The sequence below is a fragment of the Novosphingobium sp. genome, assembly GCF_036820275.1.
In the GTDB taxonomy this organism is placed as follows: Bacteria; Pseudomonadota; Alphaproteobacteria; order Sphingomonadales; family Sphingomonadaceae; genus Novosphingobium.
This window is the reverse complement of sequence record NZ_DAISLT010000007.1, coordinates 57,672-114,444: the sequence shown is the minus strand read 5'-3', so window position 1 is coordinate 114,444 and position 56,773 is coordinate 57,672. Positions and strand designations below refer to the sequence as shown.

Sequence of the window (56,773 nt, the reverse complement as noted above, 5' to 3'; positions counted from 1 at the left end):
AGGCCTTCGATCGAACCGTCGAGGGCGGCCTCGCGCATGGCTTCCTCGCCGATCGGCGCGTCGAAGCCGATGCCGAGCGTGGCGCCGGGTTCCGCCGCCACGATCAGCCAGCACTCTTCCTTGCCCTGCTTGCCCAGCCCCTTGGCGAGCGTCTGGGCGTCGCTGGGGTGCACCTGAACCGAGAGCTTCTCGCTGGTGAAGATGTACTTCACCAGCAGGTCTGGCAGGGCGACGGGCGGCTCGAACCAGATCTCGCCAATGCGTTCCCCGTCCGGAGCCTTGAACGGCGCGGGCAGCACATCCTTGCCCCAGGGCTTCTCGACCTGGCGGATCGGCAGTGCAGCAGTCATCGATATATCCTTACTGATTAACGGCTCCGGAGAGCTTTCCGACCTTTTGCACACCGTCAACGGTCGTGACCAGCACATCGTTTCCGTCGATCACGACAATCACGTTTTCCAGCCCGATCACCGAGACGCGCGGCCCGTCGCTGTCGACCAGGACATTGCGGCAATCGACCATCTCGACTTCGCCCGAGCCGCGCACGGCGTTGCCTTGCGCGTCCTGCGGGAGCGCCTCGTGCAGCGCCTGCCAGTTGCCGATGTCCGACCATTCCATGTCGGCGGGCACGAGTGCGGCGCGGCGGGTGTTCTCCATGACCGCATAGTCCACCGAATCGCTTTCGACTTCGGCGAAGGTCGCGGCATCGGGATGGAAACGGTGGCCGTCCTCGGCGCCCTTCTCCACCGCCTCGCGCACTTTGGCGGCGATCTGCGGGCGATGAGCGGCGAGTTCGGCCATGAAGTCGCCCACGCGGAAAGCGAAGATGCCTCCGTTCCAGGCATAATTGCCGTCGGCCAGGAACGACTTGGCGCGTTCGAGATCGGGCTTCTCGACGAACTGGGCGGTGCGGAAGGCTTTTTCATGCCCTTCGATGGCCTCGCCGCGCTTCAGGTAGCCGAAGCCGGTTTCCGGCGCGGTGGCCTCGATACCGAAGGAGACCAGCCAGCCGTCCTTGGCGAGTTCGGCGGCGGCGCAGGCAGCCTCGGCAAAGACTTCCGGACGGCCGATGTGGTGATCGCTGGGGCAGACCAGCATGATCGCGTCTTCCGGCAGGCGGCAGGCCGCGAGCGCGATCGCGGCCGCCGTGTTGCGCGCGGCAGGTTCGACGATGACCGATGCGCCTTCGACGCCGCGAAGCTGCGCCTCGACATGTTCGAGGTGCTTGGTCCCCGTGACCACCACCGGCGCCGCAAAGCCTCCGTCCGCCGGACAGCGCGCCACGGTCGCCTCGAACAGGGTCGAGTCGCCGACGAGCGGCAGGAACGGCTTGGGCATGGCGACGCGGCTACGCGGCCAGAGCCGGGTGCCGCTGCCGCCGCAGAGAATGACGGGTACGATTTCGGGCATGTTCAGCAGGGGAGCGCTCGCAGCATGAAGGGAGAGGGAATTTTCCGGCGCGCTATTAGACGCACCTTCGACCAATGCAACAGGATCGATCCAGTCAGACTTCATCATTCACTCCTGCGCGGCGGCTTTCGGGGCATGATCGGACAACGCGAATGCACCGGGAAAAGCGCCCGGAACCGGAAACTTCGTTTCGTCCCGCAAAGCTAGCGCGAACCGCGCCGTCCGTCTTGGCTGAACGAGACCAACCGAACCGGAGCCGCGCCATATGGAAAATGCCCCTTTTGGAGCATGTTGCCGCATATGGCTTACCCCTCCCCCTTGAGGAACCATCGCTGCCGCCAGCCGAATTCCGTCTCGACCGGATTTCCGGTCGCATCCCGGCCCGGCCTGAAGCGGAAGCGCTCGGTGGCGAGTCGGCAGGTGATCCGGTCCGCCTCAGGATCCGGGCTGGCGCGAACGACCCGGCAGGCCTTGACCCGCCCGTCCGTTCCGACTCTCAAGGCGATGACCACTTGCGAACCCAGCCGCAGATCGCGGCTCTCGCGGGGGTAGTCGCGCGCGGAGTTGATGTCTCCGGCGATCTTCACCGGTTTGGCGGCAATTCCGCCGCCGCCACCCTGCCCGGAGCCGCCCGCCCCCGCTCCTGTTCCGCTGCCAAGTCCTGCAGCGCCGGTTCCCTCGCCTTCATCCCGTGCTCCGGAGGCATTTTCCGTGCCCTTGCTTGCGACGGGCGGCGCCTCGCTCGGCTTGATTGCGATCGGCGCTTTCGGAACGGCGGTTTCGCGGGGCTTGGCCTGCTTACCGGGCGTCCCCGCCGCGCCTTCGTCCTGCGCGGGCGAAGGGCGGGGCTGCGGTGCTGGCGCTGGCGGCGGTGACGGAGTTTCGAGCGGCACATCGAACGTCTGCGTGAGCGAGCCAACGATGGACGCTGCGAATTCCGGTGTGAAAGCGCGGATCAGCGCGGCGAGCGCCACGAAATGAAGCAGCGCGACCAGCGCGATCGCGCCCAGACGCGTCTTTCGCGCCGGTTTAAGGTCGGCTTTCACCATGGGGCGGAAATGCCATGAGGTTCATCGGCTTGGCAAGGTATCGGGGCGGATCAGGTTTCGGCGAAAGTATAGGGCTGCGCGGCGCGGCGATAGTCGTCGGCCAGCACGTCACGCCCGATCGGCGGCACCGAGCGCGCGGCGCAGTCGGCGCGCTGGCACAGGCGGCAGGTGACGCCGATGGGGGTAACTCTCGCTTCGTCCCCAGCCGCATAGACCAGCTTGCCCGCCTCTTCCGCCGCGCAGGCGAGCGCGACGGCGCGGGTGACTTTCATCCGCCCGTACCTTCCCTCGCCCGAAGTGACGGTGCGCGCGATCGAAAAGAACCGCTGCCCGTCCGGCAATTCCAGCCACTGCGTACGGACCTCGCCCGGCCAACGGAACACCTGATGCACCGACCACAAGGGGCAGCCGCCGCCATGCGCCGCGAAGGGGAAGCCCGCGCCGTCCAGCCGCTTGGAGACGTTGCCCGCCTCGTCCACGCGCAGGAAGAAGAACGGCACCCGCTCCTCGCCCGGACGGTGCAGCGTGGTGAGGCGATGGGCGACTTGCTCGAAACTGGTGGCGAACAGCCCGCAAAGCGCCTCGATATCGTAGCGCCGCGCCTCGGCCGCGCGGGCAAACCTGGCATAAGGCATCAGGATCGCCGCCGCCGCATAACCGGCCAGCGCCCGACGCACCAAAGTTGCCGTGGTCGTTTGAGCAAAGGCAGCGGCGCGAACGACCGCGACGATATCACTGCGCATCGCCGTATGCGCGATGTGGGTGGCGATCTGGAATGCCCGGCTTGAGGCGCCCAGCGTATCGTCGATCAGCAGTTGCTGGTTGTGCCGGTCGAACCGTCGCAGCGAATCGACCATGACGTCCGGCGGCAGGAAACGCACGCGCACGCCCTTGGCGCCAAGCCAGGCGGTGGCCCCGCCCGCCTGCTCGATTTCCGCCGCCAGTTCCTCGGCGCGCAGGTCGAGGGTGTGGAAGTAGTTGCGCGATTGGCCGAGGAAGCGCTGCGCCTCGCGCACCGGCTCGTTCTCTTCCGCCGCCGGGCCGGAGGCGCGTTGCTCGGCCAGAGCCTGACTCTCTCGGGTATAGGCCCCGTGGAGCCGCAGCAGCGCCTCCGAAATGCCCGGAAAGCTCATCGCGAGGTCGGCCACTTCCAGCGACGGCAGGTCGATATCGGCGAACAGCGGGTCACGCAGCACCTCGCCCACACGGCGGGCATAGTCTTCGCCATCGTCCCCGGCGATATCGGCCATGTCCAGCCGATAGGTCCGCGCCAGACGGAGCAACATGTCCGCCGTCACCGGCCGCTGGTTGCGTTCCAGCAGCGCGACATAGCTGGGCGAAATCTCCAGATCGTCCGCCATGGCCTGCTGGGTCAGCCCCAGTTCGCGGCGCATTCGGCGCAGCCGGGGGCCAAGATAGAGAGGTCGCGATTCCGCCATAGGTCAGCAGCTTGTCACACCTGCACATCTTTACAAGGAATATCTGTAAAGTTTGACAACCGGACCTCGCAGCCCGTTCCGCGCCGCACAAATGAGGATTAGCTCAAGGTCATCGCCCAATCACATTTTCGACGGGGACTTTTGGCAGTGACTTACCAGAGCAAGATCACCGAAGCCGGCCAGACCATCGGCACCGAAACCAACTGGAACGGCATCGAAGCGGAATCGGTCGCACGCATGCGCCTGCAGAACCGCTTCCGCACCGGCCTCGACATCGCCCGCCATACCGCGCGCATCATGCGTGAGGACATGGCCGCCTATGACCGTGACCCCGCCAACTACACCCAGTCGCTGGGCTGCTGGCACGGGTTCATCGGCCAGCAGAAGATGATCTCCATCAAGAAGCACTTCGGCACGACCAAGGGCCGCTACCTCTACCTCTCGGGCTGGATGGTCGCGGCGCTGCGCAGCGAGTTCGGGCCGCTGCCCGACCAGTCGATGCACGAGAAGACGTCGGTTCCGGCACTGGTCGAGGAACTCTACACGTTCCTGCGTCAGGCAGACGCCCGCGAACTCGGCATGCTTTTCCGCGATCTGGACAAGGCGCGCGAAGCCGGTGACGAGGTCGAGGCCAAGCGCCTTGAGCACGCCATCGACAATCACGAAACGCATGTCGTGCCGATCGTCGCCGATATCGACGCGGGCTTCGGCAATGCCGAGGCGACCTACCTGCTCGCCAGGAAGTTCATCGAGGCCGGCGCCTGCTGCATCCAGATCGAGAACCAGGTCTCGGACGAGAAGCAGTGCGGCCATCAGGACGGCAAAGTCACCGTCCCGCATGAGGACTTCATCGCGAAGATCCGCGCCGTCCGCTACGCCTTCATGGAACTGGGCGTCGACGAGGGCCTGATCGTGGCGCGCACCGACTCGCTGGGCGCGGGGCTGACCAAGCAGATCGCCTTCACCCGTGAGCCGGGCGACATCGGCGACCGCTACAACAGCTTCCTCGACTGCGAGGAGATCGCGGCGGGCGAGGTTGGCCACGGCGAAGTGCTGATCACCCGCGACGGTAAGCTGATGCGTCCGAAGCGGCTGCCTTCGAACCTCTACCAGTTCCGCAGCGGAACCGGCGAGGATCGCTGCGTGCTCGATTGCATCCATGCTCTGGAGAACGGCGCGGACCTGCTGTGGATCGAAACCGAAAAGCCGCACATCGGCCAGATCGGCGGAATGGTCAGCCGCATCCGCGAGGTGATCCCGAATGCCAAGCTGGTCTACAACAACTCGCCCAGCTTCAACTGGACGCTGAACTTCCGCCAGCAGGTCTACGACGCCTGGACCGCGGAAGGCCGAGACACCGGCGCCTATGACCGGGCGAAGCTGATGAGCGTGGACTACGACGGCACGGAGCTGGGCAATGAGGCCGACGAGCGCATCCGCACCTTCCAGAGGGATGCAGCGCGCGAGGCGGGGATCTTCCACCACCTCATCACCCTGCCGACCTACCACACGGCCGCCTTGTCGACCGACAATCTGGCCAGGGAGTACTTCGGCGAGGCGGGCATGCTCGGCTACGTCAAGGGCGTGCAGCGTCAGGAAATCCGCCAGGGGATCGCCTGCGTGAAGCACCAGAACATGGCCGGGTCCGACATCGGCGACGACCACAAGGAATACTTCGCCGGCGAAGCCGCCCTCAAGGCAGGCGGTACGCACAATACGATGAACCAGTTCGCTGCCTGAGGCAGCTGGGGAAGTTCCCCCGCCAAGCAAGGAAAGGAAGGTACTATGACGACCATGACCACCGAACCGGCCCGCGCCCGCGCGGTGCTTTCGAACCAGGACTTCAAGCTGCTTCAGGAAGCCGTCCTCTTCTACATGCGCGCGCATGAGGACGATCCGATCAGCTCGACCTATTCGAACCTGTACCACAGGCTCGGCAGCGCCACCCGGCGCTGACCTGAAACACCGGAACGCAGGCATCCATAACGCCTGCGACCGGAACCTCCGGCTCCCCGGAGCCGGATAACCTCTCAAGCGTTTTCCTGGGGAGGAAAACCCGGCCCGTCGCACACCCCTGCGGCGGGCCTCTTGCTATTGGTTAACTTGCCTTCAAAATTACCGGCCGGCATTGCAACGCATAGCCCAGCAGCGCGTTGTCTGAAAAATTAACACCTTGTGATATAACTGTTTCCGACACGGGGACGCAAAGTTGGTTCTGGTAACTTCGGAAGAGTACGAGGCGTTGGAAGGCCAAAGGCCACCTGAATCGCTCCACGCTGCCCTTGCGGCGGCCTCCCGCGCGGAACGCCGTCTGCGCGAGGCTATCGACGTGCTGCCGCAGGGCGTCGTCTTCCTCGACGAAGAAGGCCGCTACATCCTCTGGAACCGCAAGTACGAGGAAATCTACTGCCGCTCCGCCGACCTTCTGGAACCCGGTGCCAGGCTGGCTGACACGCTGCGGGTCGGCGTCGAGCGCGGCGACTATCCCGAAGCGAGCGGCCGCGAGGAAGAATGGCTCGCAGATCGCCTGTCGCTGATGCAGCAGCCCGCCGCCCGGCACGAGCAGCGCCTGTCGGGCGGTCGCTACGTGCTAATCGAAGAACGCCGAACCGAGGATGGCGGCTCGATCGGCCTGCGCGTGGATATCACCGACCTCAAGCAGAAGGAGGAAAGTTTCCGTCTTCTGTTCGAACAGAACCCGCTGGCCATGCTCGTCCACGATCCCGAAACCGGCCGGATCCGCAACGCCAATGCCTCGGCCAGCCGCCTGTTCGGCTATGGTCCGGAGGAGATGGAAGGTCTCGATGCCCGCCGCCTGTTCGGCGGCGAGGCCTGGCCCGAAGCTTCGCGCATGCTCAAAGCCGATACGCCGACCTGCAACGCGGACTGGACGATGTTCCGGCGCGACGGCGACGTGGTGGAAGCTCATGTCTCCACCCATGCCTCTGTCATCGAAGGACGACCGGTGACAATCGCCTCCGTCTTCGACGTCACCGAGCGCCGCCGCATCGAACGGCGCATGGAATACATGGCGCGCCATGACGAGTTGACCGGACTTGCGAACCGCTCGCATTGCCGCGAAACGCTGCGCGACCTGCTGCCGAAAGCCTCACTCGGCGAGCCAGTCACGCTGGCGCTCATCGATCTCGACAACTTCAAGACGGTCAACGACACTTACGGCCACCACTTCGGCGATGCCCTGCTGACCGACGCCGCGCGGCGCATGCGCGAACTCCTGCCGCCCGGCGCCTTGCTCTTCCGGATCGGCGGCGACGAATTCGCGATCATCTTCCGGGGAGCCGGCCTTGCCCAGGCCGAACCCATCTGCCGGGCGATCATCGCCGCGCTCAGCGAGCCCTTTCGCGTCCACGGCAACACGCTGCACATCGGCGCGACCGTGGGCATGGCCGCCGCCCCCTTCGACAGCGACGATTCCCCGACGCTGATGCGCTATGCGGACCTCGCGCTCTATGCCGCGAAGGCCGACCGGCGGGGCACCTGCCGCCGCTTCGAAGTAGCCCTCGACGAAGCGGCGCAGGCCAAGGTCCGGCTGGAGACGGACTTGCGCCAGGCCGTTCAGGAGGGGGAGCTTGACGTTCACTACCAGCCCCTGCTCAACCTCGAAACCGGCGCGATCGAGTGCTGCGAGGCGCTGCTGCGCTGGAATCATGCGGAGCGCGGCCCGGTCTCGCCCGAAGTCTTCGTGCCGCTGGCGGAAGAACTCGGGCTGATCGACAAGCTCGGCAGCTTCGTCCTGCAAAGGGCCTGCCGCGAGGCGACCCGCTGGCCCGAACATGTGCGCCTCTCGGTCAATGTCTCGCCCGTCCAGTTCCGCAACGGCAACCTGCTGAATACCGTCATCAACGCCCTTGCCGCCTCCGGCCTGAGCGCCGAGCGGCTCGAACTGGAAATCACCGAGGCGGTGTTGATGGAGCGAGGCCCCCGCCCCGCCGCGATTATCCGCAACTTGCGCAGCTTCGGCATCGGCATCTCGCTCGACGACTTCGGCACCGGCTATTCCTCGCTGAGCTACCTGCTCAATTACCCCTTCACCAAGATCAAGATCGACAAGTCGTTCATTCTCAACCTCCACGAGGAAGCCAGCTCCCGCGCCGTGATCCGCGCCGTGATCGGCCTCGGACGCAGCCTCGGGCTGACCGTGGCGGCGGAAGGTATCGAAAGCGATGTCGAACGCGAATACTTGCGCTCCGAGGGCTGCACCCAGGGCCAGGGCTTCCTGTTCGGCAGGCCGCAGCCGGGCGCGATGCTGGAATTTCCCGAAGGACCACCGCCGGACAGGCGCGACGCGGCCTGACCCCGCCGTCCGCCGGGTAATCGCCAAACGAGGAGCCGCCCCGATGAAAAGCATCGCCACGCTGACGATGAACCCGACCATCGACGTATCCTACGACGTCGGCAAAGTCCGCCACACGCACAAAATGCGTACCGACAACGAGCATTATGCGCCGGGCGGCGGCGGCATCAACGTGGCGCGCGTCTTCGTCCGGCTCGGTGGCCATGCACGGTGCTTCTATCTCTCGGGCGGCGCCACCGGCCCGGCGCTGGACGGGTTGATCGACCTGCACCAGCTCGTGCGCACACGCATTCCCATCATCGGACCGACGCGCATCGCCGCCGATGTTCTCGAACACGATACAGGCAAGGAGTACCGCTTCACGCCCGCCGGTCCGCATGTCAGCGAGGCTGAATGGCAGGAATGCCTCGACCGCCTCGCTGAAGCGGACTGCGACATGCTGGTCATGAGCGGATCGCTGCCCCCCGGCGTGCCCGACGATTACTACGCCCGCGTCGCGCGCCTGATGCGGGAACGGGATGGGCGCCGCTGCGAAGTCGTGCTGGACAGTTCGGGCAAGGCGCTGGCAGCGGGGATCGCGGAAGGCGGTCTCCTGCTGGTCAAGCCGAGCCAGGGCGAATTGCAGCAATATGCCGGTCGCAAGCTCGAGGATGTCGAGGCCATCGGCAAGGCCGCGATGGAGATCGTCGAGAGCGGCAAGGCCCGGCTCGTCGCCGTGACGATGGGCCACGAAGGCGCCGTGCTCGCCCGCACCGAAGGCCCGGTGTTCCTGCCCGCCCTACGGATCGACGCCGCAAGCGCAGTCGGTGCCGGGGACAGCTTCGTCGCCGCAATGGTCCACGCGCTGTGCCGGGGCGACAGCGAACTCGAAGCATTCCGCAGGGGCATGGCTGCCGGCTCCGCCGCCGTCCTGCGCGCGGGAACCGACCTCGCGCGCCCGGCGGATATCGAACGGATGCTGGAGCGGATCGAACCGCTCTGACCGTTCAGACGACGATCGCCCGCCTGCAGAAATCCCAGATCGCCACGGCCAGGGTCTCACGCTCGGCCAGATCGGGTGCACCGCCCTCTTCCTGGAGCAGGACGGTGTGCACGGTGGTGGAGACGAGGTTGTAGATCAGCCTCGCCTGCAAGTGCGGCTCGGCGGCGCGGAACTCGCCTTTCTCGATCCCCGCCGCAACCTGCCCGGCCATGAGGTCTAGCAGAGGCTGGAGCGCCGCCTGAAGCTCCGCGGGGCGGGACTGGGCGAGCCGCAAGTGCTCGCGGCTGAGCGCGGCGCTGCGCAGATGGGCGCCGCCTTTCATCCGACCGTTTTCGCCATGGCCGAGTTGGCCGACGACGATGCTGGAGACGATGAGCCGCAAGGCCTCGGTCGGACTCGGCACTTGCCGCGTCATCTCGCCGAACTGAAGTGCGGCCGAACGCAGCGAGGAATCGAAGACCGCCAGCACGAGATCGTCCTTGCCCTGGAACCGCTCGTAGAAAGCCCGGCGCGCCAGCCCTGTGCGCGACAGGACGGCTCGGATCGTCAGTCCCTCCAACCCGGCTTCGTCGAGCAGATCGTAGGCGGCATCGATCAGCAATCGCGTGCGGTCGTTCTCGCCATCGTCGAGCACGGCGGGTTGGGATTCGGACGAGACATGGGTCGGACGCAGGCTGGCCATCCCCGAGGGATTAGGCGCTCCTTCCGCTTCGGTCCAGCCCGGCGCCTCCCATTGACTCTCTGCCGGACCGCGCGCTAACAGTGTTGAGAACAGCGTTCTCAGAAACGCGACAACAGCTGAAGGACAGGAGAGTTCGATGCCCAAGGTCACTTACGTCGATCACGAAGGGCGCGCGTCCGACGTCGAGGTCGAACTAGGCGACAACGTCATGCACGGCGCGGTCTACAACGGGATCGAAGGTATCACCGGCGAATGCGGCGGCGGCCTCTCCTGCGCCACTTGCCATTGCTACGTGGACGAGGACTGGGTGGAGACCGTCGGCGGCCCCTCCTCTCAAGCGGAAGAGGAACTGCTGGAAGCCGTCGCAGCGGAACTGCGGCCGGGCAGCCGCCTCTGCTGCCAGATCGAGATGACCCCGGCGCTCGACGGCCTTGTCGTCCACATGCCCGAACATCAGTTCTGAGCGCGGAAAAAGGAGAGACCGATGCCTATCGACGCCGCCAATCCGGTTCCGCCGAACCTCCCGCGCCATGTCGGCATGGACCAGATCCCCGACCATGTCCCGAGCGACCTTGTCCGCCAGTCCGGCCTGACCGTCGGACCGGAATTCCTTGCGGGTCCACATGACTTCATGGCCGCGCTACACCATAAGCAGCCGCCGATCTATTATGACGTGAGCCCGATGGGGAACATGTGGCACCTCACCAAGCACGAGGATGCCCTGTTCGGCCTGCGCCATCCGGACATCTTCTCGAACGAGGGCGCCACCCCCTTCCCCCGCGATCCGAATGACTATTTCTATTTCATCCCGATCGAGATCGACCCGCCACACCACCGCAAGTACCGCAATATCGTCGACCCGGTATTCAGCCCCAAGGGCGTGCTCAAGCTGGAAGAGCTGATCCGCAAGCGCTCCAACGACCTGATCGACGCGATCGAGGCCAAAGTCGCTGCGGGCGGCACTTGCGAGTTCACCGAGGACTTCGGCCGCCCGCTGCCGGTCTCGGTCTTCCTCGACATCATGGGCCTGCCCCAGGCCATGCGCGACACGTTCGTGGAATGGGCGATGGAACTGCTCCATTCCAACGACCGCGCGATCATGGGCCAGGCCATGGCCAAGATCACCGCCTACCTCAAGGAAGCCATCGCCGAGAAGAAGGCGCAGCCGGACGACGGCGTCGTCAGCCTGATCGCCCATGCAGAGCCCGACGGCGCGCCGCTCTCCGACAAGGAGATCTTCGGCTTCGTCTGCTTCCTGTTCATCGGCGGGCTCGACACCGTCTTTGCCACGCTCAACAATATCTGGCTCTGGCTGGCGCAGAACCCGGAGAAGCGGCAGGAGATCATCGACCGCCCCGAGGACATCGACCGGATCGTCGAGGAACTGCTGCGTCGCTGGTCGGTGACGTTCTCCGGCCGGGTGCTCGACCGGGACCACGAGATGCGCGGGGTACAGATGAAGAAGGGCGACCGCGTCACCTTCATTCTGCCCGCCTGCAACTTCGACCCCGAAGTCTTCCCCGATCCGATGACGGTGGACTTCGACCGGCCGCGCAAGACGATCCTCGCGTTCACCGTGGGCGTGCACAGCTGCATGGGCGGGCACCTTGCCCGGCTCGAAGTGAAGATCGCGCTGCAGGAATGGCTGAAGCGGGTGCCGAACTTCGACCTCCAGCCCGGCACCCGCATCGAGTACCGCCCCGGCGGCGTGATCGGTCCGGAAGCGGTGCCGCTGGTCTGGTAGTTTCCACGCAACACCGAACAGGACATTCGACTGCCGCTCGTACAATTCCGCTTTGCGATCCCGCGAAATTGTTGCAGAGTAGTCAGCGAAAGGTCGCTTGCGGCTTTACCGGCGTTGGGAGAGAGCGCGCCGGGAAGGAAGTTAATTTCTTTCCGGCGCGCCGAATCTTCGCAGGTGCAACATCTTCTACAAACTAGATTTTAGAACCCCGGCCCGCGTAAAGCGGGTCGGGGTTCTCTCGTTATGTTGCACGCCCGCCGACGCTGTTCGCAGTTGCAGCAATGGCCTGGAAGCGTCCTTGAGGCGGCGAATCGGTGTAAATCGAATCACTTTGGCGCGCGTGGTTCGCCGAGTCGATTGGACGATTCGCCCCATGCCCGCCCCATGCCCGCCCCTCGATTGCCCCGTCCGAGTGCCTGCGCTAATCGCGAACGACCTTGACCCAGCGCCTCATCCAGCCCGCCCGAAGCCAGACGCACCTGCTCTGGTCGATCGCCCTTCCCGCGATGCTGACCAATGTCGCCACCGCATTGTTCGGACTGGCCGACATGTGGGCGATCGGGCGCCTCGGCGACGCCCCGGCGCAAGGCGCGGTCGAACTGGGCGCGAAGTACATGATGGGCCTGCTCAACGTGTTCAACTTCCTGCGCACCAGCACCGTCGCGCTGACCGCCCAGAGTGCCGGACGCGGCGACCGGAGCGCACAAGGCGAAACCCTGGCGCGGGCCATGGCGGTGGCGCTGGGCATCGGCGCGGTGCTGCTCTGCCTGATGCCGCTGGCGATCCCCTACGGGCTGGACCTGCTGGACGCGAAAGGCGCGGTCCGCGAGAGCGCCCGGCACTATATCGCCATCCGTTACTGGGCCGGGCCGCTCTGGCTGGGCAACTGCGTGCTGGTGGGCTGGTTGATCGGCCAGCGCCTCGTCCGCCAGGTCCTCGTGGTCGAGATCGCCGCCAATGTCGTGCACATCGCGCTCGACCTGTTCCTCGTGCTCGTGGTGCAATGGGGCGTGACCGGCGTGGCGACCGCGACCCTCTCCTCCGAGCTGTTCAAGTTCCTGCTGCTTGCCGCCCTGGTGCTGCGCCGCCCCGAAGCGCGCACCGCCTTCGCCTCGGTCCGGCATCGCGCAACCTGGCGGCGCAATGAACTCGCCCGTCTCTTTGCGCTCAACCGCGACCTGTTCCTGCGCACCCTGCTGCTGACCGCCGCCCTGCTCGCCTTCGCCCGCACCGGCGCGCAGGCCGGGCCGGTCATGCTGGCCGCGAACGGCATTCTGTTCCAGCTCTTCATGCTGGCGACACTCCTGCTCGACGGTTTCGAAAGCGCCGCGCAAGTGCTCTGCGGCGAGGCCCTCGGCGCCCGCGACCGCAACCGCTTCATGGCGACGGTCCGCTCGGCGCTGCTCTGGGGCGCGGTCATGGGGCTGGTCCTGACGCTCGGCTATGCGGCGGGCGGGCGGACGCTGGCGGCGGCCTTCACCACTGCGCCGGAGGTCATCGCCGCCACCGCCACCTATGCCCCCTGGCTGGCACTGCTACCGCTGCTGGGCGTCTCCGCCTATGTGCTCGACGGCGTGTTCGTGGGTGCGGGATGGACGCGAGCGATGATGGGGACGATGCTGGCGGCGATGGCGGTCTACGCCGTGCTGCTCTGGGGCCTGCATCCCTGGGGCAACCATGGCCTCTGGGCGGCCTTCACCCTGTTCTTCGTGATGCGTGCCTGCGCCCAGGCCGCCGTGCTGCCGCACCTCGTCCAGCGCAGCTTCGGGACACCTCCTCCAGAATAGCAAAAGCCGCCGACGCCGGAGGAGGGGATGGCATCGGCGGCTCGCTTGGCCTCAGGCGGGACGTTCAGGAACCTTGGGCAGGCTCCCGGGGATCAGTGCCCGCCTGATGCCGGCTTCGCACCGCGCGGGGGACGCGGGGCAATCCAGATAGTGCACGCGGCAATGAACAGCAGGATCGCGCAGAGCGCGAAGACATGCACGGTACCCAGCACCGTGCCTTGCGCGTTGACGAGATTGGCCAGCGTCTGGCGTGCCTGCTCCATCGAGAAGCCGGCATTCTGGAGCTGGTCCATCGTCTGCTGCGAATTGTTCATCGTCGCCGCCATGTCCGCCCCGTTGGCGCGGCTCATGTCTTCCCAGGTCGTCGTCACCAGGGCGGTGGCGATGGCGCTGGCCAGGGTGCGGCCGAAGTTGGCGATGCCCGCTGCGCCCGCCGTCTCGTCAGGCCGTACCGAGGCGAGGCTGATCGTCGTGAGCGGCACCATGAACAGCGAGACCCCCACGCCCTGCACCAGCTGCGGCCAGGCGATCGTCCAGAACGGCACGTCGGTGGACCAGCTCGTGCGGAAGATCGCGACCACGCCGATCCAGGCAATGCCGATGAACACCAGCATGCGCGGATCGAAGCGCTGCATCAGCTTGGGCACGAAGGGTGAAGCAAAGACCGCCAGCACGCCGGAGAAGGCCATGGCCTCGCCCGCCTGCGTTGCGGTGTAGCCCATCGAGGTCTGCAACCACTGCGGGATCACCACCACCGAGGCGAAGTATGTGCCGAAGGCGATGGTCAGCGAGAATGTCGCCGCCGAGAAGCCTCGGTGCCGGAAGACCTTGAGGTCCACCACCGGGTGCTCTTCGGTCAGCTCCCAGATGATGAAAGCGATGAAGAAGACCACCGCGATCACCGCCAGCCCGACGATGAAGGGCGAACCGAACCAGTCATGCTCGCGCCCGAGGTCCAGCATCATCTGGAACGCGGCGACCCAGGCGATCAGCAGGCCGAGACCCACGACGTCGATCGGCAGCTTGCGCGTCGGCGTCTCAACCCCGCGCAGGATCGTGAAGAGGCCGAAGAAGACCAGGATCACGATCGGCACGTTGATGAAGAAGATCCACTCCCACGACCAGTTGTCGGAAATGTAGCCGCCGACGATCGGACCCGCGATCGGCGCAGTAACGACGGTCATCGCCCACATGGCCATGGCGCGCGGGTGCATGTGCTTCGGGAAGATGCGCAGCAGCAGCGTCTGCGTCAGCGGCATCAGCGGACCGCCGCAGAAGCCCTGCCCCAGACGGAACAGCACCAGCAGGCCGAAGCTATGGGCGATGCCGCAGAGCGCGGAGAACACCCCGAAGCCGATCAGCGAGAGCAGGAACACCCGCAGGCTGCCGAAGCGCCCCGCGAGCCAGCCGGTCAGCGGCACACAGATCGCCTCGGCCACCGCATAGGAGGTAATCGCCCAGGTGCCGTTCGACACCGAAACGCCCAGCCCGCCCGAGATGTGCGGGATCGAGACGTTGGCGATCGTCATGTCGAGCACGACGACGAAGTTGGCCATCGCCAGCAGGAAGCCAGCGATGAGCAGCTTCACCCCCGTGAAGGTGGTGTCGCCTGCGCCAGCACCTCCGGCTGCTGGCGCAGCGGGTGCGCCGGCCATCAGTCGGCGTCCGTCAGTTCGATCTCGGCATCCATCGAGAGACCGATGCGCAGCGGATGCTCCTGAAGTTCCTTGGGATCGAGTTCGATGCGGACCGGCAGGCGCTGGACCACCTTGATCCAGTTACCCGTCGCGTTCTGCGCCGGTATCAGCGAGAAAGCCGCGCCGGTGCCGCCCGAGAAGCCGACGACCTTGCCGTGATAGGTCACGTCGCCGCCGTAGAAGTCGGACTTGAGCGTCGCCTTCTGGCCGGGGCGGACCTTGCCGAGCTGCGTTTCCTTGAAGTTGGCATCGACATAGAGGTGGCCGACCGGAACCACGGTCATCGCCACGCCGCCGGCCTGGACCTTCTGACCGACCTGGATGGCGCGCTTGGCGATCACACCGTCGATCGGTGCGCGCACGACGGTGCGTTCGAGATCGAGCCGGGCCTGGTCGAGCTTGGCCTGGGCCTGGCGGATTTCCGGCGCAGTCGTGTCCGAAGTGCCCTTGGTCAGCGCGACGGCGGCGTCTTCCTGTCGGCGGGCGCTGACGGCGGCGGCCTGCATCTGGGCAAGCATCGCACGCGCCTCGCTGGCCGAGGCCTGGGCCGAGGCGAGCTGCTGGCGGGCGGTCGTCAGTTCGTCACCCGAAACGGCACCGCTGCCGACGAGGGCCTGACGGCGCGCGAAGTCGGTCTTGGCCTTGGTCAGCGTCGCCTCGGCCGAAGCCACGCTGGCCTTGGCCGAGTTGATCTGCGCATCGCTGGCGTCTGCCGAAGCACCCAGCGCCCGGTTCTGCGCGAGCGACTGGCCGTAGCGACGCTGCGCGGCGGCAAGTTCGGCCTCGGCCTGGGCGAGCGCGATGCGCTGGTCCGAATCCTCGATGCGGAACAGCAGCTGGCCCTTGCGGACGGGCTGGGTGTCGGTGACGAGCACTTCCACCACGCGGCCCGACGTCAGCGGGGTCACTTGCGCATTGTCGCCGCCGACATAGGCATTGTCGGTCGAGACCGAGCGGCTGCCGATGAAGGCGTCGTAAGCGAAATAGAGCAGGCCCACTGCCGCCACGCCCACGGCAAGGCCGACGAGGAGCGGCTTGCGCCTGTTCTTGCCAAGCACGCTCCCGGAGCCCTGCTCGTTGTTGTGTTCGTCACTCATTACTCGGGAGCCTTCTTGCTTGAATTGTCTTCGTAACCGCCGCCCAGCGCGCGCTTGAGCGCGACTTCGCTGGCGAGAGTCCGGAAATGGGCATCGACGGCGGCCTGCCGCGCATCGAGCGCGGTGGTCTCGGCGCTCAGCGCGTCGAGGTAATTGGCAAGGCCGCCGTTGTAGCGCTTCATCGCGATGTCGTAGGCGCGGGCCGACTTGTCCTGCGCGTCGGCCGAGGCCTGCTCCTGCTCGGCTGCCGCATTGCGGGTGGCGAGCGCATCGGCCACGTCCTGAAGCGCGCCGATCACGGTGGAATTGTAGTCCGCCACGGCGAGATCGTAGGCGCCGCGCACCTTGGTGTACTCGCCCTTGAGGCGGCCGCCCTGGAAGATCGGCAGGCTGATCGCTCCGCCCGCATTTCCGTAAGTCGAGCCGCTCTTGAACAGGTTCGAAAGGCCCAGTGACTGGAGGCCGAACAGCCCGCTGATCGAGATATCGGGCAGGAACGCGGCCTTGGCGGCGTCGATCCGCTTGCCCGCACCTTCGGCGCGCAGACGCGCGGCGACGATGTCGGGACGGCGACCGACGAGGCCGATACCGGCATCGGCGGGAACCGGCGTCACCGGCAGGCGGGCGATCGAGGTCGGCGCGATCGAAAGACCGCGATCCGGCCCGGCGCCGAGCAGCGCGGCAAGCGCGTGGCGGCGCAGCAGGATCTGCTCGTCATTGGCCGAAAGCTGGGCGCGGGCCGAGGCGGCCAACGATTCCGACTGACGCAGCGGCAGTTCGCTGTCGAGTCCCTGCTGGTTGCGCTGGTCGCTGAGCGTAACCATCGCCTCGCGCGCCTTCACCGCATCCTTCAGCGCCTCGCCGCGCGCCACGAGGCGGGCGAGGTCGAAGTAGGAGGAGACCACGTTCGAGGAGATCATCAGCTCGGCCTGGCGGGCGTCGGCCTCCGCGGCCTTCTGCTCGGAAGTCGCCGCGGCCAGCATCTTGCGATACTTGCCCCAGAGGTCGAGGTCGAAGTCGGCTGAGAGCGCGAGATCGCCGGTAGAGCCATTCCGCACGAAGCTCGGCGGAATGCCGTTGTTCTTGCTCTGCTTCTTGCCGCCCACAGACCCCTGTCCGTTGACGGTCGGCAGCGTCGAGGCCCCGGCGACCAGCGTGGCGCCGCGCGCCTGAAGGATGCGGGCCTGCGCTTCCGCCACGTCCGGCGAACTGGCCAGCGCCTCGGCCACCAGCGCATCGAGCTGGGCATCGCCATAGGCGGTCCACCACTGCTGCTGCGGCCATGCGGCGTCGGAGGTAGCCGCCAGGGACTGGGCGCTGTCCAGGGTTGCAGAAGCCCGCATCTGCGGCTTCGGCCCGAGGTCGGGCACTGCGCAGGCGGACAGCGAAAGGCCTACGGCCAGCACGGAGGCTGCCGCGACTCGGGGGATAGTGATCGTACTCATCGGTACAGTTTTTATCGGAGTCCGGCTTGCGCCTGTCAACGAAAAAGTGTACCAGCCAGTACCACTATGACAGAAAATCCGGGCAAGAGAGAACTCAACAAGGCGAAGAAGCGCGCCGCGATCGTGGAAGTCGCGACGCGTTCGTTCTTCGAGCGAGGTTATGCCGCCACCACGATGTCTTCCATCGCCGACGAACTCGGCGGCTCGAAAGCGACGCTCTGGGCGCACTTCGGATCGAAGGAGGAACTCTTCGCAGCCGTGGTAGACAACAAGGTAGATGCCTTCGCGCAGGACGTGAACGAAGTCCTGATCGGACAGACCTTCTCGTTCCCCGCGCTGCGCCGGGTTTGCCTGCGTTTCCTGGAATGCCTGCTGCGGGATACTTCGGTACAGCTTTTCCGTCTCGTGATGGGCGAAGGCGAACGCTTCCCGGAAATCAACGAGATGTTCTACGAACGCGGCCCCTATCGCTTCCGCGGCTGTGTCACCGAATTCTTCGCAACCAAGTTCACTGCCGAGGAAGCCGAGCGACTGACGAAGATCACGACATCGGCGCTTGTCGGATTTCGTTCGGACAGTCTCGTGCGGCCGAAGCTTCCGAACCTCAAGGAGCGCGAGGCCTTCGTGGACGATCTGATCGGCCTGATCGACTGGCCGCGCCGCCTCTGCCCGCAGGCAGCGTGACTGTGTCCGGAAAATGCACCTCAGCGCATTTTCCGGCCCCTATCGCTTGACCCGAGGCCGTCGGAATAGGAAACGGCGCGCATGGACAAGTCCCCTGCACTCAGCCCGATCCTCGTCGTCACCACCGGCGGCACGTTCGACAAGCAGTATTTCGACGCCCTCAGCGAATACCAGATCGCCGAGAGCGTGATCGAGAAGCTGCTCAAGGTCGCCCGCGTCGCCCATCCGGTCCGCGTCGTCGAACTGATGCGCAAGGACAGCCTGGAACTGACCGACGAGGATCGCGCCGCGATCCGCGCGATCGTCGCCTCGGCGCCGGAAGCCCATGTCGTGATCACCCACGGCACCGACACCATGACCGAGACTGCCAAGGTCCTCGCCGACGTGCCCGGCAAGACCACGGTCCTGACCGGCGCCCTCGCCCCGGCCCGCTTCGCCGAGAGCGACGCGACCTTCAACCTCGGCATGGCCTTCGCCTGCTGCCAGTCCGCGCCCGAGGGCGTGTGGATCACGATGAACGGCTCGGTGTTCAACGGCCTCAAGGTGCGCAAGGACCGCGAGGCGGGGAAATTCGTCGCGCTCTGAAGGCGCGATTCCCGCCCGAATTGATCTTGAACTAAGGGCAAAACCGGAAAGCCTCCTTCGTCAGGCGCAAACGGCTGCCCCCTAGACCTGAGCGCGGAAGGCCGATCGCCGCGTCGCTCATGAATGCGCACGACTTCCCGGTCGCACAGTAACGCCGCCTCCCGTTTCGGGGGGCGGTCCTTACGCTGCGAAGGGAGTTGTCGTGACGGTAGCGCTTCAGAACCAGGCCGATGTTCATGTCGCACTGACGAATGCGCCGATCGGCGCAATGATCATCGACGAGGCCGGGGTGATCTCCTGGGCCAACCAGGCACTGGCAACGCTGCTGGGCGAGCCGAACCCTTCCACGCTGCGGCTCACCCTCGCCTTCGTCTGGCTTCCGCAGGACGAAGCCGAACTGCTCCGACAGATGCTCGAAGTGTTCTTCGCGGCGCCCGTCGAGGCCCGCCCCTCGTGGACACGCGTGGTTACGGTCAAGGCGCTGGAAGGCATCGAGCAGACCGTCGAACTGACGCTGACCTCGTCCCCCGGCGAGTTCGACAAACGCGCGATCCTCTATTTCCAGAGCCTGACGCGCCAGACGATCGCCGAAAAGCGCTTCTCCCAGATCTTCGAGAACCTCCCGCTCGGCGCCCTCGTGGTCGACAGCCGCCAGCGCATCGTCCAGGTCAACGCCGCGCTGGCGGGCGAGTTCGGCTACCCGCGCGAGGAACTGGTCGGGCAGTCGCTGGAAATGCTGCTTCCGCCCCGTTACCGCGAACCGCACCGCGAGCATGTGACCGGCTATGTCCAGGCTCCCAGCTCGCGCATGATGGGTTCGGGCCGCGATCTTACCGGCCTGCACCGCTCCGGCCAAGAAATCCCGGTCGAGATCGCGCTGACCCGGCTCGAAAACGGCGCCCAGCCGATGTTCATGGCGATCGTCAGCGACATTTCCTCGCGCAAGCGGGGCGAGACCGCACTCCAGCAGACCAATGCCCAGCTTGAGGAATTCACCTACGTCGCCAGCCACGATCTGCGCTCTCCCCTGCGCGGGATCGCCGACCTCGTAACCTGGATCCGCGAGGACCTGAGCGAGACCGAACTGCCGGAGGATGTGCAGCACAACTTCGATCGCATCGCCCTGCGCATCGCCCGTGCCGAGCAGATGATCGACGACCTGCTCGACTATGCCCGCGCCGGGGTGCGCGACCGTCATACCGAGACGATCCACCCCGCCGAACTGATCGATGAAGCGCTGAGCCTCGCGCTCGTGCCCGACAGTTTCAGGATCGAGATCGACCTGCAGGGCGGCGACATCACCGCGCCCCGCGCCCCGCTCGCAACCTCGCTGCGCAATCTGATAGGCAATGCCGTGAAGCACCACGGCGGGCGCTCGGGGCGTATCCGCATCGCCATGCGCGAGGAAGGGCGCTTCTCGGTCTTCACCGTCGACGACGACGGCAAGGGCGTCACCCCCGGCAACGAGGACCGCATCTTCAAGCTGTTCCACCGCGCCTCGCCCGGCACCAGCGGCGACGGCGTCGGCCTCGCCTTCACCCGGCGCATGATCAATGCCCATGGCGGCATGGTGACGGTGCAGTCGCCCGGCGCGCTCGGCGGCGCCTCGTTCGAAATCCACTGGCCCAGGATCCTGCTGAAGGAGAACGAGGATGACTGAGCCTGCACAGGTCACGCTCCCCTTCGACTATACCGTGCTGGTCGTCGATGACGACGACGTGGCACTGGAAGGCGTGCTGCGCAGTTTCAAGCGCCACGGCGTCCCTTGCCGCACCGAGACCGCCGGGGACGGCCGCGAAGCGCTGACGATCCTGCGCGGGCAGAATCCGGGAAAGGCAGTAGATACCCCGGTCATCGTCCTGCTGGACCTCAACATGCCCAACATGGACGGTTTCCAGTTCCTGGAGGAACTGCGCGCCGACGCCGAACTGAAGCGCACGGTCGTGTTCATCCTCAGCACCAGTTCGCGCGATCAGGACCGCTCGCGCGCCTACGACGAACATGTCGCCGGATACATGGTGAAGTCCGCGGTCGGCCCGCAGTTCGCCCAGCTCGCCCAGTTCATCACCAAGTACGCCACCACGCAGAACCTGCCCGCGATCGCGCTTTCGTGATCCCACCCCGCTTAGTCGAGGAACCCGAGACGATGGATTACAACTACAAAGGCAAGACGGAAATCCAGGCCCTGGTGGTGGACGACGACGATGTCGACCGGGAACGCCTGATCCGCATGCTCCAGCGCGGCCCGCGCGCCATCAACGTGATCGAGGCCAGTTCGCAGGCTGAGGCGCTCCAGATCATCCGTCATGCCGAACCCGCGCTCGACATCGTCTTTCTCGATTTCGGCCTTTCCGACGGCGACGGGCGCGATCTCGTGCCGACGATCCGCGCCGAAGTCGATCAGGATTGCCCGATCGTGGCCGTCACCGGCAATGTCGACGAACAGGTCGCGGCGGATTCGATCAAGGCCGGAATGACCGAATACCTGACCAAGCGCGCCCTCTCACCCGAACGGGTCGCCGCCTCGGTCGAGGAAGGCATCGCTTGGCGCAAGTACCGGCAGGACCTGCGCCGCACCGAGGAGGAACTGACCCACCGCAGCCTCCACGACCCGCTGACCGACTTGCCCAACCGCACCCTGCTGTTCGACCGCCTCGGCCAGGCCTGCGCCCGCGCCCGCCGCAACGGCAGTTCCTTTGCAGTGATGATGATCGACCTCGACCGCTTCAAGGAGATCAACGACAGTTTCGGCCATGCCGCGGGCGACGTCGTGCTCACCACTGTCGCCCGGCGGCTGCGCGGCCACTTGCGCGAGGTCGATACGGTGGCCCGGCTCGGCGGCGACGAGTTCGCGCTGCTGCTTCAGGACGTGCCGGACACCGAGACCGCGACAGGGCTTGCGGGCAAGCTGGCGCGGGTGATCGAGCAGCCGATCGTCCACGAAAACCGCATCCTCCATGTCGGCGCCTCGATCGGCATCGCCATGTGCCCGCAGCGCGGCTACGCGCCGACCGGCCTGCTCTCCGCCGCCGACGATGCGATGTATGCGGCCAAGCGCGGGCTCGACAAGCTGGTGGCCAGCCGGGACAACCTCCCCGCCGCGCCCGCCTTCGATCCCAAGGACATGCTGGAGGAGATCGACCAGGCCATCGCCCATGATGCGCTCGAATGGCATTGGCAGCCGAAAGTCGATCTGCGCGACGGGCGCGTGCTCGGCTTCGAGGCGCTGGTGCGCTGGCGCCATCCGCGCAGCGGCAATATCCCCGCCGACCAGCTCATCCGCACCGTCGAGCAGTCGCCGCTGCTGGAAACGTTCACCAACCAGTGCCTCGACACCGTGCTCGCCCAGTTCGCCCGGATACAGGACCAGGTGGACGGTGCTGCCATCGCCATCAACGTCTCGGCCCGCATGCTGGAGCGGCCGACTTTCGTGGACAGCGTGGTCGAACTGATCGAGTGCCACCGCATCGCCCCCGAACGGGTGACACTGGAACTCACCGAGACCGCGCTCATCACCAATCCCTCGCAGGCCAAGCGGGTGATCGAGCGGCTGCACGAGCACAAGATCCCGCTCTCGATCGACGACTTCGGCGCCGGTTTCACCTCGTTCGGCTACTTGCGCGACTTCGCGATCAGCGAGATCAAGATCGACCGCTCGTTCATCTCGCGCTTCACCGAGAGCCGCTTCGACCAGTCGCTCGTCAACAGCCTGGTGGTACTCTGCGAAAGCCTCGGCATCCCGCTGGTGGCAGAGGGCGTGGAAACGCCGGAAACGCAGGAGCTGCTGGTCTCGCTCGGCTGCAATGCCGGGCAAGGCTACGGCATCTGCAAGCCGATGCCTTACGACGATGTGCTCGACTGGATGGACTCGTGGCGCAACCAGACACCGATGATCCGCCAGGTAAACGCATGAAGGCCTGAACGCCTCCGCGCACCGGGGCGCATTTTCCGCCCCGGTGATACCTGCCCGCTTCCAGCCATCATCGCTGGACCCCGCCCGCGCCTTTCGCGATCCTCCTCGCCGAAATCATGGAGAGGGACGCGTCATGAGCGACGAATCCGCCGCAGCCATCAGCGCCGTGCGGCGCGACTGGGTTACCGAACACCGCGACATGTATCTGGCATCCGGCGGCGCCCAGGGCCACATCATGGACATCACGCCGGTCGGTGGCCGCAAGTTCGCGACGCATTGCCTGGTCAAATATACCGGCCGCAAGAGCGGCAAGGTCTTCATCACCCCGCTCTGCTACGCCGATATCGGCGGCGAGGTGGTGATCTGCGGTTCCAAGGGCGGCGCCGACACGCACCCGCAATGGTATCTCAACCTCGTCGACAATCCCGAGGTGGAGTTCCAGATCGCCACCCAGGCCTTCAAGGGCACCTGGCGCGAACCCGAGGGCGCGGAACGGCAGAAAGTCTGGGACTTCTTCGTCGACTGCCACCCATTCTACGCCGCCTATCAGACTTCCACGGAGCGTGTGCTCCCGCTCGTCATGATGAAGGCAGACACCGAGATTCCGGTGTTCAGGGCCGAGGATGCCACCGGCATCCGCACCGCCTGACCTTTCCAGCCTTACCTTTTCAGGATTTTCCACGCGATGACCACCGCCACGATCGACTTCACCGATATCGACCAGTACCTCGGCAAGACCATGGACTTCTCGCCCTTGCGCGAACCCGTCGCCAACAACGACATCCGGCGTTGGGTCCACGCCATGCATTACGCCAACCTGCTGCATTTCGATCCGGCCACTTTCGAGAAGAGCCGTTGGGGGCGCCTCGTCGCGCCGCAAAGCTTCGCCATCGCCACCGACGACGGGCATGGCGCCGCACCCGCCTGCGTCGGCTGCATCCCGAATTCGCACCTGCTGTTCGGCGGCGACGAGTGGTGGTTCCATGGCCCGCGCATCGAGGCCGGCGACGTGGTGACGAACACGCGCATTCCCTTCGACTACAAGGTGAAGGAAACCGGCTTCGGTCCCACCTGCTTCCAGCGCGGCGACAACAACTATGCGAACCAGAAGGGCGAACCGATCGCGAAGCAGCGCTCCACCGCGATCCGCTATCTCGCCCATGCCGGCGGCGATTCCGTCAAGGCCGAGGAGTTCGACGAACCGGAATGGACCGACGAGGCAATCGCCGCGCTGGAAGACCGCAAGTTCGCCTGGGTGCAGATGCTCCACGACCTTGGCCACAAGGAACGCTGGTGGGATGACGTCACCGTGGGCGACCAGCTTCCCGAGCGTGTGTTCGGCCCGCACTCGATCGCCAGCTTCGCCACCGAATGGCGCGCCTACATCGTCAACACCTGGGGGACGATGAACTTGCGCAAGAACGATCTGGAGGCGTTGGGCTTCACCCGCGAGATGGCCGGGTACGAGAACGATCCCGACATGATGCGGGTGAACCCGTCGCTTACCGACGGCGCCTATTACGGTCCCTCGCGCGGGCACCTGTTCCCCAAATACGCGCGCCGCATCGGGATGCCGCGCGGCTATGGCTACGGCGCCTCGATGGGCTCATGGGTCACGGACTTCCTGTCCGGCTGGGCGGGCGAGCACGGCATGGTCGTCCACTCCATCGCCAACTATCGCGGACCGGCCCTCACCGGCGACGTGACGATCCAGACCGCCGAAGTCACCGAGAAATCGGTGGACGAGGATGGCCGGCACCTCGTCCACGTCAAGCATCTGATGACCAACCAGAACGGCAAGACGATGTGCACCGGCAGCGCCGAGATCGCCCTGCCCAAGAAGCCGGGCTGACGCGAGGGGTCAGAACGGTCCCGGCAGCGCTCCGCCTGCCGAGACCGTCTCGACCCGGCCCGCGATCCAGATCGAACCGTCGGCCTCCCGGCGGCAGTGGACCAGCCCGTCCGCGCCGACTTTGCGCCCCTGCGCCGCGACGTAGCTTTCCCGGACCAGTCCTTCGGCAAAGAGATACTGCGCCACCGCCGCATTGAGGCTGCCCGTCACCGGGTCTTCTACCATGCGGCCCGACGGGTCGGCGAAGAAGGCGCGCACTTCGAACTGCGCCGGTGAGCCGGGGGCGCAGGGTCCCAGCAGCGCCACATCGGTATGCAACGGCGCGCGCGGGGCGGGTTCGGCAGCCAGAACCGCCTCGGCGGATGCGAGATGCAGCAGCTTCCAGCCGGGACCGTTGGCGGCATGGACCGCTGCGATCACCTCACTCTCCTCCGCGCCGCAGAGGCGGATCGTCTCGGCCCGATCCGCCGCGTCGAGCGGCCCGGAGCGGCGCAAGTCCGGCGCCCGGAAGGCCAGCATCCCTTCCTCCTGCCGCACATCGACGAGACCGATGCCGCATTCCTGTACGATTGTGCCGGGCGCCTTCGGCGTGCCGCCCGCCGCCAGCCAGGCATGGGCACTGCCCAGCGTCGGATGCCCGGCGAAAGGCAGTTCGCCCGCCGGATAGAAGATCCGCACCCGGTAGTCGGCTGCGGGGTCGGTCGGCGGCAGCAGGAATGTGGTCTCCGAAAAGCCCAGCCAGCGCGTGATCCGCAGCATGGTCGCGGCGTCCAGATCCTCGCCTCCGCGCACGACCGCCAACGGATTCCCGGTCAGCGAGCCGGAGCCGAAGACATCGACAAGATCGAGTTTCATGATCCGCATTCTCTTTCAATTCCCACTGTTTGACGCTATTTTCGCATGGTTGCGACGTCGAAGCGACATGCTGCTTTCAAGAGATTTCCCGTGGTTCATTCGAGGTTGGGGAGCAAGGGCGCATTCGGTTCGTTATGCCGTCACGAAATTACGTTCTCAGGAAGGACACCGCGATGAAAAAGACCCTTTTGGCTTTTGCCATGGCAGCCCTGGTTCTCCCGCTCGCCGCCCCCGCAGCCGCCCAGGACTGGCGACGCGACCGTCATGACAACCATGGCCGCTACGACCGGGACCGTAACGAGCGCAACCGTTATGACAATCGCGGACGCTATCGTGAGCCTCGCCGCCTCGGCCGCAACGACCGCGTCTGGCGCGGCAATGACGGGCGCTATTATTGCAAGCGTGACAACGGCACCACTGGCCTGATCATCGGCGCCGGTGCCGGTGCGCTGGCCGGGCACACGATCGCCGGTCGTGGCGACCAGACGCTGGGCGCGATCATCGGCGGCGTCGCCGGTGGCCTGCTCGGCCGCGAGATCGATCGCGGCGAAGTGAAGTGCCGCTAAAGCTCTGAACGGCGAAAAACGGCGCGTCATCTCCCCGATGACGCGCCGTTTCTGTTCGACCCGATCAGGCTTTCCCCGCCGTGACCAGCCGCAAACGGTTATCTGCGGAAGGGGCGCAAGCCGAGACCGTGCGGTTCCGCCCCTGCCGCTTGGCATCATAAAGCGCCTCGTCGGCCCGGCGCATCGCCTCCGGCAGCGAGAGCCCGCGCGTCGCGGTCACGCCCAGACTGAGCGTGGGCGCCACCTCTCCGCCGGCGAACGTCGATACGGCAAGCTGTTCCACCGCGCGGCGCAAGCGCTCGGCAGCGACATGGGCCTCGCGTCCGCTGCGGGCATGGAGGAACAGGCCGAACTCCTCGCCGCCGAGCCGTCCGCACAAGTCCCCGGCGCGCAAGTTATCCTGGATCGTATTGCCGATCGCGACGAGCACCCGGTCCCCCACCCCGTGACCGAAATCGTCGTTGATCTGCTTGAAATGGTCCACGTCGGCCACGATCAGCCAACCGTCGCGATCCGCCATGGCATCGCGGGTCATTTCGATGAAGACATCGCGATTGGTCAGCCCGGTCATGCCGTCGACGCGCGAGCTGCGTTCGAGACGCTTGAACGCCAGGGCCAGTTCGCCATGAAGCGCGGCGATCCGCAACTGCTGACGCATCAGCACGATGCAGACCGGCGCCGAGACCGCCAGCGCCACGACGACGCCGAGTACCAGCAATTGCACCGGCATCGCGAAGCCGGGAATGAACGCCGCGAGTTGCAGCAACAGCAGTGTCGCTGCTACAGACAGCCCCGTCCCGGCAGCGACACTGCGCAAGCCATGGCTTTTCATTTCGAACAAACCCCGTTTAACCCCGTAGCCCTGATAGATGCGGATAGTTAACAGTTCGCTGCTCGCGCCATTCGTATATATACGTAAGCTAATACGAATAGGGGCCTAAGGTCGCCGGAAGCGACACTGGATTTCCCCACACCGCTTGAAAAGCAGCGCTTTTCATTGCGATGCGCTGCCCCCTACAAGATCCGCTCGCTCAAGGCCATGGCCATAAGTTCTGTAAGGTAACGTTTCCGCACGACAAAATCGTGCGCATCGCAGCAAATCCCGGCAATCAAACGCTCGATAGGGGCTGGTCTACCGCGTCGTCATCGGTCATCGTGCCGCCTCCTTTCTGTCAGGAGAGTGCGTGTACCGTCCGACGCTGATCGCCCTCTGTGCGATATATACCGTCTCCTCGGCCCCGGCGATGGCGGACACCCCTCGCGAATTACTGACGGCAGCAGCCTTTCAGGCGCAGGACAAGGCCAAGGCGCTGGCCCTGATCGGCCAGGCCATCGCCGCTTCCGACAGGATATTGGCTACCCGCCCCGGAGATCACGAAGCGACTCTCCAGCGCGGAATCGCCATCGGCTATCGCGCGAAGCTCACCCGCAACCGGTCGGACGCGCGCACCTCGCTCGGCATCTTCGAAAAGCTCGCGGCCCAGAACCCGCGCGATGCCGAAGCGCAGATGGTGATCGCGGGCTGGCATCTCGATGCAATCGACCAGTTGGGCGGCTTTCTCGCCCGCACCGCACTGGGCGCGAAGACCCAGGCCGGTGAAACCGCGCTCAACCGTGCCGTCGCGCTGGGCGGAGACCGCGCCTTCTATCCGGGCCTCGCCGCCCTGATGCAGATCCGCAAGGACCAGGCGGACATCGCCCAGGTCCGGCGCTGGGCGGAAACCGCCGCCAAGGCATCCACGCCCACCCCGCTCGATGCCCAGATGAAGCGAGGCGCCATCGCCATCCTGCCATCCCTGCGCGCCGGCGACGGCAAGACCGCGGCAAGCCTGGCCCGCAAGCTGCTACCGTTCGGCAAACTGGCAAGCTGAGCCCCCCTCCTTTCGCCGCCCATCATTTCGACCGCAGCGCCCTTCGTCGACAACAGGGCTCGTTTCGGCGTGTATCGTCAAATTGACGCAAATGTTCATCCTCCGTTTTGGCACCCGATGGAAAGGCGAGGGCCGGTCAACAAGACATTCAACTCGGAAGGATTTTCAGATGCGCAAAGCCATCACCGCAGCCCTGCTGGCCGCGATCACCGTTCCCGCCACGCTCGCCGTCACCGAAGTCGCTGAAGCCCGCGATCACGGTCGCCGCTATCACCGCACCGACAACGGCGTCCGCTACTGGCGCGGCAATGACGGCCGTTATCGCTGCAAGAAGTCGAACGGCACCACCGGGCTGCTGATCGGCGGCGTTGCCGGTGCCCTGGCCGGTCGCGCCATCGACACGCGCGGCGATCGCGCCACCGGCACCATCCTGGGTGCAGGCGCCGGTGCCCTGCTCGGCCGTTCGATCGACCGCAACAACAGCCGCCCCCGCTGCCGTTGATCTTCCGCAGCTGATCTACGGAAAACCACGACGCGCCGACCCTCGGGACGGCGCGTCCCATACCTGCCACGATTGAAATATTTCGAAATCACCGGGCGACGGGATGTGCCTAAGCCCTCGCCCCATGGCTCCCGATCTCGAACGGACTACCGGCACCACCGGCGTCAACCGCCTCCTCGCTTCGGCCTTCGGCGTAAGCCTCGTCAGCGATATTCCCGAACGACTTTCCCGCCACGGCCTGCGCCCCTGGCTGGACGGAAAACGCCGCCGCCGTCTGGACCGCATCCGCGAGAGCGGCCTGCTCTTCATCCACATTCCCAAGAACGCCGGCACCTCGATCTGCGACCGTCTCTACGGCGCCCAGATGAAGCACTGCTCGGCCCGATACTACGCCAAGGTCTCGCCTGACCTGCTGGCCCTGCCCAGTTTCGCGCTCGTGCGCGATCCGGTCGACCGCTTCCTGTCCGCCTTCCGCTATGCCCGCACGGGCGGCACCCGCCACCGCACGGTCTCCGCACCCTTCCGCGAACGTTACGCCACGTTCCGGACGATCGACGATGCGATCGACCATCTTGCCGAGGCGCGCTCGCCCTTCGGCATCGATCATATCTTCCGCCCCCAGTGCTGGTACGTGCTCGACGCCCAGGGACGTTCGGCGGTCGACCGGCTGATCCCTTACGAACAGATCGGCGAAATCGGCAAACGCCTCGGCCGCGAGGAACTCTCCACCCTGCCCGAGTTCAACCGCAGTCAGGAAACCGGCAGCCACAAAACCGACTGCGGCCCGTCTCCCTCTCAGCTCGACTTCCTCCACCGCTTCTACGCGGCCGACTTCGCGCTGCGCCACCAGGCGGTGACCGGCGCGCCCGCGCCGCTGCGCAGCGCAGGCACCGCCGCGATGCCGGTGCCTGCACTCGCGGTATAGCCGTCCTGAACGGAAGTATGTGATTATGCGGAGAGGCCTTTCCTACAGGCCCGGTCTGTGCTCCTATGCCCGACAATGATCGTTCGTTCACTTCTCTCGCCGCGTTGCCTCACTTGCCGAACCGGATCAGGCGCCAGGGCCGACAGGAATTTTCTCCCAGGACAGTGTAAACCGTGTCAAGCTGCCGCCATGGCGACCCCGCGATGAGCGAGCGGCCCGCCATGCTGGTGACCGGCGGCGCCAAGCGGATCGGCGCAGCCATCGCCCGCATGTTCGGTGCCGCGGGATGGCATGTCGTCATCCACTACAACCATTCGCGGGATCAGGCCGAAGCGCTGGCGGCGGAGCTGCCCTCATCCGAGATCGTCGGCTGCGAACTGAACGACTGGACCGCCGGGTCCGCCATGGTGGAAGAGCTTGCCGCCCGCCTGCCGGACTGGCGCGTGCTGGTGAACTGCGCGGGAATGTTCGACCTCGATACCGCCCAGGCCCTCGATCCACAGACTTTCGAAAAAGCCATGCGCGTCAACGCCGGAACCCCGGCCCGGCTGGCGCAGGCCTTCCTCGCCCATGCCCGCGCGAAAGGCGGGCGGCGGGTGATCCACGTCACCGACCAGAAGCTGCTCAATCCGAACCCGGACTTCTTCTCCTACACGATGAGCAAGCATGCCCTCGCCGCGACGATCCCCATGCTGTCGATGGCCCGCGTTCAGCAGGATGACCGGATCTACGGTCTCGCCCCCGGTGCGATCCTCGCCAGCCACGACCAGACCGAGGCTGAAACCGAACGCTCGCATCGCATGAACCTGCTCGGCCGCAAGACCACGCCGGACGACGTGGCCTCTGCCGCCCTGTTCCTCTCGCAAGGCTGGCTGGAAAGCGGCGAGACGCTCTACGTCGATTCCGGCCAACACCTCCTCGCGCAGCCGCGCGACGTTCTTTTCCTCGCACGTCAGTAACAATTCCGTCGCATCGCTTGCGCATTAGGGCAAGCGAACCCTCTTGCACCGGGCCGAAGCGCCCTTCACAAATGGTTGATGGTAATGGGAATTCTCGATCACTTCCTCCAGCGCGGCGTCCGTCAGGGCGTTCTGGAGGTCGTCCGCCCCGATGGCAGCGTAAAGCGCTTCGGCACCCCCACCCCCGGCTTTCCGGAAGTGCGCATCCGCTTCACCGACAAGGCGGGTGAACGACGCATCCTCACCGACCCCCGGCTCGGTGCGGCGGAGGCCTTCATGGATGGCCAACTCGTCATCGAGCAGGGCGACATCATGGAGATGGTCGAACTGATCCGCGCCAACGCCAAGTGGGACAAGGGCGGCGAGCTTCACGAACATACCGCGTTCAAGAAGCTGAAGGGCAAGGTCGTCACGCTGGTCGACGGCATCAACAAGGCGGCGAGCGCCAAGAAGAACATCGCCCATCACTACGATATCGGCAACGACCTCTATAACCTGTTCCTCGATATCGAGCACATGCAGTATTCCTGCGCCTATTGGCCCGACCCCGCCAATATGACGCTGGAGCAGGCGCAGACCGCCAAGCTGGCGCATATCGCCGCCAAGCTGGCGCTCGAACCCGGCCAGCGCGTGCTCGACATCGGCTGCGGCTGGGGCGGCATGGCGATCTATCTCGCCAAGCACGCCGGAGCCTCGGTGCTCGGCATCACCCTCAGCGAGGAACAGCTCGCCCTCGCCCGCGAGCGTGCGGAACAGGCTGGGGTGGCCGACAAGGTGACGTTCGAACTCGTCGACTACCGCGACCTCGCGGCGCGCGGCGCCAAGTTCGACCGCATCGTCTCGGTCGGCATGTTCGAACATGTCGGACAGGCGCAGTTCGGACAGTTCTTCAAGGCCGTCGGCAACCTTCTCACCGATGACGGCGTCATGCTGCTCCACACGATCGGCCGCATGGGCGGCCCGGGCTCGACCGACGCCTTCACCCGCAAGTACATCTTCCCCGGCGGCTACATCCCTGCCCTCAGCGAGACGGTGGCCGCGAGCGAGAAGTTCCGCCTGATCGCCACCGATGTCGAGAACCTGCGCCTCCACTACGCGCTCACCTTGCGCGAATGGTACAAGCGCTGCGTCGCCAACAAGGAAGCCATCGTCAACCTGATGGACGAGCGCTTCTATCGCATGTGGATCTTCTACCTCGCCGGGGCCACCGCAGCGTTCGAAAGCGGCGGCATGTGCAACTATCAGATCCAGTACGCCCGCAGCCGTCACGCCCTTCCGCTTACGCGCGACTATATCGCCGCGAACGAAGTCGCACTCCTGACCGAATAGCGCTGCACCTTTCCTTCATTGCGCAAGGGGGCGCGTGCTGATAGGCGCGCGTCCCGAATCCACTGCCCTTTCTGCGGAGCCCGCGCCCATGTCCGACAGCATCAAGAAGGTCGTCCTCGCCTATTCCGGCGGCCTCGACACCAGCGTCATCCTTAAGTGGCTCCAGGTCACGTACAATTGCGAAGTCGTGACGTTCACGGCCGACCTTGGCCAGGGTGAGGAACTCGAACCCGCACGCGCCAAGGCCAAGCTGATGGGCCTGCCGGACGAAAACATCTACATCGACGACCTGCGCGAGGAATTCGTGCGCGACTTCGTCTTCCCGATGATGCGCGCCAATGCCCGCTACGAAGGCGACTATCTTCTCGGCACCTCGATCGCCCGCCCGCTGATCTCCAAGCGCCTGATCGAGATCGCCCACGAGACCGGCGCCGACGCCGTCGCGCATGGCGCGACCGGCAAGGGCAACGACCAGGTTCGCTTCGAACTCTCGGCCTACGCGCTCGATCCGAACATCAAGGTCATCGCCCCCTGGCGCGAGTGGGACCTGACCAGCCGCACCGCCCTGATCGCCTGGGCCGAGCAGCACCAGATCCCCGTCCCCAAGGACAAGCGCGGCGAAAGCCCGTTCTCGACCGACGCGAACCTCCTGCACACCTCTTCCGAAGGCAAGGTCCTGGAAGACCCGTGGGAAGAGACCCCGGACTACGTCTACTCGCGCACCGTCAACCCGGAAGACGCGCCGGACGCACCGGAATACATCACCATCGACTTCGAAAAGGGTGACGGCGTCGCCCTCAACGGTATCGCGATGAGCCCGGCCTCGCTCCTCACCGCGCTCAACGAACTGGGTCGCAAGCACGGCATCGGCCGCCTCGACCTCGTCGAGAACCGCTTCGTCGGCATGAAGTCGCGCGGCATGTACGAGACGCCGGGCGGCGAGATCTACGCCCGCGCCCACCGCGGCATCGAGCAGATCACGCTCGACCGCGGCGCCGCGCACCTCAAGGACGAGCTGATGCCGAAGTATGCAGAGCTCATCTACAACGGCTTCTGGTTCGCCCCCGAGCGCGAGATGCTCCAGGCCGCCATCGATCACTCGCAGCTGCGCGTTAACGGAACCGTTCGCCTGAAGCTCTACAAGGGCAATGCCTCGGTCGTCGGCCGCAAGTCGCCGGACTCGCTCTACTCCGAACGCCACGTCACCTTCGAGGACGATGCCGGTGCCTACGACCAGAAGGACGCGGCCGGTTTCATCAAGCTGAACGCCCTGCGACTCCGTCTGCTGGCCCAGCGCGACGCCAAGTAACTACCCAGGATTCGGCCTCCCGAATCCTTTCAACGTCTTAACGACATCCGGCGGCCCGTTGCCAAAGTGCGACGGGCCGCTTTTGCATGGGTCCCCACAGCGACGAACTGCCTGTAGGAGTCCTCGCCATGACGGGGAAGCACAACCAACCGCATAAAGCCCAGCGACTTGCGCGCATCGGCTTTGCTCTTGCCACCGCTGCCATGCTGGTAGCTCCGGCCTCCTCGGCGATCGCCGAGTCGAAGCTGGCGCCCGCAAAGGCCGAGGCACCCGCGCCCGCCGCGATCATCGCCGCGCCCGCAACTACCACGCCCGTCGCCGCCCTGCCCCAGTCGCTCGACCAGGACGCGCAGGAATTCGAAAACATCAAGGGCGGCACCGCCAGCTTCTACGGCCACTCGCTCCGGGGAGCCCGCACCGCCAGCGGCGAGCGCTTCAACCCGGACGACCTCACCGCCGCCCATCCCTCGCTGCCCTTCGGCACCAAGCTGCGCGTCACCAACGCGCTGACCGGCGATTCCGTCATGGTCCGCGTCAACGACCGCGGCCCGTTCCACTCCAACCGCGTGATCGACCTCTCCGAGGCCGCCGCGAAGGAAATCGGCATCGCCCGCATGGGCTCCGGCAAAGTCGAACTCGCCGTCCTCACCGAAGACGAATAACCCGCGCAAATCTCTGAAAAGAGAAGGCCGACGCGGTAACGGAGGGGGTGGGGGAAGCACCGCGCCGACCTTCACCCATGATAACATCGCACCCCGCATCGGGTTCCCGGCCGCGCCTCGCTTGACACGCTTTACACGGTCCTGAGCGTAAAAAACGTCCTCTCTCCACTTTGGCCCTCTCCACTCCGGCCCACCCGCCAGCGACTTGAACTCCATCGGCGGCGCGCCCTCCTCGGCCAGCACCGCATCGACCGCCCCCTCCGCACGGCGACGCCAGCCATCCCAATCCCCCGCCGCCGCCTCGCGCCAGACCACTACGTAGGGGTCGGGCTCATCCTCCGGCCCTGCCTCGCCCGCCTCCACGGCCTCCTCCCAGGCCAGGTCGGCCTCGCGCTGGAGCAAAGCCCCCGCCTTCTCGGCATAGACCTCCCGCGCCGGAGGCAAAGTCGCCCGACCCGCCGAAACCGCCAACAACGCCTCCGGCCCCTCGCCCGCGACCACCGCCAGCACTTCGTCGAACCGCTCCGCCAACTCGCCGACCGTTTCCCCACCGCCCGGCGCGGACTCCACCGCCCGGTCGAGCCGCGCCAGATGGGCCAGGAGCAGCCGCGCGTCATAACGCCGCCGCACCGCCACCTGCTCGCCGTGGTAGAAGACCGGCTCCTCCACCCCATCGAGCGCCCGCGTCGCCAACACTTCCTCGACATGCCGCCGCGCCAGACCCAGCGCCGCGTCCCACCCCCGCGCAAAGGCCGTGTCGCGCCGCCGCAGCAGGTAAGCCGACTGCCGCGACATCCCCACCCGCGAGGCCGCCGCCCGCACGTCGCCCTTCTCGGCGAGCTGATGCAGAAACCGAACCTTCCGCGCCGGAGACCACCCCGTTTCCTGAGGGGGACCATCCGCAGGATGGTGGAGGGACGCCCGCGCAGTATCCGGGTCGGAAGTATCGAAGTCGGAAGAAAGAGAAATGCGAGGGCCATCGCCCTCGCGCTCCCCGACCTTTTCCGCCGCGCCCCGCCGCCCCGAAGCGCCCTCCCCGAGAGCGTCGATCAACGAGTCATCGCGAGCCGAAGCGGCTTGGCCATCCCCGTCATCCCAGCGAAAGCTGGGACCGCCCTCAGCCGAGCGCCGAGTTCGCGGAAAGGACTCCCCCGGCAACCCGATATCCCGAGAAGCCGGAATCCACCCCCGCCCGGCAGCGGTAGGATACGAAGAGTTCGATTGGTCGGACATGGTTCACCCCCACAATTGGAGCCAAAGCCCCGACGCTTCCGCGCCGGGGTGAACCAGATCATTTATCGCATGTGGGGAGCTGTAGGAAAGTGCCGCGAGGGACACTTAGGATATATCAAAACACAAAAATCCTTTCACGACAATGCACGCGCCACCGCTCTATGTACGTGATAGTCGCCAGCGCCATATGGACGCCTATTCCCTCTGTGAAATTGATGAATAATCCGCTGACCACTGGCATCGCGATACGTAACGTAGAAAACACCAACAATATAAAGTAACTTTATAAATTCATTCACGTCATACGAAACGCCTTGCGTTTTCATATGCGAAAACGCATCCTTAAGATGCTCAATCAATATTTTTTTATTAAACCTTACACTTCCATCCAGATCATGATTAGCCACAACTTGAAGAGCTTCCTCTACAATAGGCAAACTTGATTTCGGGACAAAAGCAGCCAACGCAGCCTTTTGATCTTGCCAAGCGGCCTGACTATACCGCCTAATAATATTTCCGAATTCCTTCGGAGACCTCAAACTACCAGAATTTGGATACGATGACGATGCCGCTTTAAAATACCTTACGATATCCCTAGGCTTCCCCCATGTATATTCCAAAAATCGAGTTATATTCTTTTCAGGTATATAGCGAAAGAATATCTCCTCGCGAGTCAACAAATCTCCTACGTTTACCTGCAATCGCTTAAGAATTAAATCGAACATTGGATGCGACCGATCAAATGGCGCACTTTCCTAACTTAACTCAAGGCCATAAGATTCTATAGTATGAGCAACGTCTGCTACCGCAATCTCTTGATGCTCAAGAAATTCGGAGCGAATTGATATATATATTAAACTATCTAGTTCATCTTCAATAAGACGCTCGTTTATTTCACGGACCGCCAAGATAGTATCTCGAACGAGAGATGCATCGGCGCTCAACCCATCTGTATCACGATATGCGAAATGCATTTCATCGAGAAAAATTCTTGCCTTAACTTGGAACTTTTTAAACTGAGAAAAAGCAAATTTCTGAAATGCATCGTTACTTCTTTTTATAGCCTTACCAGCATCTACAGAAACCACACCCTTCGTCAATTTAGAGACATCAACATGAAGCGCCTCTATGCTCCCGACGACTGAATCCGTAACCAACGCCGCCATTTGACCAACAGAACTATTCTTTAGCTCCGAATATAAATTCTTAAACCAACCAATTTCTTCTGGGACATCATCTATTTCAACACAATGAGAAAGTAGAAACGTTAGCAGTAAACGCTTCATCGCGTGATAATAGAATTTAGTTTCCTGTATTTTATCTTCATCAACCACTACGCTGGCAGAAAAACTTGCCGCCAATTGAGCGAGTTGCGCCTCTTCGACAATTTCTTTGCGGAAAATAATAAATGTAGACTGATAATCACTGGGAAGATTGGCGTGAAGATGACGCAAAAGTGCAGTTTTTCCGGTCCCCTTTTGCCCAAAAAGAATGAATTTCTGACCGGAGATCAGCTTATCGTTCGCAACGCCTTCCCAATCGAAAAAAGCCTTCTGATACATCGGCTTGCTTTTCGACCTTTGCGCAAGAAAATACTCTGCATTGGCGTCTGGCTCTCCGACTTCAATCTCTTTTAAAGGCAGCACACGTGCACCTGAAGATACCAGGTCCCGGTTCTCAGAAATGGGTCTACGCCTTTTCCGTCTCCGCGAATTTGGCTTTTTTGCTCGCTTTCGACGCCGCCCTTATTCAAAGTAACCCCCCAAAAAATCGATCAATCATAAATATATAAAGCGCAACTAACCGCGAAACAATCCCGACGATGAAAAGCTAGGCGCTGGGGGACCCACGCCTTCCTGCGATGCCTTCAAACTCATAATCGGCGGTAGGGTCACTTCGCCCAGCTTGAAAGCAACGGCTTGAGATAGTGCCCGGTGAAGGACTTCTTCACCTTCACGATATCCTCCGGCGTGCCTTCCGCGATCACCTGACCACCGCGCACGCCGCCCTCGGGCCCCATGTCGATGATCCAGTCGGCGGTCTTGATGACGTCGAGGTTGTGCTCGATCACCACCACCGAATTGCCCTGCTCGACAAGGCGGTGGAGCACTTCCAGCAGCTTGCGCACGTCCTCGAAGTGGAGGCCGGTGGTCGGTTCGTCGAGGATGTAGAGCGTCTGCCCGGTGGAGCGGCGGGCGAGTTCCTTGGCGAGCTTCACGCGCTGCGCCTCGCCGCCGGACAGCGTGGTCGCCTGCTGGCCGACCTTGACGTAGCCGAGGCCCACTTCGTTCAGCATGTGCATCTTGTCGCGGATCGGCGGCACGGCCTTGAAGAACTCTTCCGCGTCCTCGATCGTCATGTCGAGCACGTCGGCGATGGAGTGACCCTTGAACTTCACTTCCAGCGTTTCGCGGTTGTAGCGCTTGCCGTGGCATTCCTCGCAGGTGACGTAGACGTCGGGCAGGAAGTGCATCTCGATCTTGATGAGGCCGTCGCCCTGGCACGCCTCGCAGCGGCCGCCCTTGACGTTGAAGCTGAAGCGCCCGGCCTTGTAGCCGCGCGCCTCGGATTCCGGCAGGCCGGCGAACCAGTCGCGGATCTGGGTGAAGGCGCCGGTGTAGGTTGCGGGGTTGGAGCGCGGGGTGCGGCCGATCGGGGACTGGTCGATCTCGATCACCTTGTCGCAGTTTTCGAGGCCGGTGATCTTGTCATGCGCCCCGGCGACGACGCGCGCGCCGTTGAGCTGGCGCGCGGCGCCCGCTTGCAGGGTATCGATGGTGAGCGAGCTTTTGCCCGAGCCGGAGACGCCGGTGACGCAGCAGAAGGTGCCGAGCGGGAATTCCGCCGTGACGTTCCGCAGGTTGTTGGCGCGGGCGTTCTCGACCACGATCTTCTTGCCGTTGCCCTTGCGGCGCTCCGTCGGCACCTCGATCTTGCGGGTGCCGTTGAGGTAGGCGGCGGTGAGGCTGTTTTTGGCTTTCAGCACCTGCTTCAGCGTGCCTTCGGCCACGACTTCGCCGCCATGGACACCGGCGCCGGGTCCGAGGTCGACGATGTGGTCGGCGGTGCGGATCGCATCCTCGTCATGCTCGACGACGATCACGGTATTGCCGAGGTCGCGCAGGCGCTTGAGCGTTTCCAGCAGCATGTCGTTATCGCGCTGGTGGAGGCCGATCGAGGGTTCGTCGAGCACGTAGAGCACGCCCGAGAGGCCCGAGCCGATCTGGCTGGCCAGACGGATGCGCTGGCTCTCGCCGCCCGAGAGGGTGCCGCTGGTGCGGTCGAGATTGAGGTAGTCCAGCCCGACGTTGTTGAGGAAGCCGAGGCGCTCGTTGATTTCCTTGAGGATGGCCTTGGCGATCTGCTGCTGCTGGCTGGTCAGCTTGCCCTCAAGCTCCCCGAACCACGCAAAGCCGTCCGACACCGAGAGGCGCGCGGCATCGGCGATGTCGCTGCCCGCGATCTTCACCGAGAGCGCCTCGGGCTTGAGGCGCTTGCCCTCGCAGGTTTCGCAGGGTTGTGCGGTCTGGAACTTGGACAGTTCTTCGCGCATCCAGGCGCTGTCGGTCTGGATCATGCGGCGGTTGAGGTTGCCGATCACGCCCTCGAACGGTTTGTTGACCGTGTATTCCTTCTTGCCGTCCTTGAACGTCAGCGGCACGGCCTTGCCGCCGGTGCCGTAGAGTATTACGATCTTCACCTCGGTCTGCAGCGCGTCCCACGGCGTGGTGAGATCGAACCCGAAGTGCTCGGCCAGGCTGGAGAGCACCTGCATGTAGTAAGGCGAAGGCGGGTTGGACTTGGCCCAGGGCACGATGGCGCCCTGCTTGAGGCTGAGATGCTCGTTCGGGACCACCAGTTGCGGGTCGAACAGCAGCTTCTCGCCCAGGCCGTCGCAAGCCGGGCAGGCGCCCTGCGGCGCGTTGAACGAGAACAGGCGCGGCTCGATCTCCTCGATCGTGAAGCCGCTGACCGGGCAGGCGAACTTCTCCGAGAAGACGATGCGGTTCGGCGGCAGGCCAGCGCCCTTGAGGTTCTTCTTGCCTTTTCCTTCGCCCTCACGGCCGGGAACGACGCCGTCGGCAAGGTCGATATAGGCCAGCCCCTCGGCCAGCTTCAGCGCCTGTTCGAAGCTGTCGGCAAGACGGGTCTGGATGCCGTCCTTCACCGCGATGCGGTCCACCACGACTTCGATGTCGTGCTTGTACTTCTTGTCGAGCGCGGGGGCGTCCTCGATGGCGTAGAGTTCGCCGTCGATCCGCACGCGGGTATAGCCCGCCTTCTGCCACTCGGCGAGTTCCTTGCGGTATTCGCCCTTACGGCCGCGCACCACCGGCGCGAGCAGATAGGCGCGAGTGCCTTCGGGCAGCTCCATCACCCGGTCGACCATGTTGGAGACGGTCTGCGCCTCGATCGGGAGCCCCGTGGCCGGAGAATAGGGAATGCCCACGCGCGCCCAGAGCAGGCGCATGTAGTCCCAGATCTCCGTCACTGTCGCCACCGTGGAACGCGGATTGCGGCTCGTGGTCTTCTGCTCGATCGAGATCGCGGGGCTGAGGCCGTCGATATGCTCGACGTCCGGCTTCTGCATCATCTCCAGGAACTGGCGCGCATAGGCGGAGAGGCTCTCCACATAACGGCGCTGGCCCTCGGCATAGATCGTGTCGAACGCGAGGCTCGATTTCCCCGAGCCGGACAGCCCGGTGATAACGATCAGCTTCTCGCGCGGAAGCTCGATGTCGAAGCCCTTGAGATTATGCTCGCGCGCACCGCGCACCGTGATGTGGGAGAGACTCATGGAGGTGACGTGTTCCAGATTTGTTCGCAAAGCGCAAGCCGCCGCGACAGGCGTGTTGCCGCTGCGAAAGTCAGGCCCCCATGTGGGATCGGAGCAAGGAATTGCAACGCCGTGACCAGCCGAACGCGACGGGAAGTCGTCCGTCGGTCGATCACTGTCGTTCGACGATACAACCGCAAGGATGACTTGAATTCTGCACGCTTCTGCGCAATACAGAAACTGCCCGGAAATAATACCGACTCACCTTTTGCCGGATGTCGATCTTACAAATTCAAGTAATGATCTAGACATTTTTCGAAAGCCAAGGCGTGATCGCGGGGGCACTTCAAAAGTCTATACATGATCACGAAGTCGCAGAAAGCCCCACAGCGCAATCGTTGTTTGGGAACGACTTTCCTCATCCAAAGCGGTCGCTTTGCAGTTCGTTTGCCACGAGCCGTGGGGGCTCGTGCCGGGAGAGCTGCGCTCTTGCAACGGGAGAATGCAGATGACCAGGATTCACAACACTTTCGCCGCCTTCGGCATGATCGCCATGGCTGCCACGGGATTGTCGAGCCCAGCTCTTGCCGACGTCATCGTCAAGGACGGCTCGCTCCGTGACGTGCCGCACCGCGAAGTACGCTACGGCGACCTCAATCTCGACACGCAAGCAGGACTCGACACGCTGAACATGCGGCTGGAAGTCGCCGTTCGCGCGGTTTGCCCGATGCAGAGCAACCATCTCGACGAGCTCGCCTGGACCCACGATTGCCGTGAAGCGTCGCGGGACCGCGCCTTCGCCGCCCGCGACGACATGCTCGCCACCCGCCTGGCAGCAAAGGCCAATCCGGAGCGGCTGGCCGTCGCCGCGCCGACTTCGCTGGCCATCGTCGCCCTTCGCGGCAAGTAACCGTCTACCCCTGGAAAGGCCGCCGACCCTGCACAGGATCGACGGCCTTTTCGCGGCCACTGCCGCTCGGGTTCCCGCATTCGCCTCAAGCGCCGCGCGCCTCATCGCACCGCTGAACGGTCCGTCGCATCCGCAATTGCTTCCGCCTCGTGGCTCCGTCAGGAAATAGAGAAATACATCGGGCCAGAATCCTTCATGGACGGCCGGAATCCTTCAGGGACGGAAAGACTAGACATATGAAAGCTGGGCGCATCCTGCTTGCACTGGGCACTCTGGCGCTGTCGGCGCAGGCCTTTTCGGGCACGGCGCGGGCCGACGATCCGAACGATCGCATGACCCCCGAAGATATCGCCCGCGATGCTGCGATCATCCGCAAGCTCAACCGCGACCAGCTCGAATACGTCCGCAAGCGCGACGCGCAGTACGCCGCCGGTTGGAAGGCCTACGATCGCGCCAACGACCGAGCCGAAGCAGCCGATTACGGCGACTCCCGCGACGATGAGAGCGATTACCAGGCCAGCCGCCGCGATTATGCCGACCAGTCGCGGGCCTATGCCCAGGCCCGCCGCGACTACGAGACCGACCTTGCGCAGTGGCGCCGCGACGTGGCAGCCTGCCGCGCGGGAGATTACGCGCGCTGCGAATGATGGCCTGACGTTGTTGATCCGGACCTGAGGAGACGAGCGATGAAGCCGAAGTTCACTGTCTCGGGCCGGATTGCCAGACCCGTTCCCGAAGTCTTCGAGGCGGTCGCCGCGCCCGCTATTCTGTCCGAATACTTCACCACCGGCGGTGCCAAAGGACGTCTGGAGACCGGCGCCGTCGTCACCTGGGACTTCCACGACTTCCCCGGCGCGTTCCCGGTTCATGTGGTGGAGGCCGTGAAGGACCGGCACATCCTGCTGCGCTGGGGCGGCGATAAGGAGGCCGTCCTTCCCGATGAGGAAGGCGAGCACCGGACGCTGGTCACGCTGGCCTTCGAGACGCTCGATGACGGCCGCACGCTCGTGCAGATCACCGAGGAAGGCTGGGCCGACACGCCCGAGGGCCTGAAGGCCTCGTACAGCAATTGCGAAGGCTGGACGGGGATGCTCGCCGCGATGAAAGTCTGGCTCGAGCACGGCGTCAAGCTGCGTCAGGGCTTCTACAAATAGTCGAGGGGCTACCTGCTCAGAGCGCGCTTGCCTCCCCTGCCCTGCGGCCTAAAAGCGCTGGTCATGAAGACAAAGCTCCTCCTCGCGCCCGTCGCCGCGCTGCTCGCCACTGTTTGCCACCCTGCCATCGCCCGGGAGGCCATCGACGCTGATCGCATGGTCGCCGATGTGAAGACGCTCTCGTCCGACACTTTCGAGGGACGCGCGCCGGGCACCGTGGGCGAGGAGCGCACCATCGGCTATCTGATCGCGCGGTTCCAGGACATCGGCCTCCAGCCCGCCGGGCCGGACGGCCAGTGGGTGCAGAAGGTGCCGCTGCTGCATACCACGCTCGGCGCCCCGAAGACGCTTGCCTTCGCCGGTCCCAAGGGGGCGATGCCGGTGGCGGTCGGCAAGGACGTCTACGTCTCGACCCTGCGCCCGGACGATACCGCGCGCATTGCAGGCGCTCCGGTGGTCTTCGTCGGCTACGGCGTGAACGCTCCCGAGCGCGGCTGGGACGACTTCAAGGGCATGGACCTCAAGGGCAAGCTCGTGGTGTTCCTCATCAACGACCCCGACTTCTACGCGAAGAAGGGCGAGCCTGCGGCAGGCAAGTTCGGCGGCCGGACGATGACCTACTATGGCCGCTGGACCTACAAGTTCGAGGAAGCCGCGCGGCAGGGCGCGGTGGGCGCGCTGATCGTGCATGACACGGCGGGTGCGGGCTACGGCTGGAACGTCGTCACCAGCCCCGGCGGCGAGAACTACGACATCGTCCGCAGCAAGGACAAGCTCACCAGCCTGGCGCTGCAGGGCTGGCTCTCCGCCGATGCGTCTACCCGGCTGTTCGCCTCGGCCGGGCTGGATCTTGCCAAGCTCTCGACCGCTGCGCGCCGTCCGGACTTCAAGCCGGTGGAACTGAAGGGCGTGACTTTCGATGCCGAGGTTCCGGTGAACCACGAGGAAGTCATGAGCCACAACGTGCTGGCGCAGATTCCCGGCACCACCCGCAAGGACGAAGTGGTGATGTTCGGCGCCCACTGGGACGCCTACGGCAAGGGCGCGCCCGATGCACAGGGCCGCATCTACCGCGCTGGCGCCAATGACGACGGCATCGGCATCGCCGGTATTCTCGACATCGCCCGCGTCATGAAGAGCGAACCGGCGCCGCAGCGCACGGTGGTCTTCGCGGCGTGGACAGCGGAAGAGCGCGGGCTGCTCGGTTCGGAGTTCTATGCCGCCAACCCGGTGTTCCCGATGGAAAAGACCGTCGCCAACCTCACCATCGACGTGCTCCAGACTGCGGGCGCCGCGAACGACGTGACGGTGATCGGCAAGGGTCAGGACACGCTGGAGGACGACATGGCGCGCGTCGCCGCGACGCAGGGCCGCCGCGTGACGGTCGAAAGCCTGCCCGAGCGCGGGCTGTTCTACCGCGCCGACCACTTCTCCTTCGCCAAGCGCGGCGTGCCGGTGATGCTGATGATGGGCCTTGCCGGGGCTGCCGACCTCAAGGACGGCGGCGTCAAGGCGGGTCAGGCGTGGATCGATGCCTATACCGGCCAATGCTACCACCAGGCCTGCGACGCGTGGTCGCCCGACTGGAAGATGGAAGGCGCCGTACAGGACGTCGAACTGATCCGCACCATCGGTGAGGAACTTGCAGGTTCGGCCAAGTGGCCGCAGTGGAAGCCGGGTTCCGAGTTCAAGGCCGTGCGCGACACGTCGGACGCGGTGCGGAAGTAACCACCGGGTTCCCCACACCTCACCTCACGCATTTGGTCACACGCCTCGCCCCTACACTTCGTCATTGCGAGCGTAGCGAAGCAATCCAGGGCCGCGCAGAGCCGCTCTGGATTGCCGCGTCGGCTTCGCCTCCTCGCAATGACGAAGGCGAGTTCGGTCGGATGGTGTAGGCTCGGCTCACCGGGTTGCGGGGCTGCCTTCAAATCCAGTGAATGAGCAGTTCGGCGGCGGCGTGGAGCACCACGGCGCCGCCGATCAGCCATCCGGCCCATCTCACCGCCCGCGCCGTGGCGTCGTCGCGGGGCGGCGGTGACGGCGCCTCCATCCGCGCCGAGGCCGCGCGCAGGAAGCGCGGCGCTTCCTCGGCCACGCGCGAGAGTTCGAGCAGCGCCGTCTCCAGCTTGTCCGGCGCGGCAAGGCGCTGCAGCCGCGAGGCGACCAGCTTGCCGCGCATCCGCCCCAAGGCCTCCGACAGGTCGAAGTCCGGCGCGATCCCGGAGAGCACGCCGTCCATCGTCACCATCGCCTTGAAGATCAGAACGAGATCGGGCGGCAGCACCAGCCCCTCTTGCCTGAGCAGCGGGAAGAAATCCGCGACCATCGCGTTCAGCACCAGCGCCCCGGTGCCGTGCCGCGCGACGAGGCGCTCGGAGGCGCGCAGCAGCTTTTCGCGCGGGACTTCGCCGCTTTCAGACCATGTCGCCAGCATGTCCGCCACGCCGCCAGGGTCGCCGCTGCGCAGCGCGAGGATGAAAGTCAGGAACTCATGCTGGCGGCGCGGGCTGACGAAGCCGACCGACCCAAGATCAAGCAAGGCCAGCCCGTCCCCCGCAACGCACAGCAGGTTGCCGGGATGCGGGTCCGCATGGAAGCGGCCGTTGACCAGCACCATCTCCAGCACCAGTTCCGCGCCGAGCGAGGCGATGCGCGAGGGGTCGATACCGGCGGCCTTCAGTACCACCGGATCGCGCGGTGGGATGCCTTCCACGTAGTCCATGACCAGCACCTGCTCGCCGGTCCATTCCCAGTGGATGCGCGGCACCGAGACCCGCTCCAGCGAAGCGAGATCGGCGCGCAGCAGGTCGGCATTGCGGCCCTCATTGGTGAAATCGAGTTCGTCCAGGATCTCGCGGCCGAGCTGCTCGATCATCGCGGCGGGCTTCATCCGGCGCACGGCCACGCTGCGGGCCTCGGCCAGCGCGGCGAGGTGGCGCATGAGCCGCAGGTCCGCCTCCATCCGCGCGCGAATGCCGGGGCGGCGGATCTTCACCACGACTTCGGTGCCGTCCTGCAAGCGCGCGCGGTGGACTTGCGCGATCGAGGCGGCGGCCAGCGGTTCGGTATCGAAATGCGCGAAGATAGTCTCCGGCGGACCACCGAGCGCGGCCTCCACTTCGCCGCGAAGGTCCTCGAAGGGAATGCGCGGGGCATCGCTCTGGAGTTGTTCGAAAGCGGCGATCCACGGATCGGTCAGCAAGTCGCGCCGGGTGGCGAGGATCTGGCCGAGCTTCACATACGTCGGCCCGAGCGCTTCCAGCGCCCGCCGCGTGCGGCTGGGCAGATCGCGCGGTTCGGCGCCCTGCTCGGCCTCGCCTTCGCCCAGCCCGAGACGCACCGCCAGCGAGTCCAGCCCGAACCGGGCGATCACCGCCGAGACTTCGGCCATCCGCCCCCGGTCGCGCGCGGCCACGGCTATCGACTTGAACATGCATGACTCCTTCGACCCTGCACAACCTGCCCCGGCACTGCGCGGTTCCCCCCAGAAGGGATGGGCACCGGCATGGACAGCCTGCCGTCCCCAAGGCTAGGACCCGCGCATGAGCGGCAGTTTAACGGGGGCGTTCAGGCCCGCATTCGCAATCGTCCTCTGCGCGGCACTCGCGGCCTGCGGCGGCGGCACGAAGTTCCGGCCCGTCAGCGACACTCCGGTCCGCGTCGGCGCGCCCTACAAGGTGCGCGGCACGACCTACACGCCCGCCAGCCAGCCGGGCTACGACGTGCTGGGCTATGCGACGTGGTACGGGGGCGAATCCGGCAACCAGGTCGCCAACGGCGAGCGCTTCCGCCCCAGCTGGCTGACCGCCGCGCACAAGACCCTGCCGCTACCGAGCTATGTCGAAGTCACTTCGCTCGATACCGGCCGCCGCATCCTGGTGCGCATCAACGATCGCGGACCGTTCGGGGAAAGCGCGCGGATCATCGACCTCTCGCGCGGCGCCGCCGAAGCGCTGGGCGTGCGCGGCAAGGGCAAGGCGGCGGTGCGGGTGCGCGTGGTCGAGCCTGCCGAAAAGGACCGCGCCGCCTTGCGCAAGGGCAAGGCGGCGAAGGAACTGGCGCCGGTATCGGGCGCGACTTTGGCGAACCTCCAGTCTCAATTCGAGACCGGTGTGGGGACGCGGTAGTTCTTCAGGCATTCTTGTGTAAGCCGGGGGTGCCCCTCCACCACCCTTCGGGTGGTCCCCCTCCCCGGCGGGGGAGGATCAGGCGGCTTCGAGGTCGGCGTAGGCTTCGGCTTCCTTGCCGATCAGGATATCGGCGAGGAACCAGTAAGCCTCGCCCCAGGCGGCAAGCACTTCGTCGGTGGCCGCTTCTTCGCCCAGAACTTCACGGATCGCGGGAAGCAGGGCTTCGGCGACCAGCGGATAGTGCTCGGCCTTCACGCCGGTATCGACATGGCGCTGCACCATGCGCGCGACCGCGCCGGTCAGGTTCTGGAGCTTGTCCACGTTCTGCGCATAGCCGAGGATCGCGGCGGCGAGACGGCGCGGCTGCTCGCCCGAATCCTGCGCGGCCTGGTCGAACATGGCGCGCACGTCCTCGTTCTGGAACAGCCTTGCATACATGCGCGTGGTAATTTCCACGCCCTGTTGCTGGAGCGCGGGCGCGGTCGCCTTGATGATGGCGATAGTCTGTTCGCTGAGCGGAGCGGCCATGTCGATTCGTCCTCTTAAAAGATGCAAACTGGATGCATCTATACGCCGATCCAAAAAGATGTAAATAGATAGCATCATTTCCGCCGGAGACCTGCCTTGCGCCTCACCGCGCACACCGACTACGCCTTGCGCATCCTGCTCCACGCCGCCGTCGAACCCGCGCGGCTGTTCTCGATCGCCCAGGTGGCGGAAGCCCATGCGATCTCGCGCAACCATGCGATGAAAGTGGTAAACCTGCTCGGCAATGCGGGCCTGCTGGAAACGGTGCGCGGGCGGAACGGCGGCTTTCGCCTCGGCCGCCCGGCCGGCGCGATCACGCTGGGCGAAGTCGTGCGGCTGACCGAACCCAACATGAGCCCCGCCGATTGCGGCAACTGCCTGCTCCAGGGCGCCTGCGGGCTGACCGCCCTGCTGCGCAAGGCGATGGGCGCCTTCCTGTCGGAACTGGACGCGCATACGCTGGCCGATGCGGCGAACGGCACCCGACTGCCCTTCCCGCTCGGCCTGCCTTCATAACACCACGCCGGGAACTTTCCCTTCCCTTGCGCGTTTCTCCTCCAAAGAGGAGAGCCTGAAATGAATATCGGAGCCGAAATTCCGTTTCGCCGCAGCCGTTTCGCGCGCAAGACGGGATCGCTGATCATGGACCGCAAGCGCGAGGAAAATCGCCGCGACCACGAGGACGGCACCGATCCCATGCTCGTCTGGACCAACGGTCGCTTCAGAACCAGCTGACCGAACGCGATCCCCTGTCGGCCGATTCCCCTGTTGGACCGACCGGACGGCGCGCCGGAGCGTAACTTGATTGCGCTCCGGCGCGTATTCGTATGCGCTAAGAAATGTCGTATACGTCATTTGCGCAAGGTCCTTCCAGACACCTGACCCGCGCTTGCAAGCCCCGGTTTTCTGCGCTTCAACCCCGCTCTTCGATTACCTCGGCACCCGTCCGCAATGCCACAGGGAGGCGCTGCGGATATTCTTTCGGGCCGCCGAAGCCAGGAGATAACGACGATGAAGACCCGGCTCATGGCCGCCGCCGCCCCCCTCGTGCTTGGTGCGGCCCTGCTTGGAGGATTTTCCGTGACCGCTATTGCGAAGACCGGCACCAACACCGCTGCTCCTGCCTACACCGGCCCCTTCGCCAAGCCCAGCACGCTTCCGTTCCATGCGCCGGACTTCACCCAGTACAAGGACGCCGACTGGCAGCCCGCCATCGAGGCCGGCATCGCCGCCAAGCGCGCCGAGATCAAGGCGATCGCAGGCAGCAAGGCCAAGCCGACGTTCGAGAACACCATCGTCGCGATGGAACGCGCCGGCACGCTCTATGACCGCGCCTACAATGTGTTCAGCCAGCTCACCTCGGCCAATACCAGCGATACCCTCGACGCCATCGACACCGCCGTCAGCCCGCAGATTTCCGCGCTCAACGACGACATCTACCTCGACGATGCGCTCTTCGCCCGCGTGAAGGCCGTCCATGACAGCGCGGCAGGGAAAGCCCTCAAGGGCGAGGACGCCATGCTGCTGGCGACCACTTACGACAAGTTCGTCCACCGCGGCGCCCTGCTCTCGGCCGAGCAGAAGGTCGAGCTGAAGGCGATGAACCTGGAGATCGCCAAGCTCGAAACCGCCTTCGCGCAGAAGCTGACCACGGCCACCGCCGCCAAGGCGCCGCTGTTCGACAGCGCCGCGCAGCTCGACGGCCTCTCGCAGGCCGAGATCGCTGCCGCCGCGAAGCTCGCCGCCGACAAGGGCCACGCGGGCAAGTTCATGCTGGCGCTGGACAACACCACGCAGCAGGCCGCCCTCACCAGCCTCAAGAACCGCGACAGCCGCAAGATCCTCTGGGACGCCAGCGTGAACCGCACTTCGGGCGGCGACGAATACGATACCACGGCGATGGTCACCCAGATCGCCACCTTGCGCGCGAAGAAGGCCAAGCTGATCGGCGCGCCGGACTTCGCCACGTACCAGATGTACGACCGCATGGTGAAGACGCCCGAACAGGCGATGGAGTTCATGAAGGGCTTCGTCCCCGCGCTGCGCGCCACGCAGGACCGCGAGGCCGCCTTGCTGGAAGCCGCAGCCAAGGCCGACGGTCAGGCCATCAAGCTGGCCCCGTGGGACTGGTCCTACTACGCCGAGAAGGTCCGCAAGGCGAAGTACGACCTCGATGAAACCCAGATCAAGCCCTACTTCGAAGTCTGGCGCACGCTGGAAGACGGCGTGTTCTACGCCGCCAACCAGACCTATGGCCTGACCTTCAAGCGCCGCACCGACCTGCCGGTCTACCACCCGACCATGCGCGCCTACGAAGTGTTCGATGCCGACGGCACCTCGCTGGCGATCTTCTACTACGATCCCTTCGCCCGCTCCAACAAGCGTGGCGGCGCCTGGATGAACAACTTCGTCGAGCAGTCCTACCTGCTCGGTGAGAAGCCGGTCGTCAGCAACACGCTGAACATCCCGGCGCCGGCCGAGGGCCAGCCCGCGCTCGTCAGCTTCGACAACGTGGAGACCATGTTCCACGAATTCGGCCACGCGCTGCACGGCTTCTTCGCCAGCCAGAAGTACCCCTCGCTTTCGGGCACCAACACCGCGCGCGACTTCGTGGAGTTCCCCAGCCAGTTCAACGAGAACTTCGCGACGATCCCGGCCGTGCTGAACCACTACGCCAAGCACTACCAGACCGGTCAGGCCATCCCGCCGGAGCTGATCGCCAAGATCGAGGCCGCGAAGACCTTCAACCAGGGCCTCGGCCTGGGCGAGACGCTGTCGGCAGCGATGATGGACATCCAGTGGCACCAGCTCTCGCCGGAAGAAGCCTCGCAGCCGCCGATGGCCTTCGAAGCCAAGGCGCTCGCCGCGACGGGTCTCAACACCGACCTGATCCCGCCGCGCTACAAGACCCCGTACTTCCGCCATATCTGGGACAACGGCTATGCGGCGGGCTACTACTCGTACATCTGGACCGAGATGCTGGCGCACGACGGCTGGGACTGGGTCGTCAAGAACGGCGGCATGACCCGCGCCAACGGCGATCACATCCGCAAGACCTTCCTCGGCCAGGGCCACACGAAGCACTTCGCGGAACTCTACCGCGACTTCACCGGGCACGACCCGAAGGTCGAACCGATGCTGGAAGCCCGCGGCCTGGCGCCGAAGGCTCAGTAACAGGGCGTGGGAGGCCGGTGCCTCCCGCTACCGATGCACAAGCCGCCGCTCCGGAAACGGGGCGGCGGTTTTGTATGCACTCTACCCCGTCATCCCAGCGAAAGCTGGGACCGCTGTCGGCCAGGCGCACCCTCTCAGACAAGATGCTCAAAGAGATCGCGCCACGATGGATTACGCTCTTCAACAAGCGCGATCTTCCAGTCCCGCTTCCACGCCTTCACGGCCTTCTCACGCCTTATCGCGTCGGCAATCTCCCCGTGCTCCTCCGCCAGCACAAGCTGCGTCAGCCCGTACTTCCGGCAAAAGGCGGAACCTGTCCCCGCCCGGTGCTGCATCATCCGCGCCGCAAGATTGCCGGTCACGCCGATATAGAGAACGCCGCGAGGCTTGTTCGTGAGAATGTAGGTCCAGCCGCCCACGCTCGCAGCGTACCGTAAACCGGCAGCGGTCCCAGCTTTCGCTGGGATGACGACAGAGTTTTAATCGGGCGTCATCTAGAACTGCTGCCGAAAGTCCACTGCCAGCGGTGCCGGGGCGCCGATCGAAAGCGCGCGTTCGCCGGGCTCGCCGAGCCAGTGCGCGGGGCAGTTCCACACGCGGCTGACGACTTCGCGCGAGAGGGCCATCTCGGGCGGGCCTTCCGCCTCCACCCGCCCCTTGGCCAGCACCAGCACCTGATCGGCATGGTTCATCGCCGTCGCCAGATCGTGGAGGACGAGAACGACGCCCTTCCCTGCCCGCGCCTGCTGGCGCAGGCGCTGCATCAGCGCCAGCCCGTGGGCGAGGTCGAGACTGGCGAACGGCTCGTCCGCAAGCAGCCAGCCCGGCTGGGTCGCCAGCACGCGGGCCATGAGCACGCGGGCGCGCTCGCCGCCGGAGAGGGTCGAGACCGGGCGGTGCCGCAAGTCCTGAAGGTCCATCGCGGCGATGGCTTCCTCGATCGCCTCCTGCGTTTCGGTCGCGGGCGCGCCGCGCCAGGGCAGGCGACCGAGCGAGATCAGCACTTCCACCGAGACATCCCAGGCCACTTCCGGCGTCTGCGGCAGGTAGCCGATCCACTGCGCACGCTGGGCAAGCGAGACCGCGGTGAGCGCCCGCCCGCCCATGACCGCACGTCCGGAATCGGGCCTGACCAGCCCGGCGATGACCGAAAGCAGCGTCGACTTGCCCGCGCCGTTGGGGCCGCAGATCGCGGTGATCATGCCCCGGCGGCAATTGAGCGAAACACCATCGAGGCGGCCCGCGACGGTGACGTTCTCGGCCCCGAAGCTCATGCCACCATCCCCCGCCGCATCCTCAGCAGCAGCCGCAGGAAGAACGGCGCGCCGAGCAGGCTGAGCGCGATGCCGAGCCGCAGTTCCCCGCCCGCGAGCGGGAGAATGCGGCAGAGGCAGTCGGCGAAGAGCAGCAGCAACGCGCCCGCCACCGCTGAAGGCACCAGCAGCGAGGACGGCTTGCGATCGGTCATCGGGCGTACGAGATGCGGCACCATCAGGCCGACGAAGCCGATGATCCCCGCCACCGCCACGCCCGAACCGACGATCAGGCCGACGCCCAGGATCATCAGCGCCTGAAGCCGCAGCGGCTCCACGCCGAGCGAGCGGGCGGCCATCTCGCCCAGGGTCATCGCGTCAAGGTCCCGCCCGGCGTAGAACAGCACGCCGAGACCCGCCAGGGTGAGCGGCGTCGCGATCCAGACCTCGTGCCAGGAACGGTCGGCCAGCGAACCCATCATCCAGGTGACGATCTCGCTCATGGCAAAGGGCGAAGGCGTGAGGCTGATGGCAAGGCTCATCAACGCACCCGCAAGGCTGGAGACCATCAGTCCGGCCAGCGTGAACAGCGCCACGCCGCCCCCGCGCCCGGCGATCAGCGCCAGCAGGGTCATCGCCCCGCCCGCGCCGATCAGCGCGAAAAGCGGCAGCATCCACGGCGCCGAGGCATAGCCGGTCCAGAAGCTCAGCACCGCACCCAGCGCCGCCCCCGGCGCGATGCCGAAGAGGCCGGGATCGGCCAGCGGGTTGCGCAAGTAACCCTGCATCGCCGCCCCCGCCGCGCCGAGGCCCGCGCCCAGCACGAGCGCCAGCACCGCGCGCGGCAGGCGCAATTGCATCAGGATCGTCGAGGCGTTCTGAAGTTCCGGGGAAAAGGGGTTGATCCACACGCGGCCCGCCAGCAGCGATAAGGGCACTGCGACAAGAAGCGCGAGAGCCAGTAGCAGGACGAAACGCAGGTTCATGGCGAGAGCGAAACTCTCCTGTCGAGGATTTGCCTGTCAGCAACGGGTTGCGACGTCGCCAGCGCCCGCCGTGCCGCCGCCAGTTCGTCCAACGCAGCCGGGATCGTCGGCCCGCCGCACCACAGGATGGAACGGCTCAGCATGAAACGCCGGGTACTGGTCAGCGCGGAAAGCGCCGGGTGGTGCAGCATTCGGTCCTCCTCGGCGAGCGGATCGCCTACCGCAAAGACCACGCGCGGCGGGTCCGCCAGCACGTGCTCCAGGGGCAGGAAATCGGCCTGGGAGAGGCCTCGCGCGCCGGCAATATTCGTAAAGCCGGTGCGGTGCATCATGTCAACGATCAGGGTCCGGTCCCCGGCCACCAGTCCACCGGATTCCCACATGAGTGCAGGAACTTGGCGAAAACCGGGGGGCGGCGCGCTCCGGCGCAGCGCGGCATCGATGCGCGCAACGAGGCGTTCGCCGCGCTCGGGATGGCCCGCCAGCCGCGCCAGTTCGCGCACCTGCTCGCGGGCGGCGGCGATATCGGGAGCGATCGGCATCTTCACCAGCCGGTAGCCGAGCCGCCGGAATGCCCCCTCGCTCGCCGGATCGAGGAAGGCGCTGGCGACGACCACTTTCGGGCGGATCGTCGCCACTTCCTCCACCGTGCCGGATATCGCGCGGTAGCGCCGCGCCTCGGCCATCGGCATCGAGCTGCTTTCCGGATCCTGGCTGTAGCTGGAGATCGCCAGCAACTGTCCCGGCCCGGTCACTTCAGCCAGAATGGCGTCGGTGCAGGGGTTGAGCGAGACGATGGTGGGATGTCCCTCGCCCGGCGCCGCAACCGCGGGAGCGGCCGCGCTGGTGTCGCCGCCGCCGCAGCCCGCCAGCGTCGCGGCGGCACCGGCCAGAACCAGCGCCGCCGCGATCGGGAGGGCCTTGCGCTTCCCCCGCCCGGTTACCGTCAGGGGAAGCCGCGGGATCACATCTTCACCCGGACCCCGGCGTAAGCCGCGCGGCCCGGCGTGCCGTATGTCCGCACCACTTCGTAGTGCTCGTCGAAGAGGTTCTCGACCCGGCCGTAGACCTGGATGTTCTGCGTCACGTCATAGGCCGCGCGCAGCCCGACGACGACGTTGCCGCCGAGGTAATAGGTGTTCGCCACATCGTCATAGCGACCGCCGCCCACGCGCAAGTCCGCGCCGAGGCGGAAACCGTCCGACCAGTGCTTGTCGAGGCTGGCATAGAGGTTGGTCTTGGGACGGCGGGCGAGCCGGGTGCCGGTATCCTCGTTGGTGGCGTCGAGGTACGTGGCCGAAAGGCTCATGTCGAAGCCTTCCCAGTCGCTCACCTGCATGCCCAGTTCCACGCCCTTGGCGCGGGCGCGACCGACGTTGTAATAGTTGAACGCGGCCAGATCGTAGTCGATCAGGTTCTTCGTCTTGCGGTCGAAATAGGTGACCGAGAACGTGCCGTGCCCTTCCGCGAAGGGCTGCTCGACGCCCACGTCCCACGACTTCGAGGTCTCGGGATCGAGCGCGCGGAAACCGGCATTGGTGTAGAGCTGGTAGAGCGACGGCGCCTTGAAGCCCTCACCGTAGCTGGCGCGCAGGATCGGCGCGCTCTCGCTGCCGCCGATCACCCAGGCGCCGTTGGCCGAGAAGGTGGTCTTGTGGCCGAAGTCCGAATTATCGTCGTAGCGCAGCCCGCCGTTCAGGGTCAGGCCGGTGACCGGGCGCAGGGTGAGCATGCCGAAGTAGCTGTCGATCGAGGTCGAGTCCTTCGAACCGTAGTTGTCCGAGAACTTCTGCTTCTCGGTCTCGGCGCCGACGAGAATGCTCGCCATGTCGATCGGCGTGTAGGAAACCTGCCCTTCGAAGCGGTCGGTGCGGCCATTGGTGGTGAAGGGACCGAAGACGGCATCGTCCGAGATGCGGCGGGTGTCGGTCAGACCATAGCCCACGCGCGCGGTGAGACGGCCATCAAGGCCCTTGTAGCGAAGGTTCGCATAGCCCACCGTGTCGCGCTTCATGCCCACGTTCAGGGCATCGGCGCCGGTATTGTCGTAATCGTAGTTGGCCTTGGTCCAGTAGGTCCCGGCATCGGCGGAGAGGCCATCGACGATCTGCACTTCGGCGCGGGCATTGGCGCTCTTGCTTTCGAAGCCGTCCTTTTCCGTGCCGCCGCGGCGCTCGTTGAAGGCGGAATAGCCGTCACCCTTGAGCCAGTTGCCGCCAAGCGTCAGCCCGACCGGACCCACTTTGCCCGCTGCCGAGGCGCCGAGCTGCTTCTGGTCTCGCCAGCCGTACTCGGCCTGGCCGCGCGCGGTCCACTCGTCGGTCGGGCGCGCGGTGATGAGGTTGACGACGCCGCCGATGGCGCGGCTGCCCCAGAGCACGCCGGACGAGCCGCGCACCACTTCGATGCGGTCGAACTGGCCCACAGTCAGGCTGCCGAAGTCGAAGCCGCCGCCGACATCGCCGGGATCGTTGATCCGCACGCCGTCGATCAGCACCAGGCTCTGGGCGTTCTCGGCGCCGCGGATAAAGACGCTGGCGGGCTGGCCGAAGCCGCCGGACTGGGTGAAGGTCACGCCCGGCAGGCGCGCCAGAATGTCGGTAGCGGTGACCGCCTGGGTCCGCTCGATATCCGCGCGGGTGACGACCGAGACGGACTGGCCGATCTCGCTCGTCGGCGTCTCGGTGCGGGTGGCGGTGACGACGATATTGTCGCCGATATTCTCAAGGGCCGCTTCATCGGCGAGCGCGGGGGTAGAGACGGCAAGAGCCGTCCCCAGCAAAAACAGGTACTTCACGCGTATTCCTCCAACCTGAACGACTTGTGCCGTCCATGGCGGAGCCGCGCGCGTTTTTCTGTGCGCGTAAGCTCGCTGCATGCCGGGACACCCCGCCCAGCTGCGGAACGACCGTCAAAGGCAGGTCTCCTGGCTCCCGGATCGTCGCGCCGCTCCCGCCTTCCCGGTGTGACCCAGTGGCATCGCGTGGAAGGGGCGCTCCCCGGTCACAGTTGCGGGGGCAGCTTCGGACTTGCGCCGAATTCCCTTTTGAGGCCCGGTTGCGGGCCACCCATGACGTATCGCGCGGATTACCGGGCCATGCGGGGAATGGCAAGCGGCGCGCGGGTACGGCGCTGCCGCGCTTCGCCGGGACGATCCCCAACAAACTGTTAAGCGATTCAGTCTATCGCTCCCGGCTGTACCGCTTCGGGACGCCCCCATCTCGGCAGATGCCGTGCGCGCCGAAGCAGGGTAGGCGCGACGTGCGCCTTGTTGGAGATGCGCCGAGAGGACCCGAATTGACCGCTGCCGCCCTTCCCTCCTGCCCCGAAACCTGGGAACCGCGCCCGCGCGATTTCCAGGGGAATTTCGTGCGCGGCGGACGGCGACGGCTCCAGCGGCAGCGGCGCCGCTGGACGCTCGGCGCGGCGGCGCTCGTGGCCGTGGCGCTGCCCGCCTTCGCCTCGCCGCCGCTGGCGGGATGGAACGGGTTCACCGTCATCGGCACCGCGACGCCGCAGCCTTCGGTGCTGCCGATGCCCTTCGAGCAGGCAGGCGCCAGCTTCCCCGGCTCGGCCTATTACTATCTCGAAGCGGAACAGCCGGTGCTGAAAATCGGCGAAGGCATCCATTCGGACGCCGAAGACCCGGTGAGCGGTCCCGTCGCCCGCGCCTTCCGGATCGACAACTCCGGCGTCGACCGCAGCCGCGCGCTCCAGTGCCTGACCGCCGCGATCTACTACGAAGCCGCCAGCGAACCCGACGGCGGCCAGCGTGCGGTGGCGCAAGTCGTGCTCAACCGCGTGGCCCATCCGGCCTATCCCAAGACCGTCTGCGGCGTCGTCTACCAGGGATCGGAGCGCCCGACCGGCTGCCAGTTCTCCTTTACCTGCGACGGCTCGCTCGCCCGCGCGCCGCAGCGCTACTTCTGGCAGCGGGCCGAGGATGTCGCCCGCGCTGCGCTGTCCGGCTACGTCTACGCGCCCATCGGGCTGGCGACGCATTACCACACGATCCAGGTCAATCCCTACTGGGCGCCGAGCCTCCACTACCTGACGACGATCGGCGCGCACCGCTTCTACGCCTTCAACGGCGCTGCGGGGAACCCGGCCTCGTTCCGCTTCGCCTACCTGGGCGGCGAACCGCTCGCCGCGCCGCACCGCCGCGACGATTCCGCCGCCAGTGCCCTCGCCAATGCCGCGCTGGACCCGCTGGCGGTGCAGCGCGCCTTCGAAGGTTCGATGCCCGCCCGCCCGGAGACGGTGGCGGCTCCCGTGGTTTCGAGTCCGTCTCCTGCACCGAGCTATTCCAGCAACGTGCGGGAACGCGGCGGCGAGGACCTCTACCGCGCCCACAATCTCCCGGAAGCAAACGGCATTCGCCCGGAATACGCCAATTCCGGCAAATGGATCGCCCAACCTACGAGCTGAGGGCTGCACCTTAAGGATTTCCCAAGCATGGAGGGCAAGGTTTCAGCAACCATACGCTCTCACCAAGGCTTAGCGGCTTCCTCCTATAAAGAGCCTCCGAGACGCCGCCCCTGAGCGTCTCCAAGAAACGAGGCGCACTTCCACCATGGCAATCCGCTTTTCCGCCGCCCGGAATGGCTCCTGTCCCGTGCTCGTGCGCGCGCTCTGCCCCTCGGTGCCGCTCTGCGCCGCCAACGACAATTCCCCGGCCCGCGCCCGCCTGCGCCGCCGCATCCGCGAAGCGACGGCGGATACCGCCAACGAGCGCATCTTCGCCGAGGCCCTGCGCCACTTCGCACGCCACGGCCTCTCCGCCGCCGCCCATGCCCGCGCCAAGGCCGCCGCCGCCCGCCTCGCCGGGGACGAGGAGTCCTGCACCTGGTGGATCGCGATCTGCCGCCAGCTCGACCGCCGCATGGCCGACGCCTTCGTCCAGCGCATCGCCCGGAACGGGTGACGGCATTCAAGAAAGCAGCGCTGGCCTGACATCCTCCCGGAT

At 65.5% G+C, this 56,773-nt stretch carries 52 protein-coding genes and 1 riboswitch (1 of these 53 running past the window's edge); of the genes, 32 read left to right on the top strand and 20 right to left on the bottom strand.

The genetic code is table 11. From position 1 onward, the window contains the following. The 4 genes from V7066_RS08010 to V7066_RS07995 all read right to left on the bottom strand — a co-directional run. A protein-coding gene (locus V7066_RS08010; protein WP_334182539.1) for a class I mannose-6-phosphate isomerase crosses the window boundary here: on the bottom strand, positions 1-350 show its 5' portion. It extends 466 nt beyond the left edge of the window; the window shows 350 of its 816 coding nt (coding positions 1-350); its start codon is at positions 348-350; its stop codon lies off the left edge, out of view. Between the two features lie 10 nt (positions 351-360). Continuing rightward, entirely contained in the window at positions 361-1,410 is a 1,050-nt protein-coding gene (locus V7066_RS08005) for a mannose-1-phosphate guanylyltransferase (protein WP_334182599.1), read from the bottom strand. Between the two features lie 305 nt (positions 1,411-1,715). Beyond that, positions 1,716-2,459: a TonB family protein gene (locus V7066_RS08000; RefSeq protein WP_334182538.1), complete on the bottom strand. Its 744-nt coding sequence runs from the start codon at positions 2,457-2,459 to the stop codon at positions 1,716-1,718. 50 nt (positions 2,460-2,509) lie between these two features. Next, a complete protein-coding gene (locus V7066_RS07995; RefSeq protein ID WP_334182537.1) occupies positions 2,510-3,898 on the bottom strand; it encodes a helix-turn-helix domain-containing protein in 1,389 nt (462 codons plus the stop codon). A gap of 147 nt (positions 3,899-4,045) precedes the next feature. On the opposite strand from V7066_RS07995, the gene V7066_RS07990 reads away from it, so the two are divergent. From V7066_RS07990 to V7066_RS07975, 4 genes are all read left to right on the top strand, one after another. Further along, positions 4,046-5,638 carry an isocitrate lyase gene (locus V7066_RS07990; RefSeq protein ID WP_334182536.1) on the top strand — a complete coding sequence of 531 codons (1,593 nt, stop codon included), beginning with the start codon at positions 4,046-4,048 and terminating at the stop codon, positions 5,636-5,638. A gap of 45 nt (positions 5,639-5,683) precedes the next feature. Continuing rightward, entirely contained in the window at positions 5,684-5,854 is a 171-nt protein-coding gene (locus V7066_RS07985) for a hypothetical protein (RefSeq protein WP_334182535.1), read from the top strand. A 253-nt stretch (positions 5,855-6,107) separates the two neighbouring features. Continuing rightward, positions 6,108-8,213: a putative bifunctional diguanylate cyclase/phosphodiesterase gene (locus V7066_RS07980; protein ID WP_334182534.1), complete on the top strand. Its 2,106-nt coding sequence runs from the start codon at positions 6,108-6,110 to the stop codon at positions 8,211-8,213. Between the two features lie 43 nt (positions 8,214-8,256). Further along, positions 8,257-9,195: a 1-phosphofructokinase family hexose kinase gene (locus V7066_RS07975; protein WP_334182533.1), complete on the top strand. Its 939-nt coding sequence runs from the start codon at positions 8,257-8,259 to the stop codon at positions 9,193-9,195. Positions 9,196-9,199: 4 nt separating this feature from the next. Here the strand turns inward: V7066_RS07975 and V7066_RS07970 are convergent, their stop codons facing one another. Then, positions 9,200-9,877, bottom strand: a complete 678-nt coding sequence (locus V7066_RS07970; RefSeq protein ID WP_334182532.1) for a TetR/AcrR family transcriptional regulator — start codon at positions 9,875-9,877, stop codon at positions 9,200-9,202. Between the two features lie 136 nt (positions 9,878-10,013). On the opposite strand from V7066_RS07970, the gene V7066_RS07965 reads away from it, so the two are divergent. From V7066_RS07965 to V7066_RS07955, 3 genes are all read left to right on the top strand, one after another. Beyond that, positions 10,014-10,340 (top strand): 2Fe-2S iron-sulfur cluster-binding protein, encoded by a 327-nt coding sequence (locus V7066_RS07965; protein WP_334182531.1) that lies wholly within the window; start codon positions 10,014-10,016, stop codon positions 10,338-10,340. A gap of 21 nt (positions 10,341-10,361) precedes the next feature. Beyond that, positions 10,362-11,621 (top strand): cytochrome P450, encoded by a 1,260-nt coding sequence (locus V7066_RS07960; RefSeq protein WP_334182530.1) that lies wholly within the window; start codon positions 10,362-10,364, stop codon positions 11,619-11,621. A gap of 437 nt (positions 11,622-12,058) precedes the next feature. Continuing rightward, positions 12,059-13,408 carry an MATE family efflux transporter gene (locus tag V7066_RS07955; protein ID WP_334182529.1) on the top strand — a complete coding sequence of 450 codons (1,350 nt, stop codon included), beginning with the start codon at positions 12,059-12,061 and terminating at the stop codon, positions 13,406-13,408. A 92-nt stretch (positions 13,409-13,500) separates the two neighbouring features. Here the strand turns inward: V7066_RS07955 and V7066_RS07950 are convergent, their stop codons facing one another. From V7066_RS07950 to V7066_RS07940, 3 genes are read right to left on the bottom strand one after another with little or no spacing between them, the layout of a single operon-like run. Continuing rightward, on the bottom strand, positions 13,501-15,063 hold the full coding sequence (locus V7066_RS07950) for a DHA2 family efflux MFS transporter permease subunit (protein ID WP_334182528.1): 1,563 nt from the start codon (positions 15,061-15,063) through the stop codon (positions 13,501-13,503). Continuing rightward, positions 15,063-16,202, bottom strand: a complete 1,140-nt coding sequence (locus tag V7066_RS07945; protein ID WP_334182527.1) for an HlyD family secretion protein — start codon at positions 16,200-16,202, stop codon at positions 15,063-15,065. Before V7066_RS07945 ends, V7066_RS07950 begins: the two co-directional genes overlap by 1 nt. Further along, positions 16,202-17,647: an efflux transporter outer membrane subunit gene (locus tag V7066_RS07940; protein ID WP_334182526.1), complete on the bottom strand. Its 1,446-nt coding sequence runs from the start codon at positions 17,645-17,647 to the stop codon at positions 16,202-16,204. Before V7066_RS07940 ends, V7066_RS07945 begins: the two co-directional genes overlap by 1 nt. Before the next feature lie 66 nt (positions 17,648-17,713). On the opposite strand from V7066_RS07940, the gene V7066_RS07935 reads away from it, so the two are divergent. From V7066_RS07935 to V7066_RS07905, 7 genes are all read left to right on the top strand, one after another. Beyond that, complete coding sequence (locus tag V7066_RS07935) at positions 17,714-18,331, top strand: TetR/AcrR family transcriptional regulator (protein ID WP_334182525.1); 618 nt, start codon at positions 17,714-17,716, stop codon at positions 18,329-18,331. A gap of 81 nt (positions 18,332-18,412) precedes the next feature. Beyond that, complete coding sequence (locus V7066_RS07930) at positions 18,413-18,916, top strand: asparaginase domain-containing protein (RefSeq protein ID WP_334182524.1); 504 nt, start codon at positions 18,413-18,415, stop codon at positions 18,914-18,916. A gap of 202 nt (positions 18,917-19,118) precedes the next feature. After that, a complete protein-coding gene (locus V7066_RS07925) occupies positions 19,119-20,576 on the top strand; it encodes a sensor histidine kinase (RefSeq protein ID WP_334182523.1) in 1,458 nt (485 codons plus the stop codon). Next, positions 20,569-21,030 carry a response regulator gene (locus V7066_RS07920; RefSeq protein WP_334182522.1) on the top strand — a complete coding sequence of 154 codons (462 nt, stop codon included), beginning with the start codon at positions 20,569-20,571 and terminating at the stop codon, positions 21,028-21,030. The genes V7066_RS07925 and V7066_RS07920 overlap by 8 nt, the downstream gene beginning before the upstream one ends. A gap of 32 nt (positions 21,031-21,062) precedes the next feature. Further along, the gene (locus V7066_RS07915; protein WP_334182521.1) at positions 21,063-22,829 is read left to right on the top strand and encodes a putative bifunctional diguanylate cyclase/phosphodiesterase; all 1,767 of its coding nucleotides are present in this window, start codon (positions 21,063-21,065) and stop codon (positions 22,827-22,829) included. A gap of 133 nt (positions 22,830-22,962) precedes the next feature. Then, entirely contained in the window at positions 22,963-23,478 is a 516-nt protein-coding gene (locus V7066_RS07910; RefSeq protein WP_334182520.1) for a nitroreductase/quinone reductase family protein, read from the top strand. A gap of 36 nt (positions 23,479-23,514) precedes the next feature. Then, positions 23,515-24,681, top strand: a complete 1,167-nt coding sequence (locus tag V7066_RS07905) for an FAS1-like dehydratase domain-containing protein (protein ID WP_334182519.1) — start codon at positions 23,515-23,517, stop codon at positions 24,679-24,681. Positions 24,682-24,690: 9 nt separating this feature from the next. Here the strand turns inward: V7066_RS07905 and V7066_RS07900 are convergent, their stop codons facing one another. Continuing rightward, positions 24,691-25,536: a PhzF family phenazine biosynthesis protein gene (locus tag V7066_RS07900; RefSeq protein WP_334182518.1), complete on the bottom strand. Its 846-nt coding sequence runs from the start codon at positions 25,534-25,536 to the stop codon at positions 24,691-24,693. Between the two features lie 173 nt (positions 25,537-25,709). On the opposite strand from V7066_RS07900, the gene V7066_RS07895 reads away from it, so the two are divergent. Next, on the top strand, positions 25,710-26,102 hold the full coding sequence (locus V7066_RS07895) for a glycine zipper 2TM domain-containing protein (RefSeq protein ID WP_334182517.1): 393 nt from the start codon (positions 25,710-25,712) through the stop codon (positions 26,100-26,102). 64 nt (positions 26,103-26,166) lie between these two features. On the opposite strand, the gene V7066_RS07890 is transcribed toward V7066_RS07895, so the two are convergent. Further along, complete coding sequence (locus V7066_RS07890; protein WP_334182516.1) at positions 26,167-26,934, bottom strand: GGDEF domain-containing protein; 768 nt, start codon at positions 26,932-26,934, stop codon at positions 26,167-26,169. Between the two features lie 412 nt (positions 26,935-27,346). Between V7066_RS07890 and V7066_RS07885 the strand changes: the two genes are divergently transcribed. The 7 genes from V7066_RS07885 to V7066_RS07855 all read left to right on the top strand — a co-directional run bounded on the left by V7066_RS07885 (position 27,347) and on the right by V7066_RS07855 (position 33,659). Beyond that, a complete protein-coding gene (locus tag V7066_RS07885; protein ID WP_442947314.1) occupies positions 27,347-27,973 on the top strand; it encodes a hypothetical protein in 627 nt (208 codons plus the stop codon). Between the two features lie 169 nt (positions 27,974-28,142). Beyond that, the gene (locus V7066_RS07880; protein ID WP_147215800.1) at positions 28,143-28,475 is read left to right on the top strand and encodes a glycine zipper 2TM domain-containing protein; all 333 of its coding nucleotides are present in this window, start codon (positions 28,143-28,145) and stop codon (positions 28,473-28,475) included. 124 nt (positions 28,476-28,599) lie between these two features. Then, a complete protein-coding gene (locus V7066_RS07875; protein WP_334182514.1) occupies positions 28,600-29,400 on the top strand; it encodes a sulfotransferase family 2 domain-containing protein in 801 nt (266 codons plus the stop codon). Positions 29,401-29,603: 203 nt separating this feature from the next. After that, positions 29,604-30,359, top strand: a complete 756-nt coding sequence (locus V7066_RS07870) for an SDR family oxidoreductase (RefSeq protein WP_334182513.1) — start codon at positions 29,604-29,606, stop codon at positions 30,357-30,359. An 84-nt stretch (positions 30,360-30,443) separates the two neighbouring features. Next, positions 30,444-31,688, top strand: a complete 1,245-nt coding sequence (locus V7066_RS07865) for a class I SAM-dependent methyltransferase (RefSeq protein WP_442947313.1) — start codon at positions 30,444-30,446, stop codon at positions 31,686-31,688. An 88-nt stretch (positions 31,689-31,776) separates the two neighbouring features. Then, the gene (locus V7066_RS07860) at positions 31,777-32,997 is read left to right on the top strand and encodes an argininosuccinate synthase (RefSeq protein WP_334182511.1); all 1,221 of its coding nucleotides are present in this window, start codon (positions 31,777-31,779) and stop codon (positions 32,995-32,997) included. A gap of 128 nt (positions 32,998-33,125) precedes the next feature. Continuing rightward, positions 33,126-33,659, top strand: coding sequence for a septal ring lytic transglycosylase RlpA family protein (locus V7066_RS07855; protein ID WP_334182510.1), 534 nt, complete (start codon positions 33,126-33,128; stop codon positions 33,657-33,659). Positions 33,660-35,026: 1,367 nt separating this feature from the next. Here the strand turns inward: V7066_RS07855 and V7066_RS07850 are convergent. From V7066_RS07850 to uvrA, 3 genes are all read right to left on the bottom strand, one after another. Continuing rightward, on the bottom strand, positions 35,027-35,569 hold the full coding sequence (locus V7066_RS07850) for a hypothetical protein (protein WP_334182509.1): 543 nt from the start codon (positions 35,567-35,569) through the stop codon (positions 35,027-35,029). A gap of 78 nt (positions 35,570-35,647) precedes the next feature. Further along, positions 35,648-36,538, bottom strand: a complete 891-nt coding sequence (locus V7066_RS07845; protein ID WP_334182508.1) for a hypothetical protein — start codon at positions 36,536-36,538, stop codon at positions 35,648-35,650. A gap of 245 nt (positions 36,539-36,783) precedes the next feature. Continuing rightward, positions 36,784-39,690, bottom strand: coding sequence for an excinuclease ABC subunit UvrA (uvrA, locus tag V7066_RS07840; protein WP_334182507.1), 2,907 nt, complete (start codon positions 39,688-39,690; stop codon positions 36,784-36,786). Between the two features lie 487 nt (positions 39,691-40,177). On the opposite strand from uvrA, the gene V7066_RS07835 reads away from it, so the two are divergent. From V7066_RS07835 to V7066_RS07820, 4 genes are all read left to right on the top strand, one after another. Further along, positions 40,178-40,579 carry a UrcA family protein gene (locus tag V7066_RS07835; protein WP_334182506.1) on the top strand — a complete coding sequence of 134 codons (402 nt, stop codon included), beginning with the start codon at positions 40,178-40,180 and terminating at the stop codon, positions 40,577-40,579. A 236-nt stretch (positions 40,580-40,815) separates the two neighbouring features. Then, the gene (locus V7066_RS07830) at positions 40,816-41,226 is read left to right on the top strand and encodes a hypothetical protein (protein WP_334182505.1); all 411 of its coding nucleotides are present in this window, start codon (positions 40,816-40,818) and stop codon (positions 41,224-41,226) included. Between the two features lie 39 nt (positions 41,227-41,265). Further along, the gene (locus V7066_RS07825; protein ID WP_334182504.1) at positions 41,266-41,733 is read left to right on the top strand and encodes an SRPBCC domain-containing protein; all 468 of its coding nucleotides are present in this window, start codon (positions 41,266-41,268) and stop codon (positions 41,731-41,733) included. 63 nt (positions 41,734-41,796) lie between these two features. Next, positions 41,797-43,461 (top strand): M28 family metallopeptidase, encoded by a 1,665-nt coding sequence (locus V7066_RS07820; RefSeq protein WP_334182503.1) that lies wholly within the window; start codon positions 41,797-41,799, stop codon positions 43,459-43,461. 199 nt (positions 43,462-43,660) lie between these two features. Here the strand turns inward: V7066_RS07820 and V7066_RS07815 are convergent, their stop codons facing one another. Then, complete coding sequence (locus V7066_RS07815; protein WP_334182502.1) at positions 43,661-45,169, bottom strand: ABC1 kinase family protein; 1,509 nt, start codon at positions 45,167-45,169, stop codon at positions 43,661-43,663. Between the two features lie 109 nt (positions 45,170-45,278). On the opposite strand from V7066_RS07815, the gene V7066_RS07810 reads away from it, so the two are divergent. Continuing rightward, positions 45,279-45,863, top strand: a complete 585-nt coding sequence (locus V7066_RS07810) for a septal ring lytic transglycosylase RlpA family protein (RefSeq protein ID WP_334182501.1) — start codon at positions 45,279-45,281, stop codon at positions 45,861-45,863. A gap of 78 nt (positions 45,864-45,941) precedes the next feature. On the opposite strand, the gene V7066_RS07805 is transcribed toward V7066_RS07810, so the two are convergent. Further along, a complete protein-coding gene (locus V7066_RS07805; RefSeq protein WP_334182500.1) occupies positions 45,942-46,394 on the bottom strand; it encodes a globin domain-containing protein in 453 nt (150 codons plus the stop codon). A 96-nt stretch (positions 46,395-46,490) separates the two neighbouring features. Between V7066_RS07805 and V7066_RS07800 the strand changes: the two genes are divergently transcribed. The 3 genes from V7066_RS07800 to V7066_RS07790 all read left to right on the top strand — a co-directional run bounded on the left by V7066_RS07800 (position 46,491) and on the right by V7066_RS07790 (position 49,568). After that, a complete protein-coding gene (locus V7066_RS07800; RefSeq protein WP_334182499.1) occupies positions 46,491-46,910 on the top strand; it encodes an Rrf2 family transcriptional regulator in 420 nt (139 codons plus the stop codon). A gap of 60 nt (positions 46,911-46,970) precedes the next feature. Then, on the top strand, positions 46,971-47,129 hold the full coding sequence (locus V7066_RS07795) for a hypothetical protein (RefSeq protein ID WP_334182498.1): 159 nt from the start codon (positions 46,971-46,973) through the stop codon (positions 47,127-47,129). A 276-nt stretch (positions 47,130-47,405) separates the two neighbouring features. Further along, positions 47,406-49,568, top strand: coding sequence for a M3 family metallopeptidase (locus tag V7066_RS07790; protein ID WP_334182497.1), 2,163 nt, complete (start codon positions 47,406-47,408; stop codon positions 49,566-49,568). Between the two features lie 134 nt (positions 49,569-49,702). Here V7066_RS07790 and V7066_RS07785 read toward each other — a convergent pair whose 3' ends face one another. The 5 genes from V7066_RS07785 to V7066_RS07765 all read right to left on the bottom strand — a co-directional run bounded on the left by V7066_RS07785 (position 49,703) and on the right by V7066_RS07765 (position 54,604). Continuing rightward, a complete protein-coding gene (locus V7066_RS07785) occupies positions 49,703-49,987 on the bottom strand; it encodes a GIY-YIG nuclease family protein (protein WP_334182496.1) in 285 nt (94 codons plus the stop codon). Positions 49,988-50,062: 75 nt separating this feature from the next. Continuing rightward, complete coding sequence (locus tag V7066_RS07780; protein ID WP_334182495.1) at positions 50,063-50,842, bottom strand: ABC transporter ATP-binding protein; 780 nt, start codon at positions 50,840-50,842, stop codon at positions 50,063-50,065. Beyond that, positions 50,839-51,807 (bottom strand): FecCD family ABC transporter permease, encoded by a 969-nt coding sequence (locus tag V7066_RS07775; RefSeq protein ID WP_334182494.1) that lies wholly within the window; start codon positions 51,805-51,807, stop codon positions 50,839-50,841. Before V7066_RS07775 ends, V7066_RS07780 begins: the two co-directional genes overlap by 4 nt. Beyond that, complete coding sequence (locus V7066_RS07770; RefSeq protein ID WP_334182493.1) at positions 51,804-52,775, bottom strand: ABC transporter substrate-binding protein; 972 nt, start codon at positions 52,773-52,775, stop codon at positions 51,804-51,806. The genes V7066_RS07775 and V7066_RS07770 overlap by 4 nt, the downstream gene beginning before the upstream one ends. Continuing rightward, the gene (locus tag V7066_RS07765) at positions 52,772-54,604 is read right to left on the bottom strand and encodes a TonB-dependent receptor domain-containing protein (protein WP_334182492.1); all 1,833 of its coding nucleotides are present in this window, start codon (positions 54,602-54,604) and stop codon (positions 52,772-52,774) included. Before V7066_RS07765 ends, V7066_RS07770 begins: the two co-directional genes overlap by 4 nt. A gap of 102 nt (positions 54,605-54,706) precedes the next feature. After that, positions 54,707-54,894, bottom strand: a riboswitch (cobalamin riboswitch). A gap of 210 nt (positions 54,895-55,104) precedes the next feature. Between V7066_RS07765 and V7066_RS07760 the strand changes: the two genes are divergently transcribed. Together V7066_RS07760 and V7066_RS07755 are read left to right on the top strand one after the other, a co-directional pair. After that, positions 55,105-56,235: a cell wall hydrolase gene (locus V7066_RS07760; protein WP_334182491.1), complete on the top strand. Its 1,131-nt coding sequence runs from the start codon at positions 55,105-55,107 to the stop codon at positions 56,233-56,235. A gap of 145 nt (positions 56,236-56,380) precedes the next feature. After that, positions 56,381-56,731: a hypothetical protein gene (locus V7066_RS07755; protein WP_334182490.1), complete on the top strand. Its 351-nt coding sequence runs from the start codon at positions 56,381-56,383 to the stop codon at positions 56,729-56,731. The last annotated feature ends 42 nt before the right edge of the window (positions 56,732-56,773 follow it).

What these genes read in the sequence shown, in the direction of transcription:
- V7066_RS08005 (WP_334182599.1), bottom strand. Translation starts at nt 1,410, where the DNA reads ATGCCCGAAATCGTACCCGTCATTCTCTGCGGCGGCAGCGGCACCCGG.
- V7066_RS08000 (WP_334182538.1), bottom strand. Translation starts at nt 2,459, where the DNA reads ATGGTGAAAGCCGACCTTAAACCGGCGCGAAAGACGCGTCTGGGCGCG.
- V7066_RS07995 (WP_334182537.1), bottom strand. Translation starts at nt 3,898, where the DNA reads ATGGCGGAATCGCGACCTCTCTATCTTGGCCCCCGGCTGCGCCGAATG.
- V7066_RS07985 (WP_334182535.1), top strand. Translation starts at nt 5,684, where the DNA reads ATGACGACCATGACCACCGAACCGGCCCGCGCCCGCGCGGTGCTTTCG.
- V7066_RS07975 (WP_334182533.1), top strand. Translation starts at nt 8,257, where the DNA reads ATGAAAAGCATCGCCACGCTGACGATGAACCCGACCATCGACGTATCC.
- V7066_RS07970 (WP_334182532.1), bottom strand. Translation starts at nt 9,877, where the DNA reads ATGGCCAGCCTGCGTCCGACCCATGTCTCGTCCGAATCCCAACCCGCC.
- V7066_RS07965 (WP_334182531.1), top strand. Translation starts at nt 10,014, where the DNA reads ATGCCCAAGGTCACTTACGTCGATCACGAAGGGCGCGCGTCCGACGTC.
- V7066_RS07960 (WP_334182530.1), top strand. Translation starts at nt 10,362, where the DNA reads ATGCCTATCGACGCCGCCAATCCGGTTCCGCCGAACCTCCCGCGCCAT.
- V7066_RS07950 (WP_334182528.1), bottom strand. Translation starts at nt 15,063, where the DNA reads ATGGCCGGCGCACCCGCTGCGCCAGCAGCCGGAGGTGCTGGCGCAGGC.
- V7066_RS07945 (WP_334182527.1), bottom strand. Translation starts at nt 16,202, where the DNA reads ATGAGTGACGAACACAACAACGAGCAGGGCTCCGGGAGCGTGCTTGGC.
- V7066_RS07940 (WP_334182526.1), bottom strand. Translation starts at nt 17,647, where the DNA reads ATGAGTACGATCACTATCCCCCGAGTCGCGGCAGCCTCCGTGCTGGCC.
- V7066_RS07935 (WP_334182525.1), top strand. Translation starts at nt 17,714, where the DNA reads ATGACAGAAAATCCGGGCAAGAGAGAACTCAACAAGGCGAAGAAGCGC.
- V7066_RS07930 (WP_334182524.1), top strand. Translation starts at nt 18,413, where the DNA reads ATGGACAAGTCCCCTGCACTCAGCCCGATCCTCGTCGTCACCACCGGC.
- V7066_RS07920 (WP_334182522.1), top strand. Translation starts at nt 20,569, where the DNA reads ATGACTGAGCCTGCACAGGTCACGCTCCCCTTCGACTATACCGTGCTG.
- V7066_RS07915 (WP_334182521.1), top strand. Translation starts at nt 21,063, where the DNA reads ATGGATTACAACTACAAAGGCAAGACGGAAATCCAGGCCCTGGTGGTG.
- V7066_RS07910 (WP_334182520.1), top strand. Translation starts at nt 22,963, where the DNA reads ATGAGCGACGAATCCGCCGCAGCCATCAGCGCCGTGCGGCGCGACTGG.
- V7066_RS07905 (WP_334182519.1), top strand. Translation starts at nt 23,515, where the DNA reads ATGACCACCGCCACGATCGACTTCACCGATATCGACCAGTACCTCGGC.
- V7066_RS07900 (WP_334182518.1), bottom strand. Translation starts at nt 25,536, where the DNA reads ATGAAACTCGATCTTGTCGATGTCTTCGGCTCCGGCTCGCTGACCGGG.
- V7066_RS07895 (WP_334182517.1), top strand. Translation starts at nt 25,710, where the DNA reads ATGAAAAAGACCCTTTTGGCTTTTGCCATGGCAGCCCTGGTTCTCCCG.
- V7066_RS07890 (WP_334182516.1), bottom strand. Translation starts at nt 26,934, where the DNA reads ATGAAAAGCCATGGCTTGCGCAGTGTCGCTGCCGGGACGGGGCTGTCT.
- V7066_RS07885 (WP_442947314.1), top strand. Translation starts at nt 27,347, where the DNA reads ATGGCGGACACCCCTCGCGAATTACTGACGGCAGCAGCCTTTCAGGCG.
- V7066_RS07880 (WP_147215800.1), top strand. Translation starts at nt 28,143, where the DNA reads ATGCGCAAAGCCATCACCGCAGCCCTGCTGGCCGCGATCACCGTTCCC.
- V7066_RS07875 (WP_334182514.1), top strand. Translation starts at nt 28,600, where the DNA reads ATGGCTCCCGATCTCGAACGGACTACCGGCACCACCGGCGTCAACCGC.
- V7066_RS07870 (WP_334182513.1), top strand. Translation starts at nt 29,604, where the DNA reads ATGAGCGAGCGGCCCGCCATGCTGGTGACCGGCGGCGCCAAGCGGATC.
- V7066_RS07865 (WP_442947313.1), top strand. Translation starts at nt 30,444, where the DNA reads ATGGGAATTCTCGATCACTTCCTCCAGCGCGGCGTCCGTCAGGGCGTT.
- V7066_RS07860 (WP_334182511.1), top strand. Translation starts at nt 31,777, where the DNA reads ATGTCCGACAGCATCAAGAAGGTCGTCCTCGCCTATTCCGGCGGCCTC.
- V7066_RS07855 (WP_334182510.1), top strand. Translation starts at nt 33,126, where the DNA reads ATGACGGGGAAGCACAACCAACCGCATAAAGCCCAGCGACTTGCGCGC.
- uvrA (WP_334182507.1), bottom strand. Translation starts at nt 39,690, where the DNA reads ATGAGTCTCTCCCACATCACGGTGCGCGGTGCGCGCGAGCATAATCTC.
- V7066_RS07835 (WP_334182506.1), top strand. Translation starts at nt 40,178, where the DNA reads ATGACCAGGATTCACAACACTTTCGCCGCCTTCGGCATGATCGCCATG.
- V7066_RS07830 (WP_334182505.1), top strand. Translation starts at nt 40,816, where the DNA reads ATGAAAGCTGGGCGCATCCTGCTTGCACTGGGCACTCTGGCGCTGTCG.
- V7066_RS07825 (WP_334182504.1), top strand. Translation starts at nt 41,266, where the DNA reads ATGAAGCCGAAGTTCACTGTCTCGGGCCGGATTGCCAGACCCGTTCCC.
- V7066_RS07820 (WP_334182503.1), top strand. Translation starts at nt 41,797, where the DNA reads ATGAAGACAAAGCTCCTCCTCGCGCCCGTCGCCGCGCTGCTCGCCACT.
- V7066_RS07815 (WP_334182502.1), bottom strand. Translation starts at nt 45,169, where the DNA reads ATGTTCAAGTCGATAGCCGTGGCCGCGCGCGACCGGGGGCGGATGGCC.
- V7066_RS07810 (WP_334182501.1), top strand. Translation starts at nt 45,279, where the DNA reads ATGAGCGGCAGTTTAACGGGGGCGTTCAGGCCCGCATTCGCAATCGTC.
- V7066_RS07805 (WP_334182500.1), bottom strand. Translation starts at nt 46,394, where the DNA reads ATGGCCGCTCCGCTCAGCGAACAGACTATCGCCATCATCAAGGCGACC.
- V7066_RS07795 (WP_334182498.1), top strand. Translation starts at nt 46,971, where the DNA reads ATGAATATCGGAGCCGAAATTCCGTTTCGCCGCAGCCGTTTCGCGCGC.
- V7066_RS07790 (WP_334182497.1), top strand. Translation starts at nt 47,406, where the DNA reads ATGAAGACCCGGCTCATGGCCGCCGCCGCCCCCCTCGTGCTTGGTGCG.
- V7066_RS07780 (WP_334182495.1), bottom strand. Translation starts at nt 50,842, where the DNA reads ATGAGCTTCGGGGCCGAGAACGTCACCGTCGCGGGCCGCCTCGATGGT.
- V7066_RS07775 (WP_334182494.1), bottom strand. Translation starts at nt 51,807, where the DNA reads ATGAACCTGCGTTTCGTCCTGCTACTGGCTCTCGCGCTTCTTGTCGCA.
- V7066_RS07755 (WP_334182490.1), top strand. Translation starts at nt 56,381, where the DNA reads ATGGCAATCCGCTTTTCCGCCGCCCGGAATGGCTCCTGTCCCGTGCTC.